The organism is Rhizobium sp. WYCCWR 11128 (genome assembly GCF_013416305.1).
GTDB classification, from domain to species: domain Bacteria; phylum Pseudomonadota; class Alphaproteobacteria; order Rhizobiales; family Rhizobiaceae; genus Rhizobium; species Rhizobium indicum.
The window spans coordinates 115344-170584 of record NZ_JACCEZ010000002.1 but is presented as its reverse complement, the minus strand read 5'-3'; the positions used below and the strand labels follow the sequence as shown (position 1 = coordinate 170584).

General features: G+C 61.6%; 60 protein-coding genes and 1 tRNA gene (2 of these 61 cut by a window edge). 32 read left to right on the top strand and 29 right to left on the bottom strand.

Translation table 11 applies throughout. The annotated features are described in order from the left end of the window. Positions 1-487 carry the 3' portion of a tetratricopeptide repeat protein gene (locus tag HX898_RS08435; RefSeq protein WP_138388459.1) on the top strand. The gene continues 350 nt to the left of window position 1, outside the view, so the window shows 487 of its 837 coding nt (coding positions 351-837); the start codon falls outside the window, past its left edge; it ends in the stop codon at positions 485-487. Between the two features lie 47 nt (positions 488-534). Here the strand turns inward: HX898_RS08435 and HX898_RS08430 are convergent, their stop codons facing one another. The 10 genes from HX898_RS08430 to HX898_RS08385 all read right to left on the bottom strand — a co-directional run bounded on the left by HX898_RS08430 (position 535) and on the right by HX898_RS08385 (position 10308). Continuing rightward, positions 535-1167 (bottom strand): LysE family translocator, encoded by a 633-nt coding sequence (locus HX898_RS08430; protein ID WP_180194426.1) that lies wholly within the window; start codon positions 1165-1167, stop codon positions 535-537. Positions 1168-1369: 202 nt separating this feature from the next. After that, entirely contained in the window at positions 1370-2356 is a 987-nt protein-coding gene (locus HX898_RS08425; protein ID WP_138332153.1) for a type II secretion system F family protein, read from the bottom strand. Positions 2357-2371: 15 nt separating this feature from the next. Beyond that, entirely contained in the window at positions 2372-3379 is a 1008-nt protein-coding gene (locus HX898_RS08420) for a type II secretion system F family protein (RefSeq protein WP_138332152.1), read from the bottom strand. A gap of 5 nt (positions 3380-3384) precedes the next feature. Then, positions 3385-4860: a CpaF family protein gene (locus HX898_RS08415; protein ID WP_012759732.1), complete on the bottom strand. Its 1476-nt coding sequence runs from the start codon at positions 4858-4860 to the stop codon at positions 3385-3387. A 132-nt stretch (positions 4861-4992) separates the two neighbouring features. Continuing rightward, on the bottom strand, positions 4993-6270 hold the full coding sequence (locus HX898_RS08410; RefSeq protein ID WP_138332151.1) for a CpaE family protein: 1278 nt from the start codon (positions 6268-6270) through the stop codon (positions 4993-4995). A gap of 14 nt (positions 6271-6284) precedes the next feature. Then, positions 6285-7037 carry a CpaD family pilus assembly protein gene (locus tag HX898_RS08405; protein ID WP_138388463.1) on the bottom strand — a complete coding sequence of 251 codons (753 nt, stop codon included), beginning with the start codon at positions 7035-7037 and terminating at the stop codon, positions 6285-6287. Continuing rightward, the gene (locus HX898_RS08400) at positions 7034-8533 is read right to left on the bottom strand and encodes a type II and III secretion system protein family protein (protein WP_138332149.1); all 1500 of its coding nucleotides are present in this window, start codon (positions 8531-8533) and stop codon (positions 7034-7036) included. The genes HX898_RS08405 and HX898_RS08400 overlap by 4 nt, the downstream gene beginning before the upstream one ends. A gap of 11 nt (positions 8534-8544) precedes the next feature. Continuing rightward, positions 8545-9360, bottom strand: a complete 816-nt coding sequence (cpaB, locus tag HX898_RS08395) for a Flp pilus assembly protein CpaB (RefSeq protein ID WP_138332148.1) — start codon at positions 9358-9360, stop codon at positions 8545-8547. 110 nt (positions 9361-9470) lie between these two features. Next, a complete protein-coding gene (locus HX898_RS08390; protein WP_138332147.1) occupies positions 9471-9983 on the bottom strand; it encodes a prepilin peptidase in 513 nt (170 codons plus the stop codon). A gap of 124 nt (positions 9984-10107) precedes the next feature. Then, entirely contained in the window at positions 10108-10308 is a 201-nt protein-coding gene (locus tag HX898_RS08385) for a Flp family type IVb pilin (protein ID WP_138332146.1), read from the bottom strand. 380 nt (positions 10309-10688) lie between these two features. Here HX898_RS08385 and HX898_RS08380 point away from each other — a divergent pair, with 380 nt between their 5' ends. The 7 genes from HX898_RS08380 to HX898_RS08350 all read left to right on the top strand — a co-directional run bounded on the left by HX898_RS08380 (position 10689) and on the right by HX898_RS08350 (position 16151). Beyond that, positions 10689-11093 carry a pilus assembly protein N-terminal domain-containing protein gene (locus HX898_RS08380; protein WP_138332145.1) on the top strand — a complete coding sequence of 135 codons (405 nt, stop codon included), beginning with the start codon at positions 10689-10691 and terminating at the stop codon, positions 11091-11093. 115 nt (positions 11094-11208) lie between these two features. Then, the gene (locus HX898_RS08375) at positions 11209-11844 is read left to right on the top strand and encodes a TadE/TadG family type IV pilus assembly protein (protein ID WP_138332144.1); all 636 of its coding nucleotides are present in this window, start codon (positions 11209-11211) and stop codon (positions 11842-11844) included. Then, a complete protein-coding gene (locus HX898_RS08370) occupies positions 11844-12425 on the top strand; it encodes a TadE/TadG family type IV pilus assembly protein (RefSeq protein WP_180194425.1) in 582 nt (193 codons plus the stop codon). Before HX898_RS08375 ends, HX898_RS08370 begins: the two co-directional genes overlap by 1 nt. A 112-nt stretch (positions 12426-12537) precedes the next feature. Continuing rightward, positions 12538-13758: a phosphopentomutase gene (locus tag HX898_RS08365; protein WP_180194424.1), complete on the top strand. Its 1221-nt coding sequence runs from the start codon at positions 12538-12540 to the stop codon at positions 13756-13758. Further along, positions 13755-14723, top strand: a complete 969-nt coding sequence (locus HX898_RS08360; RefSeq protein WP_180194423.1) for an adenosine deaminase — start codon at positions 13755-13757, stop codon at positions 14721-14723. Before HX898_RS08365 ends, HX898_RS08360 begins: the two co-directional genes overlap by 4 nt. 103 nt (positions 14724-14826) lie before the next feature. Then, a complete protein-coding gene (gene upp / locus HX898_RS08355) occupies positions 14827-15456 on the top strand; it encodes a uracil phosphoribosyltransferase (protein WP_003544477.1) in 630 nt (209 codons plus the stop codon). A 125-nt stretch (positions 15457-15581) separates the two neighbouring features. After that, positions 15582-16151, top strand: a complete 570-nt coding sequence (locus HX898_RS08350) for a TIGR02281 family clan AA aspartic protease (RefSeq protein WP_180194422.1) — start codon at positions 15582-15584, stop codon at positions 16149-16151. A 6-nt stretch (positions 16152-16157) separates the two neighbouring features. Here HX898_RS08350 and deoA read toward each other — a convergent pair whose 3' ends face one another. The 9 genes from deoA to HX898_RS08305 form a co-directional block, all read right to left on the bottom strand. After that, positions 16158-17465: a thymidine phosphorylase gene (gene deoA, locus HX898_RS08345; protein ID WP_180194421.1), complete on the bottom strand. Its 1308-nt coding sequence runs from the start codon at positions 17463-17465 to the stop codon at positions 16158-16160. A gap of 1 nt (position 17466) precedes the next feature. Continuing rightward, positions 17467-18243, bottom strand: a complete 777-nt coding sequence (gene deoC / locus HX898_RS08340; protein ID WP_180194420.1) for a deoxyribose-phosphate aldolase — start codon at positions 18241-18243, stop codon at positions 17467-17469. Between the two features lie 113 nt (positions 18244-18356). Further along, positions 18357-19157, bottom strand: coding sequence for a purine-nucleoside phosphorylase (locus tag HX898_RS08335; protein WP_180194419.1), 801 nt, complete (start codon positions 19155-19157; stop codon positions 18357-18359). Beyond that, positions 19154-19543 carry a cytidine deaminase gene (locus HX898_RS08330; protein ID WP_003544464.1) on the bottom strand — a complete coding sequence of 130 codons (390 nt, stop codon included), beginning with the start codon at positions 19541-19543 and terminating at the stop codon, positions 19154-19156. The genes HX898_RS08335 and HX898_RS08330 overlap by 4 nt, the downstream gene beginning before the upstream one ends. Before the next feature lies 1 nt (position 19544). Continuing rightward, positions 19545-20516, bottom strand: a complete 972-nt coding sequence (locus HX898_RS08325) for an ABC transporter permease (RefSeq protein WP_138388476.1) — start codon at positions 20514-20516, stop codon at positions 19545-19547. A 10-nt stretch (positions 20517-20526) separates the two neighbouring features. After that, entirely contained in the window at positions 20527-21630 is a 1104-nt protein-coding gene (locus tag HX898_RS08320) for an ABC transporter permease (RefSeq protein ID WP_138388477.1), read from the bottom strand. Positions 21631-21637: 7 nt separating this feature from the next. Then, the gene (locus tag HX898_RS08315) at positions 21638-23149 is read right to left on the bottom strand and encodes an ABC transporter ATP-binding protein (RefSeq protein WP_180194418.1); all 1512 of its coding nucleotides are present in this window, start codon (positions 23147-23149) and stop codon (positions 21638-21640) included. 88 nt (positions 23150-23237) lie between these two features. Further along, positions 23238-24230 (bottom strand): BMP family ABC transporter substrate-binding protein, encoded by a 993-nt coding sequence (locus HX898_RS08310; RefSeq protein ID WP_029873712.1) that lies wholly within the window; start codon positions 24228-24230, stop codon positions 23238-23240. 316 nt (positions 24231-24546) lie between these two features. Beyond that, positions 24547-24864, bottom strand: a complete 318-nt coding sequence (locus tag HX898_RS08305) for a hypothetical protein (protein WP_003544459.1) — start codon at positions 24862-24864, stop codon at positions 24547-24549. Positions 24865-25092: 228 nt separating this feature from the next. On the opposite strand from HX898_RS08305, the gene HX898_RS08300 reads away from it, so the two are divergent. Then, positions 25093-25182, top strand: a tRNA-Ser gene (locus HX898_RS08300). 103 nt (positions 25183-25285) lie between these two features. Here the strand turns inward: HX898_RS08300 and HX898_RS08295 are convergent. Beyond that, positions 25286-25762, bottom strand: a complete 477-nt coding sequence (locus tag HX898_RS08295) for an Lrp/AsnC family transcriptional regulator (RefSeq protein ID WP_138332133.1) — start codon at positions 25760-25762, stop codon at positions 25286-25288. A gap of 41 nt (positions 25763-25803) precedes the next feature. Between HX898_RS08295 and HX898_RS08290 the strand changes: the two genes are divergently transcribed. From HX898_RS08290 to HX898_RS08280, 3 genes are all read left to right on the top strand, one after another. Beyond that, on the top strand, positions 25804-26424 hold the full coding sequence (locus HX898_RS08290) for an alpha/beta hydrolase (protein WP_180194417.1): 621 nt from the start codon (positions 25804-25806) through the stop codon (positions 26422-26424). 245 nt (positions 26425-26669) lie between these two features. Further along, positions 26670-26879, top strand: coding sequence for a KTSC domain-containing protein (locus tag HX898_RS08285; RefSeq protein WP_138332131.1), 210 nt, complete (start codon positions 26670-26672; stop codon positions 26877-26879). Between the two features lie 414 nt (positions 26880-27293). Next, positions 27294-27533, top strand: a complete 240-nt coding sequence (locus tag HX898_RS08280; protein ID WP_003544454.1) for a CrpP-related protein — start codon at positions 27294-27296, stop codon at positions 27531-27533. Here HX898_RS08280 and pncB read toward each other — a convergent pair. The 8 genes from pncB to HX898_RS08240 form a co-directional block, all read right to left on the bottom strand. After that, positions 27515-28819, bottom strand: coding sequence for a nicotinate phosphoribosyltransferase (gene pncB, locus HX898_RS08275; RefSeq protein ID WP_012759708.1), 1305 nt, complete (start codon positions 28817-28819; stop codon positions 27515-27517). The two genes, HX898_RS08280 and pncB, sit on opposite strands and share 19 nt — an antisense overlap. A 186-nt stretch (positions 28820-29005) precedes the next feature. Then, positions 29006-29353, bottom strand: a complete 348-nt coding sequence (locus HX898_RS08270; RefSeq protein ID WP_180194416.1) for a hypothetical protein — start codon at positions 29351-29353, stop codon at positions 29006-29008. Positions 29354-29439: 86 nt separating this feature from the next. Further along, a complete protein-coding gene (locus tag HX898_RS08265; RefSeq protein ID WP_180194415.1) occupies positions 29440-30399 on the bottom strand; it encodes a glyoxylate/hydroxypyruvate reductase A in 960 nt (319 codons plus the stop codon). 8 nt (positions 30400-30407) lie between these two features. Next, positions 30408-32045: an ABC transporter ATP-binding protein gene (locus HX898_RS08260; protein ID WP_180194414.1), complete on the bottom strand. Its 1638-nt coding sequence runs from the start codon at positions 32043-32045 to the stop codon at positions 30408-30410. Next, the gene (locus HX898_RS08255; protein WP_180194413.1) at positions 32042-33190 is read right to left on the bottom strand and encodes an ABC transporter permease; all 1149 of its coding nucleotides are present in this window, start codon (positions 33188-33190) and stop codon (positions 32042-32044) included. The genes HX898_RS08260 and HX898_RS08255 overlap by 4 nt, the downstream gene beginning before the upstream one ends. Next, the gene (locus HX898_RS08250; RefSeq protein WP_138388484.1) at positions 33190-34278 is read right to left on the bottom strand and encodes a microcin C ABC transporter permease YejB; all 1089 of its coding nucleotides are present in this window, start codon (positions 34276-34278) and stop codon (positions 33190-33192) included. Before HX898_RS08250 ends, HX898_RS08255 begins: the two co-directional genes overlap by 1 nt. 150 nt (positions 34279-34428) lie before the next feature. Then, on the bottom strand, positions 34429-36261 hold the full coding sequence (locus tag HX898_RS08245) for an extracellular solute-binding protein (RefSeq protein ID WP_180194412.1): 1833 nt from the start codon (positions 36259-36261) through the stop codon (positions 34429-34431). Continuing rightward, positions 36262-36426 carry a hypothetical protein gene (locus HX898_RS08240; RefSeq protein ID WP_180194411.1) on the bottom strand — a complete coding sequence of 55 codons (165 nt, stop codon included), beginning with the start codon at positions 36424-36426 and terminating at the stop codon, positions 36262-36264. Positions 36427-36525: 99 nt separating this feature from the next. Here HX898_RS08240 and mepA point away from each other — a divergent pair, with 99 nt between their 5' ends. The 6 genes from mepA (at position 36526) to HX898_RS08210 (ending at position 42587) form a co-directional block, all read left to right on the top strand. Further along, positions 36526-37602, top strand: coding sequence for a penicillin-insensitive murein endopeptidase (mepA, locus tag HX898_RS08235; protein WP_180194410.1), 1077 nt, complete (start codon positions 36526-36528; stop codon positions 37600-37602). 127 nt (positions 37603-37729) lie between these two features. Then, complete coding sequence (locus HX898_RS08230) at positions 37730-38110, top strand: methylglyoxal synthase (RefSeq protein WP_138388487.1); 381 nt, start codon at positions 37730-37732, stop codon at positions 38108-38110. A gap of 17 nt (positions 38111-38127) precedes the next feature. Next, positions 38128-39153: a glucokinase gene (locus HX898_RS08225; protein ID WP_138388488.1), complete on the top strand. Its 1026-nt coding sequence runs from the start codon at positions 38128-38130 to the stop codon at positions 39151-39153. Between the two features lie 149 nt (positions 39154-39302). Next, entirely contained in the window at positions 39303-41090 is a 1788-nt protein-coding gene (locus HX898_RS08220; RefSeq protein WP_180194409.1) for an ABC transporter ATP-binding protein, read from the top strand. 15 nt (positions 41091-41105) lie between these two features. After that, complete coding sequence (gene dapB / locus HX898_RS08215; protein ID WP_180194408.1) at positions 41106-41930, top strand: 4-hydroxy-tetrahydrodipicolinate reductase; 825 nt, start codon at positions 41106-41108, stop codon at positions 41928-41930. A gap of 21 nt (positions 41931-41951) precedes the next feature. Next, a complete protein-coding gene (locus tag HX898_RS08210) occupies positions 41952-42587 on the top strand; it encodes a 2,3-bisphosphoglycerate-dependent phosphoglycerate mutase (protein WP_020052380.1) in 636 nt (211 codons plus the stop codon). Between the two features lie 39 nt (positions 42588-42626). Here HX898_RS08210 and phnF read toward each other — a convergent pair whose 3' ends face one another. Then, complete coding sequence (phnF, locus tag HX898_RS08205) at positions 42627-43364, bottom strand: phosphonate metabolism transcriptional regulator PhnF (RefSeq protein ID WP_180194407.1); 738 nt, start codon at positions 43362-43364, stop codon at positions 42627-42629. A 120-nt stretch (positions 43365-43484) separates the two neighbouring features. Here phnF and phnG point away from each other — a divergent pair, with 120 nt between their 5' ends. The 14 genes from phnG to phnN all read left to right on the top strand — a co-directional run. Beyond that, positions 43485-43961, top strand: coding sequence for a phosphonate C-P lyase system protein PhnG (gene phnG / locus HX898_RS08200; protein ID WP_180194406.1), 477 nt, complete (start codon positions 43485-43487; stop codon positions 43959-43961). Further along, complete coding sequence (phnH, locus tag HX898_RS08195) at positions 43961-44569, top strand: phosphonate C-P lyase system protein PhnH (RefSeq protein WP_180194405.1); 609 nt, start codon at positions 43961-43963, stop codon at positions 44567-44569. The genes phnG and phnH overlap by 1 nt, the downstream gene beginning before the upstream one ends. 4 nt (positions 44570-44573) lie before the next feature. Then, positions 44574-45680, top strand: a complete 1107-nt coding sequence (locus HX898_RS08190) for a carbon-phosphorus lyase complex subunit PhnI (protein WP_012759692.1) — start codon at positions 44574-44576, stop codon at positions 45678-45680. Further along, positions 45677-46552: an alpha-D-ribose 1-methylphosphonate 5-phosphate C-P-lyase PhnJ gene (locus HX898_RS08185; RefSeq protein WP_180194404.1), complete on the top strand. Its 876-nt coding sequence runs from the start codon at positions 45677-45679 to the stop codon at positions 46550-46552. Before HX898_RS08190 ends, HX898_RS08185 begins: the two co-directional genes overlap by 4 nt. Further along, complete coding sequence (gene phnK / locus HX898_RS08180; protein WP_003544413.1) at positions 46549-47325, top strand: phosphonate C-P lyase system protein PhnK; 777 nt, start codon at positions 46549-46551, stop codon at positions 47323-47325. The genes HX898_RS08185 and phnK overlap by 4 nt, the downstream gene beginning before the upstream one ends. Before the next feature lie 127 nt (positions 47326-47452). After that, positions 47453-48160: a phosphonate C-P lyase system protein PhnL gene (gene phnL / locus HX898_RS08175; protein WP_180194403.1), complete on the top strand. Its 708-nt coding sequence runs from the start codon at positions 47453-47455 to the stop codon at positions 48158-48160. Beyond that, complete coding sequence (locus tag HX898_RS08170; protein ID WP_180194402.1) at positions 48157-48774, top strand: DapH/DapD/GlmU-related protein; 618 nt, start codon at positions 48157-48159, stop codon at positions 48772-48774. The genes phnL and HX898_RS08170 overlap by 4 nt, the downstream gene beginning before the upstream one ends. A 118-nt stretch (positions 48775-48892) precedes the next feature. Continuing rightward, a complete protein-coding gene (gene phnC, locus HX898_RS08165) occupies positions 48893-49735 on the top strand; it encodes a phosphonate ABC transporter ATP-binding protein (protein ID WP_180194765.1) in 843 nt (280 codons plus the stop codon). 73 nt (positions 49736-49808) lie between these two features. Further along, a complete protein-coding gene (gene phnD / locus HX898_RS08160; protein WP_138332115.1) occupies positions 49809-50720 on the top strand; it encodes a phosphonate ABC transporter substrate-binding protein in 912 nt (303 codons plus the stop codon). Between the two features lie 69 nt (positions 50721-50789). Then, the gene (gene phnE, locus HX898_RS08155) at positions 50790-51770 is read left to right on the top strand and encodes a phosphonate ABC transporter, permease protein PhnE (RefSeq protein WP_011649983.1); all 981 of its coding nucleotides are present in this window, start codon (positions 50790-50792) and stop codon (positions 51768-51770) included. Beyond that, positions 51770-53122, top strand: a complete 1353-nt coding sequence (phnE, locus tag HX898_RS08150) for a phosphonate ABC transporter, permease protein PhnE (protein WP_180194401.1) — start codon at positions 51770-51772, stop codon at positions 53120-53122. Before phnE (HX898_RS08155) ends, phnE (HX898_RS08150) begins: the two co-directional genes overlap by 1 nt. A 120-nt stretch (positions 53123-53242) precedes the next feature. Beyond that, positions 53243-53938: a DUF1045 domain-containing protein gene (locus tag HX898_RS08145; RefSeq protein WP_138388499.1), complete on the top strand. Its 696-nt coding sequence runs from the start codon at positions 53243-53245 to the stop codon at positions 53936-53938. A 13-nt stretch (positions 53939-53951) separates the two neighbouring features. After that, positions 53952-55091 carry an alpha-D-ribose 1-methylphosphonate 5-triphosphate diphosphatase gene (locus HX898_RS08140; RefSeq protein ID WP_138332112.1) on the top strand — a complete coding sequence of 380 codons (1140 nt, stop codon included), beginning with the start codon at positions 53952-53954 and terminating at the stop codon, positions 55089-55091. Next, on the top strand, positions 55088-55241 hold the 5' end (the start) of the coding sequence (phnN, locus tag HX898_RS08135) for a phosphonate metabolism protein/1,5-bisphosphokinase (PRPP-forming) PhnN (protein ID WP_138332111.1). The gene runs 443 nt beyond the window's last position; only the first 154 of its 597 coding nucleotides appear in the window; it begins with the start codon at positions 55088-55090; the stop codon falls past the right edge of the window. Before HX898_RS08140 ends, phnN begins: the two co-directional genes overlap by 4 nt.

The window sequence follows — 55241 nt, the reverse complement described above, 5'->3', positions numbered from 1 at the left end:
GCAGGCGGCGGCCGGCCAGTTTCAGCAGGCGCTCGACACGATCGGCCGCGCCCAGACGCCGGACCGTCCGGACTGGAAGCTGATCTCGGCCCAAGGCGCTATCCTCGACCAGATGGGTCGAGCAAGCGATGCCCGGCAGCGCTACCGCGACGCGCTCGACATCCAGCCGAACGAGCCCTCCATCCTTTCCAACCTCGGCATGTCCTACGTGCTGACCGGCGATCTGCGCACGGCCGAAACCTACCTGCGCTCCGCCGCCAACCAGCCGACCGCCGACAGCCGCGTCAGGCAGAACCTTGCCCTGGTCGTCGGTCTGCAGGGGCGTTTCCCGGAAGCCGAACAGATCGCTAGGCGCGAACTTTCGCCGCAGCAGGCCGATGCCAATGTCGCCTATCTCAGAGGCATGCTCTCGCAGCAGAATTCCTGGCAGAAACTCGCCGCCAAGGACAAGACGCCGCAAGCAGCAGGCGACAGCAGCACCAACTGACCGAATCATGTCGTCGAAAGGCTTACGCTTTCGGAGAGGTCCTGATCTTAGCGGGCGCTCAGGCCTGAAAGAATGAGACGCAAACCCAGGCCGCCCATGACGGCACCGGCGGCCCGGTCGATCCAGCCCTTGGCGGCAAGATAGAGACGCCGCGGATGGCGGGCCGAAAAGGCGAAGGCCACGATCGAATACCACCCGGCCTCCACGGCAACGACGCCGAGCGGCAGCGCGACGATGAGATCGAGCGGCACCGTCCTCGGCAGGAGTGCCGCAAAGAGGCTGGCATAGACGATGATGGTTTTCGGGTTGCTGATCTGGGTCAGCAGCGCAGTCATGAAGCTCAATCTCAGCGCGCGGTTGCCGTTGACGGCGTCAGAGACTTCGAGCGGCTGACCGGCGCTCCTCCAGATATTGACCGCGATATAGACGAGATAGGCGCCGCCTGCGACCTTCAGCAGGACATAGAGCCATTCGAACTGAGACAGCAGCGCCGTCAGCCCGGCAAGCGCCAGCACGGCAAAAACGACACCGCCGGCGCCCATGCCGAGTGCGGCCGCAAGGCCATCCAGCCTTGAACGCGAGATAGCGATCCTGGAGACGACGACGAAGCTCGGGCCGGGGCTCATCGCGCCGACGGCCAAGGCTGCCATGATGCTGATGAAAATGCCGGCAGAAGACATCGGAAACCTCTCTCTTGGATTGAACGAGCGCCAGGGGCATTGCGGCTGCATCCGCGCGCTTGCCAATGGTCGTCCATCCCGTTTACCAGCTATGCCAGCGGCGGTCACGCGTGATTGAAGGCTGCAGATCGGATCAATGGTCTTTGAGGCAACATCGTCTTCTGCAGAAAGCGGCATCCGCTTTCCGGGGCCGGGGCAACCGTCAGAACTTGTCTGCCACCTGAATGCCGGCCGGACCGAGAATGACGGCGATCAGCACCGGCAGGAAGAACAGGATCATCGGCACCGTCAGTTTCGGCGGCAGCGCGGCCGCCTTCTTTTCCGCCTCGTTCATACGCTCGTCGCGTCCTTCCTGGGCGAGAACGCGCAACGCCTGCGCGACCGGCGTGCCGTAGCGATCGGCCTGGATCAGCGCCTGAGTTACCGAACGCACCAACTCGATCTGGGTGCGCGTGGCAAGATTTTCGAGCGCCGCGCGGCGATCCGGCAGGAAGGAGAGTTCGGCCGTGGTCAGCACCATCTCCTCGGCGAGCGCCGGCGACTGTTCGCCGAGTTCTTCCGACACACGGCGCATCGCGGCCTCGATCGAGATACCGGACTCGACGCAGATCAGCATCAGATCCAGCGCATCCGGCCAGGCACGCTTGATCGAGTGCTGGCGCTTGCCCATGCGGTTGGAGATATAGATGTTCGGTGCGTAGAAGCCGAGATAACCGACGCCGATGACGGCGAAGAGGCGGATCGGCGTGCCCTTTTCGGCGAGATTGCCGAGGCCGAAGACCCAGAAGGCAGCTAGCGCCAGGAAAAGGAAAGGCAGCAGGAAACGCGCCACCAGGAAGGTATTCAGCGCATTCTCCGAACGGAAACCGGCGGCACGCAGCTTGTTGACCGTGTTTTCGTCGACCAGCGCCTTGCGCAGGTTGAAGCGCTCGACGATCTGACGGACCGAGCGGTTATTCTGGCTCCTGAGCGAGGCCTTGCCGGCGCCGGTTTCCGTGTTCATGCGGGCGCGTTCGCGGGCACGGATCTGCTCGCGCTCTGTGGAAACAGCCTTCATGCGCTTGTTCAGATCGCCGCGCTCGAAGAAGGGAACGGCAATCGTGTAAAAAGTGGCGAAGACGGCGATCGCGACGAGAAGGGCAATCAGCATGCTCGGATTGGTCAGCGTTGCGGCAAGATCCTGCGACATGGTGCTTCCTTCCTGCTAGATGTCAAAATTGACCATGTTGCGCATGACGAAGATGCCGATCGACATCCAGATTGCCGAGACACCCATAATGAAATGACCGCGCGGATCGGTGAAAAGGATCATCATGTAATTCGGCGACGTCATGTAGACGAGGGTCGCGACGATGAAGGGCAGAGCCCCGATGATGACGGCCGACGCCTTGGCTTCCATCGAGAGCGCCTGGACCTTGGCCTTCATCTTCCTGCGCTCGCGCAGCACCTTGGAGAGGTTGCCGATCGCTTCCGACAGATTGCCGCCGGCCTGCGACTGGATGGCGATGACGATGGCGAAGAAGTTGACTTCCTGGAGCGGCATGTGGATCGTCATGCGGGCGCAGGCGTCGGGAATGCTGAGGCCTACCTGCTGAGCCTCGATCACCCGCAGGAACTCGCTCTTGACAGGTTCGGTGCCTTCGGTCGCGATAAGGCGGATCGCATCGTTGAGCGGCAGGCCTGATTTGATCGAGCGCGTGATGACGTCAAGCGCATTGGGGAACTCGTTCAAAAATTTGGTCTGGCGGCGTTTGATCAGGAAGCCGACGACCCAACGCGGCAGACCGAGACCGGCAACGACAGCGATACCGACCATGACCATCAACGATGCGCCGACGACCAAAGCGACAAGCAGCAGCACGGAGGCGAAGACGGCGCTGATGAGATAGAATTTCGCCGCTGTGATCGTCAGGCCGGCCTGCACCAGCCGCGATTTCATCGACACGCTCTTCTTGGTCTTTTCGTGCTGGCGCTTTTCCAGATCCTTCAGATTGTCCTGCACGGATTTACGGCGCTTCGACAGCTCTTGCACCCGGTCACGGGCGGCCTTGACCTTGACCCGGTCGCTTTCGGCCGATTTGACGCGATTGATGCGGCTTGCCGATTTCTTGTCGGCCTCGATCTTCGAAAACAACAGGGCATAGGCGACCGCCGCCGCGGAGACGGCGGCGAGGACGACGATTGCCAGCACTATCGGATCGAACCCGAACATCTCGCCTATTCCTTCGTTTTCGCTTCCATCGCGTCGAGGGCGGCGGCAAGACGTTTTTCCTCGTTGAAGTAGCGGGCGCGATCCCAGAAATGCGGCTTGCCGACGCCGGTCGACATGTGCCGGCCGATCAGGCGGCCATTCGCATCCTCGCCATCGATCTCGTAGCGCATCAGATCCTGGGTGATGATGACGTCGCCTTCCATGCCGATCACCTCGGTGATCTGGGTGATGCGGCGCGAACCATCGCGAAGGCGTGCCGCCTGAATAACGACGTCGACCGAGCTGGAAATGATCTCACGCACCGTCTTTGCCGGCAGGGTAAAGCCGCCCATGGCAATCATCGATTCGATACGGCTCAGGCATTCGCGCGGCGTATTGGCGTGGATGGTGCCCATCGAGCCGTCGTGACCGGTGTTCATCGCCTGCAGCAGGTCGAAGACTTCCGGTCCGCGCACTTCGCCGACGATGATGCGCTCGGGACGCATACGCAGGCAATTCTTGACCAGATCGCGCATGGTGATCTCGCCCTCACCTTCGATATTCGGCGGGCGCGTTTCGAGACGGACGACATGCGGCTGCTGCAGCTGCAGTTCGGCGGTATCCTCGCAGGTGATGACGCGTTCGTCCCTGTCGATATAGTTGGTGAGGCAGTTCAGAAGCGTCGTCTTGCCGGAGCCGGTGCCGCCTGAAATGACGACATTGCAGCGCACGCGCCCGATGATCTGCAGCACGGTTGCGCCTTCCGGCGTGATCGCGCCGAAACGGACGAGCTGATCGAGCGTCAGCTTGTCCTTCTTGAACTTGCGGATGGTGAGCGCCGGCCCGTCGATCGACAGCGGCGGCGCGATGACGTTGACGCGCGAACCGTCCGGCAGACGGGCGTCGCAGATCGGGCTCGATTCGTCGACGCGGCGGCCGACCTGGCTGACGATGCGCTGGCAGATCGAGAGAAGCTGTGCATTGTCGCGGAAGCGAATCTCGGATTCGATCGTCTTGCCGCCGACTTCGATGAAAGTCTGGCCGGCGCCGTTGACCATGATGTCGGCGATGTCGTCGCGCGCCAGCAACGGCTCCAGCGGGCCGTAGCCGAGGACGTCGTTGCAGATATCCTCGAGCAGTTCTTCCTGCTCGGAGATCGACATCGCAAAGTTCTTGATGGTGATGATGTCGTTGACGATGTCGCGGATTTCCTCGCGCGCGCTTTCGCCGTCGAGCTTGGAGAGCTGCGAGAGATCGATCGTGTCGATCAGCGCGGAAAAGACCTGCGCCTTGGTGTCGTAATATTCATCGGTGCGGGCCGGGCGCTTGCGCTGCGGCGTCTGCATCGGCGGTGGCGTCACCTGCTGGCGTGCGGACTCGCGCGAGGGTTCGACCAGAATGGAGGGGGAAGAGGCCGCAGGGGCGGCGGCCGGAGCCGGCGGCGGAGGAGCAATCGCCCCTCCCACCTTTCCGGAACCTTCGTTTCCGCGTTTTCCAAACATGCCACTCGATCCAATCTGCTCGTTCTAGAGCATTTCCCGATCTCTCCGAGTCAAGAAAATGCTCTATCTTTTTGTTTTCACGCAATTCCGGACGCAAAACCGCTGCACACTTTTGCTGGAATTGCTCATCGTCTACTTGCGCTTCAGGAGGCCCAGCAGGCCGCCTTTCTTCGCCTTCTTGATCGCGACCCGGCCGGTGACGATGTGCGATATCTGCGAAAAGGTTTCCGCCGTCGGCGACTTCGGGTCGACTTCGGAAATCATCCGGCCGCTATTGGCGGCGTTGCCGAAGAGATTGATGTCGAAGGGGATGATCGCGATCGGATCGATCTCCAGCGGCTCACAGAAATCCGACGGTGAAATCTCCGGCCGTTTCGGCATGCCGACCTGATTGAGGATGAGATGCGGCGGCCTGTCGTTCGGCCGCATCTTGCGCAGCGCGTCCAGCATGTTCTTGGCGTTGCGCAGATTGGCGAGATCGGGAACCGCTGCGATGACCACCTCGTCGACGCTCGACAGCACCGAGCGCGTCCATTCCGACCATGCATGCGGAACATCGAGCACGGTGACGGGCGCGCTGCGCTGCAGGACATCGAGCACCGGCTGGAAGGCCTGGCCGTCGAAATCATAGGCACGGTCGAGCAGCGAGGGTGCGGCCAGCAGCGACAGATGCTCGGAGCATTTCGTCAGCAGGCGGTCGAGGAAGACTTCGTCGAGACGATCGGGTGCGAAGACCGCTTCGGCGATGCCCTGGGCCGGATCCTGATCGAAGTCGATGTTGGCCGTGCCAAAGGGCAGGTCGAGATCGGCGAGGATCGTCTCGGTGGAGAAGAGATTGGAAATGCCGAAGGCGCAATTATGCGCGATGGTCGAGGCACCGGTGCCGCCCTTCGAGCCGATGAAGGCGATGCTGCGGCCGAGCGGCTCGGCGTCCGGATCGACAAAGATCGAGGCCATCGCCGTAAGGATATCGGGCATGGCGACGGGCTGGACCATATATTCGGAAATGCCGTTGCGGATAAGCTCGCGATAAAGCCCGATATCGTTGTAATAGCCGATAATGACGACCTTGGTCGTCGGATCGCAGACGGCGGCGAGCGGCGCGAGTTCGCCGAGCAGATTCGCGGCATTCGCCTTGGTCTCAAGGATGATGAGGTTCGGCGTCGGGGCGCCGGAAAACATATTGGCGGCAGCGGCGATGCCGCCGCTGGTGATGCGCATGCTGACCTTCGCGACGCGCCGATCATTGGCGCAGCGTTCCATGACTTGTTGCAGGGCCTCGCTCTCGCAGAAAGCATGGACGGAGATGCGCGGCAGCGGCCGCATGCTTTCCAGATCCGCCATGCGCACCGCCTCCTCGGCGTTGCGAAGCTCGCTGGGATTCCTGATTTCGTATTCGATCGCGCTCATCGTTCCGTTCCGCCTCAGAATCCGCTGTCGCCAGCATCTTCGATCGTCGTCGTTGTTGTCCGGTATTCCTGGATCGCATTGTTGCGCCGCTGCGCATCGATCGGAGTCATACCGCGGGGCGCCACCAGATCTTCCGGATTGGCGATCTGGGCGGCAAGGTTGTTCTGCGAGGCGCAGCCGAAATTATAGTAGTTCTGGTTGGTCAAATCGTTCGATATGTCCTTTGGCCACTGACCGCATTGCGTGGTGACCGCGGTGGTGCCGGTAAAGCTCAGCCGGATGGGCGCCGCATCACCGGGACCGACGGCGGCATAGGAGGTGTTGACGATTTTCGAGCTTGCAATCCCCCTCGATGTCAGCTCGGCACGAACCTGATTGCGCAGCTGATAGGCGGCCGCCGAATTGGGCGAGCCTTGTGGCGACAGCACGTAAACCGGGCCCGAGGCGCGCGAGATATAGTTTGCGGCAAAGCCGCGGATGAGATCGCGCTGGGCGATGGTCAGGCGGCGATCGGTGGAGGCAACAGGTATATCCACCGTCTGCTCCGCTTCCGTCACGATGATCGGGTGGCGGGCACGGTAATCGTCCGGAATGCCGCCGGTCGTCAGTTGGTCATGCGGGCCGGCGCATCCGGAAAGTATCGCCACCGACATGGCGACCGTGGCAAAAAGCGCCTTCGAGTTTCCGAGGCGGGGTGTCGTCGCATTCATATGGGCCATCGCCTGATCTCTGTTTTCTGCCATCGCTGCCGCTCGCGCCCCGCTCATTTGTAAATGAACCCGATCGAGCCGTGGAACTGCGCATCGGCAACGGGCGCCTCGCGGCGGCCATAGACCTTGTTGACACGGTTGAGGAAGAAGGTTGCACCGTCGTTCTCAGGGCTGAAATTGTCGTCCGGCCGGTTGAGCTGGTTGCGCGCCACCGGGCGCACCAGATAGGGCGTTGCGATGATGACGAGTTCGGTTTCCTGACGCTCGAACCCCTTCTGGCGGAAGAGGGTCCCTAGCAGCGGGATCTTCGAAACGCCGGGCGTGCCGCCCATCGTCTGGGAAACATTGTCGCGGATAAGGCCGGCGAGCGCGATCGAACCGCCCGAAGGCAGCTCCACCGAGGTCTCCGCCGAGCGGCGCTGATAGGTGGCGTTGCCGCTGCCGGCCACCGGTTCGGAGACATTGGTTTTGATCTGCAGGCTGATGCGTCCCGATGACAGCACGACCGGTTTGAAGGCGAGGTTGATACCGTAGTTGAACGGGACGACGGTGACGTTGCCGTCGTTGTCGGTCGTCGAATAAAGCTGCTGGCCACCGGAATTGAAGGTCGCGGCCTGACCCGATATCGCCGTCAGCGTCGGTTCGGCGAGCGTCTTGACGACCTTGGCCTGTTCCAGCGCATTGAGGTAGGTCGAAATGTCGTATTTGCCGATCGAGCTCTTGAAGAGCGCCGCCAAGCCGCCGCCGACCGTCGATGCCGCGCTGTCGGCGTTCGGACTGCCGAGTTGGGCGACCGTCATGCCGGAGGAATTGGAAACCAGATTGTCGAAACCGAGCTGCTTCAGCACCTCGCGGCGAACCTCGGCGATCGTCACCTTGAGGGTGACCTGGTCCTCGCCCTCGATCTGGAGAAGGTTGACGACCTGCGAGCTCTGGCGACCTTCGGCAAAGAGCGCCACCGAGCTGTCGCCGCCGGTGCCGGATGCCGTTTCGGTTCTGGTCGTCGCTTCGCCGCCCTTGAGGAATACCTGCGCCAGATCGGCCGCCTGTGTGGCATCCTGCGGCGTGCGCACCGTGCCGGTCAGCACGATGTTGTCGGAGACGATTTCGACGTTGATGTTGGAGTCGCGAATGAAGCGGCGGAGATTGACTTCGAGGCCGGAGACGTCGCGCTCGATCTCGATGTCGAGATTGACGATCTCCTGTCCACCGGCGCCGAAGACGAAGATATTCGTCTGGCCGACCTTCTTGCCGAACAGGTAGATGCGCCGCGAGGTGCGGGTCACGGCATCGGCCATGGTCGGATCGGAGACGAGGATATCATGCGCATCCTCCGGCAGATCGACGACGACGGCCTTGTTGAGCCCGAGCTTCAGCCGACGATGGGCATTGGAGCCGGTCTGCGAGATCCGGACCAGGCTATCGGAATCGGCGCGCGCCTCGCCTGCCCCGAAAAGCGGGGCGAAAGATGCCGGCACTATACCGGAGAGGCCGATTGCCAGAGAAAGACAGCCTATCAGGAGAGGTCCGGCGCGCCGCGTTGAATTTCCCATTTGCACGTCCCTTACTCCGCCTTCGGCGCGGCGCCGGCATCCGTGACGATGGCGCCCGATTTGATGACCTGGATGATCGCACTGCCGTTGTCGCCGCTCAGCAGATAGTCTGCGGCGCTGGTATCCTGCTCCTGCGCATCGGCGACCGAGCGCAGCGCGAGCGACAGCCGGTCCGCCATCTGCTGGGCGACGGCAAGAACCTTCGTTTGGTCGGGCGTGAGCTCGAGCGTCGCGGTCGTGCCGACCACCGACTTCGAGCCATCGTCCTTTTCCTGGATCTGTTGGTCGATGGCGAGGACGCGGACATTGCTCAGCACGGTTTCGGTGATGAGCTTGTCGGCCTCAGCGCCCTTGCGGACCATGATCACGTCGACGCGATCGTTCGGCAGGATGAAACCGCCCGCACCCGTTGCCACCGATATCTCGGTCGCGACGGCGCGCTTGCCGGCCGGCAACAGCGAGGAGAGGATGCGGCTGCTGGAATCGGCGATCTTTTCCGGCCGGATCGGTTCACCTTCGAAGATCGGCAGACGCACAACGGCGCCCTGCAGATCCTTGATCGCATCCGGCTTGTCGGCTTCCGTGATGAGGCCGGGAACGACGCCGCCCTGCGGCCAGGCCATCCAATGCACCGACTGGTCGTCCAGCCTTGCGCCGACCGACAGATTGCCACTCGAGACGAGAACGTTGACGGTCGGTTCCTTCTCGACAACCGAGCGGACCTGGGTAACGACACCGCCACTGCCCGCCATGCGCATTGCCAGGAGGCCGGCAAGGCCGGCTGCCACCACGGCGACAGCTAGGATTATAAGGCGGGCCGGTTTCATCGATCATTCCTCGGGGCACGATATGTTCGCCCTGTAGAATGCTCAGCAATTGGTATAATTATGGTTAATGGAATGCTTAGATTTTAAGTTAACGGGCATTTAAAATGCCGTTATTTCAGGCTTTCCAGCGCGGCGAGGAACAGCGGCGAAGAAGGAAAAGCCATGAAGCCGCCGATCGCAATCGCGATGCCGTAGGGGATCTTCTTGGCAAGCAGAACCGAGTTCGGTACTGGCAGGCCGATGGCGAGGATGGTATTGGACTGCGTTCTCACCAGCAGGATGAGCAAGGTGATGAGACCGCCGATCGCGGCGACATCGGTCATCAGGAAAAGCAAGGATTCATTCAGACCGAACCAGAGCGCGGTGGCGCTCAACAGCTTGGCATCGCCGCCGCCCATCACATTGAAGGCGAAAAGTGCAAAGCAGGCGGTGAAGACGATGGCGGCGCCGGCAAGATGCATGCCGATCATTTCCAGCCCCAAGCCGGAGAACGGCGCGAGGACGAGGAAAGAGGCGATCAGGATCACGGGAATGCGGTTCGGGATCGTCATGGTGAACAGATCCGAGAACGCCGCCATGGCGAGGCAGAGTGGCAGTATCACGAAGACTGCGGCTGCGATCATGCCTATACCCGATCGTAACGAGATGCGAAAAGGCTCACAGCCGTTTAGCCTGTGAGCCCGCTCAATAGCTCGGCCGGAGCAAATCCAGCCGGCATTATCCAGACGCCGTTTGGCGGTGTCTGACTCAGTTGCCGGCCGTGCTTTCGGCCGAGGTGACAGACGTATTCATCTTGTTGCTCAAGCCGTTGAATGTGTCGCCGATCTTGCCGCCGAGGGTCGTGGCGCCGGTGATGAGCGCTACGGAAATGAGAGCAGCGATCAGGCCGTATTCGATTGCGGTCGCGCCGGATTCGTCCTTCAGAAAACGGCTAAAAAGCTTGGTCATGGTAACTCCTAACTCCAGTTGATGTTCAGCACGTCCGCCAACTGTTTGCCGTTGATCGGATGACTGCAACCTAGCGAATGGCCGTTTCCATCGGCTTAAGGAAAAGAGTTAACGATATGTGAACGAGACAACATGCCCCTATAGAGTCAGTATCTTCTTACGCGCTTCGCTCAATATTTAACGATATTCCTGGAATAACCGCTGCATTCATCCGGAAATAGCACATATTCTGCTTCCAACCGGGGGGTGCGCCGTCCTAGAGCCGTACCAAATCGGATCATTACGCTTCATCCCGGAACAGAGTGGTGAGCTTAAGGCTTCGTTCACCATTTTTTTCCATTCTATGCGGATATTGCGCTGTGATCGTGAAAGAGGACCCAATGTCATCGAGCGGCAAAACCATTTTCTTTGCCGGCATGATCGCCGTTTTCGGTATTTCGGGAGTGGCCGCGGCCGCAGACGATGACATGCTGCGCGTCTATATGGATCACGCGCGCGTCTTGAAGCTCGACCGCCCCGTCAGCAAGGTGATTGTCGGCAATGCCGCAGTCGCCGATGCGACGGTCGCCGACGCCAAGACCATCGTGCTCACGGGACGCAGCTTCGGCACCACCAATCTGGTCCTCCTCGATGCCGACGGCAACGCGATCCTCGACGAACGCATCCTGGTGTCGATCGACGAGGGCAATACGGTGCGCGTCTACCGGCAGACCCAGCGCTCCGTGCTATCCTGCACGCCGAACTGCGAGCAGCATGCGCAGCAAGCGACCGCCGGCTCACCCTGAAGCTCTCTTTTCAACTTCCTCGACCATTCGTTAAAATCGTCGTGTCAGGTTGAAACGGAAAATCAACGAACGGACCTTAGTCTGACGACTGGAAAATGTCGCTCGGATCCAGGCAATGACGGTAATTGATCAGAAGACGGATAAGGGGCGCGCTTTTGCGCCGTTCCGTTTCTTACGGTTTCGCGCTCTCGCCCGCTCACGCGAGGGTGCTGCGGCGATCGAATTCGCGCTGCTCGCCATTCCCTATTTCCTGGTGATTTTCGCAATCCTCGAAACTTTCGTCGCCTTCGCCGCCGAGGAACTCGTCTCCAATGCCGTCGATACGATGAGCCGCCGGATGCGAACCGGGCAGATTACCTATAATCTCGGCCGCACGACCGATATGAACCAGGCGCAATTCCGCCAGGCTTTCTGCGATGAGGTTTCGATCTTGATCCGCTGCTCGGCGACCGAAGTCGCCACGCCGAGCAAGCTCTATCTGGATGTGCAGACGTTCAGCACCTTCTCGGCCATTCCAACGACGATCCCTAAGCTCTCCACCGACAAATATGCCGACATCAATACGGCGGCCTTCAAATATGCGCCAGGCGGCGCCGGCACGATCAACATGCTGCGCGCTTACTATCGCTGGGAAATCACCGCGGATCTGGTCCGGCCTTACATCACCACGATACGTCCCTCCGACGCTTCGATGCCGAGGCAATATCTGATCGTCGGGACCGCGGCCTTCCAGAACGAGCAGTATCCATAATGGCGTTGCGCAACCCGTTCACCAGATTGGTCCTGACGGTGCGGCGGCTGGCCCGCGACCGCAAGGGCGCCGGCGCGATCGAATTCGCGATCCTCTTTCCCGTGCTCGTCATGCTCTATATCGGCGCTTTCGAGATCACGGTCGGCCTCAGCGTCAGCAAGCGCGTGACACGCGCCGCAGGAACGGTGGCCGACCTCGTCACGCAGCAGCAATCCGTCACGAAGAGCGCGCTCGCGCAGATGCCGTCGGTCGCAACGGCGATCTTCCTGCCCTACAACTCCACGTCGCTGACGCTGAAGATCACCGGGATCACCATCGATGCCGGTGCCAATGCGAAGGTGCTCTGGTCCTGGGCGAAGGACGGTACGGTGCCCTATGCCAAGAACACCACGGTGAGCAACGTGCCAGCGGATATGAAGACGGCGAACAGTTTCCTGGTCCGTACCGAGCTCAGCATCCCCTATACGATGTTCCTGTTCGCCCCGAACTTTATGCCTGACGGCATGCGCACGATCACCATCAGCCGCAGTTATTTCTACCGCCAGCGGCAAGGCGACTCGATCCCCTGCGGCGACTGCTGACGGCCGCCTCCTACTCTTCTCGAATTTGCCAAGCCGGCCGCAGCATTATATGGCTGGATCTCAGCCGCCTCCGACATTCCAGAGGCCGGCGATCGGCTCTCTCGGGTGTAAAATGGCGCGTGCCTTTCTTTTTGTTCTGGATTCTTTCGGCGTTGGCGGAGCGCCGGATGCGGCGGCCTATGGCGACGAGGGCGCCGATACGCTTGGCCATATCGCCGAATTCTGCGCGGCCGGAGCCGCAGACCGCGCCGGATTGCGCGAAGGGCCGCTTTCCCTGCCCAACATGTCGGAGCTCGGGCTGATGCACATCGCGCGGTCCGCCTCCGGCCGGTTTCCGGCCGGTATGCCCGTCCCGGAAAAGGTCTACGGCATTTATGGCGCTGCCACCGAAATTTCCCGCGGCAAGGATACGCCGTCGGGCCATTGGGAGATCGCGGGAACACCTGTCAGTTTCGATTGGGGTTATTTCCCGATAGAGGGCGACGCCTTTCCCCAGGAATTCATCGAGGCGCTGTGCAGGGAGGCTGACGTGCCAGGCATCCTCGGCAACTGCCATGCCTCGGGAACGGAGATCATCGCCCGGCTCGGCGAGGACCATATCCGCACCGGCAAGCCGATCTGCTACACCTCCTCGGATTCCGTCTTCCAGGTCGCGGCGCATGAGGTACATTTCGGCCTCGATCGTCTGCTCGCCTTCTGCCGTTTGGCCCGGAGGCTGCTCGATTCCTACAATATCGGCCGTGTCATCGCCCGGCCCTTTATCGGCCAGTCCGCCACTACTTTCCAGCGCACAGGAAACCGGCGCGACTTCTCCGTGCTGCCGCCGGAGCCGACGCTGCTCGACCGGCTGATCGAGCACGGCCGGCATGTGCATGCTGTGGGAAAGATCGGCGACATCTTCGCACATCAGGGCATTTCCCGGGTCATCAAGGCGAATGGCAACGAGGCGCTGATGGATGCGTCGCTCTCGGCGATCGACGCGGCTGAGGACGGCGATCTCGTTTTCACCAATTTCGTCGATTTCGACATGATCTACGGCCATCGCCGCGATGTGCCGGGTTATGCCGCAGCACTCGAAGCCTTCGATGCGCGCTTGCCCGAAGTCCACAAGAAACTGAAGCCCGGCGATCTCGTCGTGCTCACCGCCGATCACGGCTGCGATCCGACCTGGCGCGGCACGGACCATACGCGCGAGCGCGTGCCCGTCATCGCCTATGGCCCCGGCATCCGGTCGCGTTCGATCGGCGTGCGCCGCAGCTATGCCGATATCGGCGAGAGCATCGCCCGGCATCTCGACATCCCGGCCGGATCGCACGGAAGGAGTTTTCTGTGACATCGCATTTGAAGAAGGTCGAACTGCACTGCCATCTGGAGGGTGCGGCACCTCCGGCTCTGACCGCTGCGCAGGCACGGAAATATGGCGTCGACATCAGCGCTGAGCTTCGCGACGGAGCCTATGTCTGGCATGATTTCGCAAGCTTCCTCGAATGTTACGACAAGGTTTCCGAGGTCTACAAAACCGAAGAGGACTATGCGCTTCTGACCGAAACCTATCTCGACGAACTCGCCGGCGTCGATACGATCTACAGCGAGCTCATCGTTTCGCCCGACCACGGCAAGCGCATCGGGCTAGGCGCCGATGCCTATATATCCGGTATCTGCGAAGGCATCCGGCGAGCCAAAAAAAAGAGCGGCATCGAGGCCCGGCTGATCGTCACCGGCGAGCGGCATTTCGGTCCGGAGAGCGTGATTGGTGCTGCCGAATATGCGGCAAAGGCCGGCAATCCTCTGATTACCGGCTTCAACCTTGCCGGCGAGGAGCGCATGGGCCGTGTGGCCGACTATGCCCGCGCCTTCGATATCGCCCGCGACGCCGGCCTCGGGCTCACCATCCATGCCGGCGAGGTCTGCGGCGCCTTCAGCGTCGCCGACGCGCTCGATGCGGTGCGCCCCTCGCGTATCGGCCACGGGGTGCGCGCCGTCGAGGATGTCGATCTGGTGACGCGGCTTGCCGATCTCGGCACCGTGCTCGAGATCTGCCCGGGCTCGAATATCGCGCTCGGGGTCTTTCCCGATTTCGCGTCTCATCCGCTGCGCCGTCTGAAGGACGCAGGCGTGCGGGTGACCATCAGCTCGGATGATCCGCCCTTCTTTCATACCTCGCTCAAGCGGGAATACGAACTTGCGGCCGGGACCTTCGGCTTCAGCGATGCCGAGATCGATGCCATGACGCGCACGGCGATCGAAGCCGCCTTCGTCGACGATGAGACACGCAGGGCCCTGCTCGCTCGAATCTGAGGGTTAGAGGCTGGGGAAGATCGACGCAAATTGGCCGCCACTCTTGCGGTCGGGCCAATTTCCGTGAAAGAAACATTCGATAGAAAGAATGAAAGGCTTCCCCATGGACGGCGTCACGGTCATCGATCATCCGCTTGTGCAGCACAAGCTCACCATCATGCGGCGCAAGGAGACATCGACGGGAAGTTTCCGGCGCTTGCTGCGCGAAATCTCGACGCTGCTCTGCTACGAGGTGACCCGCGATCTCGAACTGACGATGGAAACGATCGAGACGCCGCTGCAGACCATGGAATCGCCGATCCTCGAGGGCAAGAAGCTGGTCTTCGCCTCGATCCTGCGCGCCGGCAACGGGCTGCTCGAAGGCATGCTCGATCTCGTGCCGTCCGCCCGCGTTTCGCATATCGGCGTCTACCGCGACCACGAGACGCTGCAGCCGGTCGAATATTATTTCAAGGCGCCGGAAGACGTGGCCGAGCGACTGATCATCGTCGTCGACCCGATGCTTGCGACCGGCAATTCCTCGATCGCGGCGATCGACAAGCTCAAGGAACGCGGCGCCCACAATATCCGCTTCCTCTGCCTGCTTGCCGCCCCGGAAGGCATCCGCAACTTCCGCGCCGCGCATCCCGATGTTCCGGTCTTCACCGCATCGATCGACAGTCATCTCAACGAGAAGGGCTACATCATGCCCGGCCTCGGTGATGCTGGCGACCGCATGTACGGCACCAAGTAATTTCAACCTTCCTTTACCAAATCGAAAGACTTTGAGGCCCGGTGGTTCGCTCCGGGCCTTTCGTCGTCGAAATTAGCAACTTATCAGCACTTGAGGTTTAGGAAGCCTGAAGCATGAGGCCTCGCATGAAGCGGGGTTTATACAGGAAGGATTTCTGTTTCATGCTCGTGCGTACCGTCCTATTCGCCAGCATCGCCGCGGTGCTCGCCACACAGGTGCCTTCCTTCTTCGGAAACACCAGCCAGCAGCCTGCTGACACTCTCTCCGCCAATTACGTATCGGCCGAAAGCAACGAGCCCGCAGTACCCGCGCCCGTCTCTGGCAGCAATGCGATCCGGCTGCAGGCCGATGCGCAAGGCCACTATAGCGGCAGCTTCAAGATCAACGGCAAGCCGGTGCAGGGCCTGATCGATACCGGCGCCACCTATGTGGCGCTCAACGAGACGCTCGCCCGCCGGCTGGGCTTCACCGCCAACCAACTCGATTTCCGCTATGGGGTGAACACGGCGAACGGCCAGACGAAGGCCGCGCATGTGACGCTCGACCGCGTCGAGATCGGCGGTATTCGCGTGCGTGAGGTCGAAGCCTTCGTCCTGAAGGACAATGCGCTGACGACGACGCTGGTCGGCATGAGCTTCCTGCAGAAGCTCGCCTCCTATTCCGTCGCCGACGGCTCGCTCAGCCTCAAGCAGTAAACCGCGTCAGATCAGGCCCGCAATCACCGGTGTCAGCTCCGGCTTCTCCTCTGTGATGCGGTAGTGCGCGGCAAGTGCCGCAACTGCCCTTTCCGCCGCGACTTCGTCGGCGGCGTGAACCAGCGCAATCGGTTCGCCGGCATTCACGCGGGTGCCGAGCGGCAGGAGTCCGGAAAAGCCGACGCGATGATCGATGCGGTCGGCCGGATGGCGTCTTCCGCCGCCGAGATCGATGACGCTGACACCGATACCGCGCGCATCGCAGGCGGCAAGCCAGCCGGACCGGGCGGCCAGAACAGGCTTTGCGACCGGCGCCCTGGCCAGGTATCGGTCGGGGTTTTCGATCAGATCAGCCGGACCGCCGAGCATGGATACCATGCGCGCGAAGACCTCGGCCGCCTTTCCCGATGACAGGGCCTGACGTGCCATCCTCTCGGCTTCATCAGAGGAAGCGGCAACGCCGGATATCACCAGCATCTCGGCGGCGAAGGCGAGAACGACAGTCTCGAGCCGCGTGTCCTTTTTCCGGCCTGCCAGGAAATCCAGACAGTTGCGCATCTCGACAGCGTTGCCGGCACTATCGGCGAGCGGCTGGTTCATGTCGGTGATCAGGGCCGAGGTCTTCACGCCTGCGCCATTGGCCACCTCGACCAGCGACTGCGCCAGGATCTCCGCCTGGCCGCGATCGGCCATGAAGGCGCCGTTGCCGACCTTGACGTCGAGCACCAGCGTCTCGAGCCCCGCCGCAAGTTTCTTCGAGAGGATCGAGGCGGTGATCAGGGGAATGGAATCGACGGTGGCGGTCACGTCGCGCACGGCATAGAGCCTGCCGTCGGCGGGCGCCAAGGTCCCAGTCTGGCCGATGATAGCGCATCCCGCCTCCTTCACGACCTTGTGGAACAAGTTCGCATCCGGGGTGATCATATAGCCGGGAATGGATTCGAGCTTATCCAGCGTGCCGCCGGTGTGGCCAAGGCCGCGCCCGGAGATCATCGGAACGGCGAGGCCGCAGGCGGCGGCGATCGGCGCCAGCATCAGAGAAACATTGTCGCCGACGCCGCCGGTCGAATGTTTGTCGGCGATCGGGCGGTCGATATCGGCCCATTGCAGCCTGTCGCCGGAATCGGCCATCGCCAGCGTCAAGGCCACGGTTTCGGTCCGCGACATGCCCTTGAACCAGACGGCCATGGCGAATGCGCCGATCTGGCCTTCCGACAATTGGCCGTCAGCCAACGAAGCGATGAAGGAGCTGATATCGGCGGCGTCGAGTTCGTCGCCATCGCGCTTACGCCGGATGATCTCCTGCGGAATCATTTCAGTAGCCCGACGCCGCAGCCGGTGCCGACTGTGTTCCGCTCAGAACCGCCAGGATATCGTCGAGCAGGTCGGAAGCGCCGAAGCGGAACGTCGACGGCATCGCCCAGTCCGGTGTCATGATGGTTTCGGCAAGGCTCAGATAGAGTGCGGCATCGGCCACCGAGCCGATGCCGCCGGCCGGCTTGAAGCCGACCTTGCGGCCGCTCTCGCGGATAGCGCGGATCATGATGTCGGCGGCTTCGAGCGTCGCGTTGACGGCGACCTTGCCGGTCGAGGTCTTGATGAAATCGGCGCCGGCTTCGATGGCGAGTTCGGAGGCATGGCGGATCAATGCGGCATCCTTCAACTCGCCAGTCTCGATGATGACCTTCAGAAGAACGGGGCCGGCGCATTCTGCGCGCACGGCCTTGACCATGTCGGTCACCGCCTTCTCGTTGCCGGCGAGCAGCTTGCGGTAGGGGATGACCAGATCGATCTCATCGGCGCCATCGGCAATCGCCTCGCGTGCTTCGGCAGCGACATCGGCCACTTCCATATCGCCGGAAGGGAGGTTGACGACGGTCGCGATACGCACGGCATGCCCGGTGCCAAGGATATTGCGGGCCTGAGCGACGAACCGCGGCCAGATGCAAATCGCAGCGCTGGTGCCATAGGGCGTCTGCGCCCGGGCGCAGAGCGCTTCGATCTGCGCCTCGGTGCAATCATCCTTCAAATTGGTGAGATCGAGAAGAGAAAGGGCGACAGCCGCCGTCTCCCGGTTGGAATGGCTATTCATCTTCGCTTCCTCTAGAGCATGATGCCGAAAAGTGTGCGCGGTTTCGGACGACATCATGCTCTAACTATAGAATGTAGAACAGGATTCAGATTTTAGGCCGACCCGGCCTAAAATCATCCTGTTCCAGCCGCAATCATGTCTTTCAATATGGCGGCGAGACGGGCGCCGCCGATGGGCGCCATGTCCTTGGTTTCTTCATGGCTGAGCTCATTGCCGGTCATGCCTGCCCCATAGTTGGTGATAACGGAGGCGGCTGCAACCCTCAGGCCCAGCATTCTTGCGATGATGACCTCAGGCACCGTCGACATGCCGACGGCATCGGCGCCAAGGATGCGCGCCATGCGGATTTCCGCCGGCGTTTCGAAGCTTGGACCGGAGAACCACATATAGACACCCTGCGCCAGCTCGATTTCAAGCTTCGCCGCGGCCCTCTGCATCGCCGCGGCAAGTTCGGCGTCATAGGCGTTGGTCATGCCGACGAAACGATGATCGCTTTCCTCGCCGATCAGCGGGTTCATGCCGGAATAGTTGATGTGATCGGTGATCTGCATCAACGAACCGGGCGGCATGTCGTCGCGCAGCGATCCGGCCGAATTGGTCAGGATCAGCGCTTCGACGCCGAGCGCCTTCAGCACCTCGATCGGCAGGCGCATGGCATTGGCATTGCCCTTCTCGTAATAATGCACGCGGCCGGAGAGCATGACGACAGGCACGCCGCCGAGACGGCCGGCGACAACTTCGCCTGCATGGCCGGAGACGGCACTGACGGGAAAGCCCGGCAGGTCGCGATAGGGAACACGCACGGCGCCGTCCAGCTCACCGACGAGAGAGCCGAGACCGGAGCCGAGCACGATGCCGTGGCGCGGCTTGATGCCGCCGAGCAGTGCGGCGAGCAGGTTGACTGTCGCCTTCATCCGAGTTCGGTCTCGAAGCTGAAGGGGAGAAGCTCTTCCATCGTCATGGTCTTCTTCACGCCTGCCTCATCGCAAAGGTAGATCTTCGTCTCCTTGGAGGCGAATTCGGAGATCTTCTGGCGGCAGCCGCCGCAGGGCGGGCAGAGCGGCAGCTTCTCGGCAATGACCGCCATTTCGACGATCTTCTTTGCGCCGCCCATGATCATGGCGCCGATCGCCGTCGGCTCGGCACACCATCCTTGCGGAAAGGAGAGGTTTTCGATGTTGGCTCCGGTATAGACCTTACCGTCCTCGGCGCGGATCGCCGCACCGACCGGGAATTTCGAATAGGGCGCATGGGCAAAGGCCATGGCGCCGCGGGCGGCTTCGAACAGATCGTGAGACATATCAACGCTCCTTGGTATAGGGCACGCCACCGGCTTTCGGCGGGGTCGCGACGCCGATGAAGCCGGCAAGCAGGACGCAGGTCAGGACATAGGGCAGCGCCTGGAAGACCTGAACCGGCACTTCGCCAATCAGCGGCACCTGCTTTCCCTGCATGAAATTTGCCAGCGCATCGAGGAAGCCGAAGAGCAGGCAGGCAAACATGACGGGCACCGGCTTCCACTTGGCAAAGACGAGAGCGGCGAGCGCGATGTAGCCCTTGCCGGCCGACATGTCCTTGATGAAGGCGGCGGACTGGGCGATTGCCAGATAGGTGCCGGCAAAGCCGCAGAGAATGCCGGCACACATGACGGCGCGGTAACGCAGCCAGGCGACCGAGATACCGGCCGTATCGACCGCGCCCGGGTTTTCGCCGACGGCGCGCAGCCGCAGGCCGAAGCGTGTGCGGTAAAGCACCCACCAGGAAAACGGCACGGCAAGAAAGGCCAGGTAGGTGAGGATATTGTTGCCGGATATGACATTGGCATAAAGCGGGCCGATGATCGGTATGTCGCGGGCGGCGTCGGCGCCCGGCAGGATGATCGGCGCAAAACGCGAATCCGGCGCCAACTGCGGCGTGCGCCCGCCCTGGCCGAACCAGGCCTGACCGAGCACGATGGTGATGCCGGCAATGAAGAAGTTGATCGCCACACCTGACACAATCTGGTTGCCGCGGTTGGTGATCGAGGCAAAGCCGTGCACCAGGCTCAGCGCCACCGAGCAGAGGATGCCGGCACCGAGCCCGAGCCAGGCCGAATCGGTGAGATAGGCAACGCAGGCGGCGGCAAAGGCCGAGCCCAGCATCTTACCCTCGAGGCCGATATCGAAGATGCCGGCGCGTTCCGAAAACAGACCGGCAAGGGCGGTGAAAATCAGCGGGATCGACAGGCGAATCGTGGAGGCTAGAACGCTGATGAAGATGTCATAATAATCCATCGTCCGCTCCTCAGGCTCGCTTTAACTGTTGATAGAGGCGGACCATCGCCGGCCGGAACATGTATTCCAGCGCGCCGGCAAAGAGGATCACCAGACCCTGGATGACCAGGATCATCTCGCGGGTGATATTCGGCATTTCGAAGGAAACCCAGTCGCCGCCTTGGTAGAGAATACCGAAGAGGATCGCCGCCATGATGATGCCGAGCGGATGGTTGCGGCCCATCAGCGAGACGGCGATGCCGACGAAGCCGGCACCACCGACGAATTCGACCTGCAGACGGGCCGACGAGCCCATGACGGGGTTCAGCGCCATCATGCCGGCGAGCGCGCCGGAGAGCAGCATGGCGATGATCACTGTGCGGGCATAGGGGATGCCGGCATAGGTGGCCGCCGTGGGGCTGACGCCCAAGGTGCGCATCTCGAAGCCGAGCTTGGTGCGCCAGACGAGCAGCCAGACGAGGTAGCTGACGACGAGCGCAATGATGAAGGAGACGTTGAACGGGGCAGCCCCCAGCTTGGCGCCGAACAGTTGCATGACCCAACCGAGCTTCGGCAATTGGCCGCCTTCGAGGAAGGTGCGGGTTTCCGGCGCCATCTTGCCTGGTACGATCAGCACATGCACCAGGAGGTACACCATCAGTGCTGCGCCGATATAATTGAACATGATCGTCGTGATGACGATGTGGCTGCCGCGTTTTGCCTGCAGGAAAGCCGGGATGAAGGCCCAGGCTGCGCCGAACAGACCGGCGCCGACAACCGCGATCGGCATCGTTACATACCATGGCACGTAGCGGTCGAGCGCCAGCGCCACCAGCGCGCAGCCGAGGCCGCCGAGATAGGCCTGGCCTTCGGAACCGATGTTGAAAAGTCCGGCATGGATCGCCACCGCGACTGAAAGGCCGGTGAAGATGAAGCTCGTCGCATAATACAGCGTGAAGCCGATGCCTTCGCCATTGCCGAGCGCGCCCTGGATCAGCAGCGACAGCGCATCGAGCGGGCTCTCGCCGATCAGCCAGACGACGAAGCCGGAGATCAGGAAGGCGACGGTGAGGTTCAAAAGCGGGATGAGGCCGTAGTTGATCCAGTTTGGCAGCGGAACGGAAGCAGTGCTCATAAAGGCCTCACGCGGCAATGCCGGCCATCATCAGGCCGAGGGTCTGTTCACCGGCATCGGGCGTCTTCTCGCCGACGACATGGCCGGCAAACATGACAAGGATACGGTCCGAAAGGGAGCGGATTTCATCGAGTTCGACGGAGACGAGTAGGATCGCCTTGCCCGCGTCGCGCATTTCGATGATCCGTCGGTGGATGAATTCGATGGCGCCGATATCGACGCCGCGTGTCGGCTGGCCGATGATCAGCATCTTCGGATCGCGTTCGATCTCGCGGGCGACGACGATCTTCTGCTGATTGCCGCCGGAAAAATTCGCCGTCTTCAGACGCGGGTTCGGCGGACGGATGTCGTATTTCTCGATCTTCTCCATCGCATCCTTCCGGATCGCTTCGAGATCGAGCAGCGGGCCTTTGCTGTAGGCCGGGCTGCGATGATAACCGAGCACAGAATTTTCATATTCCTCGAATTTCAGCACCAGGCCCATATGGTGGCGGTCCTCAGGAATATGCGCGAGGCCGAGATCGCGCAGGCGGGCCGGATCGGCCTTGTCGATCGTCTGGCCGTCGAGAAGAATTTCACCGGAGGTCGGCTTGCGGATGCCGGCAATCGCCTCCAGCAATTCGGACTGGCCATTGCCGGCGACACCGGCGATGCCGACGATCTCACCGCCGCGCACGTCGAAGGAGACGTTGTCGACCATGGTGACGCCGCGATTGTCCTTGACCGTCAGGTTGCGGACGGACAGCACGGCAGATCCGGGGTTGGCCTCGCCCTTCTGCACGCGCAGCAGCACGCGGCGGCCAACCATCAGCTCGGCGAGCTCCTCCACCGTTGTTTCCGCCGTCTTGCGGGTCGCGACCATCTCGCCGCGGCGCATGACCGAGACCGTATCGGTGATCGCCATGATCTCGCGCAGCTTGTGGGTGATGAGGATGATCGTCTTGCCCTGGTCGCGCAGTACCTTGAGGATACGGAAGAGATGATCGGCCTCTGCCGGCGTCAACACGCCGGTGGGCTCGTCGAGGATCAGGATCTCGGCGCCGCGATACATGGCTTTCAGGATCTCGACACGCTGCTGCAGGCCGACCGGCAGCTCCTCGATCAGCGCGTCCGGATCGACCTCCAGGCCATATTCCATTTCCAGCCGCTTGAGCTCGGCACGGGCCGATGCGACGCCCCTCGCCAGCAGCATGCCGCCTTCGGCGCCAAGCATGATGTTCTCGAGCACCGTGAAATTATCGACCAGCATGAAGTGCTGGTGCACCATGCCGATCCCGGTGGCGATCGCCGCCTGGCTGTCGCGGATGGTGACGGGATTGCCGTTGACCCGGATCTCGCCGCTATCGGCATGGTAGAAACCATAAATGATCGACATCAGGGTCGATTTGCCGGCGCCGTTTTCGCCGATGATGCCGTGGATCGTCCCCTTGGCAACGGTGAGGTTGATGTCCTTGTTGGCATGGACGGCACCGAATTTCTTGTCGATGCCGACAAGCTCGATAGCGGGCTTATCTGTCACTGCAGACTCCAAATAAGAAAAGGGCGTATGGCGAAAATCCCCTCCGCCATACGCCCGATCTCAATCGTCGATCACATTCGGGCGCGGATCACTTCGGGCAAGCGTTGTCCGAGGTGTAATCGTGAACCTTGACGGTTCCCGCGATGATGTCGGCCTTGGCCTTGTCGACGGCAGCCTGCATTTCCGGTGTGATCAGCGACTTGTTGTTGTCGTCGATCGCGGCGCCAACACCGTCTTCCTTGACGCCGAGCGCCTGGACGCCAGCGGTGAACTTGTCGTTCTTGGTGTCGTTGTAGGCATTGTAGACAGCGAGGTCGACGCGCTTGACCATCGAGGTCAGGACCGAGCCCGGATGCAGATGGTTCTGGTTGGAGTCGACGCCGATCGACAGCTTCTTGTTGTCGGCGGCCGTCTGCAGAACGCCGAGACCGGTGGCACCGGCTGCCGCATAAACGACGTCAGCGCCTTGGTCGATCTGGTTCTTGGCCAGCTCGCCGCCGCGGACCGGGTCGTTCCAGGCAGCGCCCGTCGTGCCGGTCATATTCTGGAACACTTCGATATCGGCCTTGACGGAGCGGGCGCCCTGCTCGTAGCCGCATTCGAACTTGCGGATCAGCGGAATGTCCATGCCACCGACGAAGCCGACCTTGCCGGTCTTGGAGGCCATGCCAGCGAGAACGCCGACGAGGTAGGAGCCTTCTTCTTCCTTATAGACAACCGAGCGGACGTTCGGCTTGTCGACGACGGAGTCAACGATGATGAATTTGGTATCCGGGAATTCGGCTGCAACCTTCTCGATGGCCGAGGTCCAGGCGAAGGAAACGGCAACCACTGGATTGAAACCGCGACTTGCAAAGTTGCGGATGGCCTGTTCGCCCTGAGTGTCACCCGTCGGCTCGAAGTCGCGATAGGCAATGCCGGTCTCGGCCTTGAACTTCTCGGCACCGTTATAGGCCGCCTCGTTGAAGGACTTATCGAACTTCCCGCCGGTGCCGTAAACCAGCGCCGGCTTGACATCGGCGGCAAGCGCCGTCGTCGACATGGCAGCCACGGCAAAGAGAGTGAGAAGGGATTTTTTCATTGTGCAGCCCTGTTGTTGCTATTCGTTAGGGGTCCTCCCGCAAGCCCTTTCCGGGCATGTCTGCGGAACCACCGACCTCCCCCCGGAGGCCTGGCTGCGTGCATCCTTGCATGGCTCACGGAAAAATTCACCAGAAATTTTTCAGGCGGTAAAGATTTGCAGCGATTGCCAAAAATCAGCTCTTCGGGACTGATTTTTGGACATTCTCTCCCTCAGAATGCGGATTTTCTAGCCAGTCCGGCGGTAAATACCGAGGTCGAAGAGCGGGCGACGCCACAGGGATTTCTCGCCGGATCGCGCCGGCAAAACCACCTTGCTATGCAGTAAAGCGACCGGCTACCGGCGGCTTCTTGTAGCCGATCATCCACAGAAGCAGCGCGATCACCAGGAAAACGGCAAAGGCCGGCTGGAGCATCAGCCACTGGAAGATGAGAGTGTAGAAACGCGGGTGGATATAATAGGAAAGGGAGGATTGCAGCGACGTCAGCGTTGTCGGGCTGACATCCTGCCAGGCATCGGAGATCGGCGTCATCACCACGGAGGACGCCGCAACCGATTGGATCGAATCGATGGTCCCGGCAATAACGGCCGCCGCAAGCGCGACAAGACTCGCCAGACGCAACAGGAAACGCATCAATTCCTCCGACGCTCGATATGCCGGACAATTCCGGCCGGCCGCGCCATTCTCCACCTTAGAGAATTACATAGTCATCGATGAGGTGAAGCACAATGGAGTGGCCGAGGCGAGTTTTATCGCAAGAAGTCAAAAAACTGTTAGATTTCGGTTGATCGGCAAAAATTCATCGGTATATATCGCGCCGTTCCGACGATTTGCTCCTATCCGGGCGCGAACGCCAAAAAAGGACAGGTGGCCGAGTGGTTTAAGGCGCACGCCTGGAACGCGTGTGTACGTGAAAGCGTACCGTGGGTTCGAATCCCACCCTGTCCGCCATATCCCTCGTTTTTCAATATTGATTCAAACCGTATCGAGAGCGGGACGCGGAAGCGTTTTTGGCGGCACGCTTCGATAGAACACGCTGGTCGTCCGCATATTCTCAAACTCGCTGAAGCAGGGCGCGTCCAATCGGCTTCGGGTTCTCGCTGCGCAACACCAGAGATGTCGTCACGGCCCCGAAACGCGCGATCGTGTCCACGATCGTTTCCAGCTCTCCCGGCGACGGAACCAGCACCTTCAAAAGAAAACAGTCCTCTCCGGTGAGGCGGAATACTTCCATGACCTGCGGCATCTCCGCGAACTGTTTTAGACAGGATTTGATATGCTCATGCGTCGTGCGCAAGCGAAGCACAGCCGTCATTCCAATTCCCAAAGCGGTGGGGTCGATGCGGGCGGCGTAACCGACAATGATGCCGCGGTCTTCCAGCCGCTTGACCCGTTCCGATGCTGCCGGCTGAGAGAGCCCGACCCGCCGACCGAGTTCGGAAATTGCAATGCGTCCATTTTCCTGCATCGCTTCGATAATGGCGATATCGGTTGGATCGAGCAGTACCCGATTGTTTTCCTGAAAAGCCATGGGATCACCTTGAAATCATCGGAAAGAGACGCGGTTTTCCGATGATCATTCATTCCGAAGCAAATGAAAATGCATCATTTTCATCTGCGCGGATGATCAGAGGAAAAGACATGAAGGACATCATCATATTGCCGGGGATTGGCGGTTCGGGCGAGGCTCATTGGCAAACACGCTGGGAAAGGTCGAGCCCGGACATGCGGCGTTTCCAACCGGCCAATTGGGAAAAGCCCGATCTGGCGGACTGGATTTCAGCCCTGGAGCGCGCCGTCGGCGCATCGGCAACCCCTCCCCTGCTGGTCGCCCACAGCCTTGCCTGTCTGCTGGTCGCTCATTGGCAGCAGGTTTCTTCGCTTGCCGTTGCCGGAGCGTTTCTAGTCGCGGTCCCGGATCCGCAGTCCGCGTCATTCCCTGAGGAGGCGGCCGGATTCGCCGATCCGCCGTCGCAAAAGATGCGCTTCCCCACTCTGATCATCGCAAGCGCCGATGATCCTTTCGGCACGCTCGACCATGCCCATGCGCGAGCAGATCTGTGGGGCAGCGGCCTTGTCGCTATCGGTCCTTTCGGCCATATCAACGGGCAAAGCGGCCTTGAAGACTGGGGCCAGGGAAAGGCCTTGCTGACGGCGTTTTCCGCCGGATTGGCAAAATCTGATCGGACTTAATCTTGTTTTCGAGTTCACGATCAAATGGCTCAAACGGGCCTTTGCCTGTGCTGGATGCGTCGAGACGGAGCAACGAAATGCTCCGCTCGCAAGCGTGCGTTCGAGGCTCATCGAGCCTGTCTTTTCCGACCGCGCGGCGAGATTTAAAGCGCCCAAAGATTCCTGAATTTTTACCATGCGGCTTCACCGCGTCTTTGCACGTTTGGGTTTACCGTCTGCAAAATTAAAAAACAGAGGTAAAACAGGTGCAAGAACTTTCGGTAAAGTCGAAGATCATCAAATCCGTCTATTTCAGCCAGGACGACGGACGGCTACGGATTTGTTTCAAGAATGGCGAGGAACGTCTATTTGCAGGCGTTCCCTCCTCGGAAGTGCACGCGATGACGGTGGCGCCGTCTCCCGGCCATTATTATCTCGACAGGATCAGAACCCGGTTTCGCAGATTGGCAGCCTGAAAAACCCGAAGGATAGCTTGTGCGAAATCGGGACGAGGCCGGTGGATATTAACCGGCTGTTAGCCCTCGATATCATCTGGGTTGGATCGCCCCTGCCGGAAAGCGCCAACGTGTCGGCGCTGCCGGCCTGTTCAAGGTCGGCCAGCCGGGAGGCTCGGCGGCGGACCCCAGCCAGGAAGTCGAGCCTCCCCGTCACGGGTGCTCGTTGAGCTTAGTGGCGAAACACATGAGTGGCTTTCGGACGCCGCTACGCCCCCACTGCCTGATTGAGATGTCCCCGGGCCGTTACGACCAATCATCCCCTAGGCTAGCGAATAGGGGCTAATCCTGTGAAAAACCCAAATTATCGCATCCGGACTCGACAATGCTTTATTAGAATGATTGCATAAATCGGGATAAAGACGGGGGGTAACGATGTTCGAGAATCTGCTTGAGATGCAGGAACGTGGCGCACGGGACCGTGCGCGTGGCCGCAGTCTGGCCGACAATCCGATGTCGAAGCCGGATATCCTGCCGATCGCCGACTTCCAGGAGTGGTACTCGATGTTCGACGCCTGGCGCTTCGGTTGGTCGATCGAGGATGCGATGGCGGGGCACATCAATATGCCCCGGGACAGCGGCACATTGGCCCAGACCTACACCAGAACGGTCTGATCGATCCTGTCCTCGGCGCCGAAGAATTTCAGGTAGCGTTCGACCTCGGCCGGGTCGCCGGTCGCCTTCTGCGGGTTGTCGGAGAGCTTCACCGCCGGACGACCGTTGGCGTCGCTGACCTTGCAGACGACGGAGATCGGGTTGAGGCCGGAGATCTCGATCGGCGCGCAGCCGGAAAAATCGTTCGTCAGGTTCGTGCCCCAGCCGAAGCTCATGCGCACGCGGCCTTCGAAATGCCGGTAGGTATCGATGATGGCGTCGACATCGAGACCGTCGGAGAAGATCAGCAGCTTCTGGCGCGGATCGCGGCCCATCTTCTTCCACCAGTCGATAATCTTCTCGCCGCCTTCGATTGGCGGGGCACTGTCCGGGCGGAAGCCGGTCCAGTCGGCGACCCATTCCGGTGCGTCGCGCAGGAAGGCGGCGGTGCCGAAGGCATCCGGCAGGACGATCAGCAGGTTGCCGCCATAGAGCTTGTTCCAGTCGCGCAGGATCTTGTAGGGCGCGTTGCGCAGTTGCTCGTCGGTTTCGGCCAGAGCGGCAGCCACCATCGGCAGCTCGTGAGCATTGGTGCCGACGGCCTCGAGATCGGAATCCATCGCCAGCAATACGTTGCTGGTACCAGCAAAGGCCGGGCCGATGCCTTCCTTCAGCGCCTCGACGCACCAGCGCTGCCAGAGGAAACTGTGACGGCGGCGGGTTCCGAAATCGGAGATACGTAGGCCCGGCAGTTCCTTCAGCCGTTCGACCTTCGACCACATCTTCGCCTTGGCGCGAGCATAGAGCACATCGAGGGTGAAGGGACCGAGCGCCTTCATCGCCGAGCGCGACCGCAGCTCGTTGACGATGGCGAGCGCCGGGATTTCCCACATGGTGGTTTCCTTCCAAGATCCGTGGAAATCCAGCACATATTGCCCGTCCTTCTTCGACAGCTCGTATTCGGGCAGCTGGAAGTTGGAAAGCCAGGCAAGGAATTCCGGCTCGAAGATCTGGGCGCGACCATAGAAGCTGTTACCCGCAAGCCAGATCATCTCCTTCTTGGAGAGCCTCAGCGTGCGGGCATGATCGAGCTGCTCGCGCAATTCGCCTTCATCGAGCTCATCGGCGAGACGCACCCGTTTGGTGCGGTTAATCAGGGTGAAGGAAGCGTTCACATCCGGATAAAGCTTCCAGATCATCTGCAGCATCAAGAGCTTATAGAAGTCGGTATCGATCAGGCTGCGGATGATCGGATCGAGTTTCCAGGCATGATTGTAGACGCGTCTTGCGATATCAGTCCTGGCCATGAAATTCCTGCCCCTGTCCACTCCGGTCAGGTGCTGCCAAATTCCCGGGTACTGCCAAGTTCCGGGCCGGCGCACGAACCGGCTCGTGCGCCTTCTTATCGAAAAATCGGCGGCTAAAGTCCAGACAAAACAATAAACGTCCCGCAGCAGCACGGCTGCGGGACGTGAACACGGTTCTGCTCACGATTATTGGGCCGGAGTTGCGGGCGCCACATTCGGAGCGGCCGGCGTGGTGTTCGGCTTTTCGGTTGGAACGGCAGTACCATTCTGCAGCGCCGGCGTGGGAGCCGGAGCGGGCTGCTGCGACTGAAGCCGCTGGCCTGGCTGCTGCGGCGCCACCTCGTTTGCCTCGCGGTTGCCCCAAATCTCGACCGGTATCCAAACCACGAAGGCAAGCACCAGCGCGACGATCAGCACCGTCAGGATGCGATAACCCGTGCGTCCCTGCCTTGCCTTTACGGGCGGGATCAGCTCTTCCTTGTGAAGCTTGCCGTCGGACTTTTCCCAGCGTGTTTCCGTCTGATGCGCCATCATCGTCTCCTTCCGCTGTCTTAACCGGCCTCGCGGCCGCAAGAATTTCCGCAAAGGAAACGGGTGGCTGTCTGGAAGGTTCCGAAAGCTCAATAGCCGGCGGCGCGGTCGACCACGAATTGCAGCGGCTCGCCACGCTCGAAACGGGCGATCTGCGTCTCGACATGACGGAACAGCGCGTTTTCTTCGGAAACGGCCGCGTCGTGCGGCGTGAGGAAGACGTTCTGCAAGTCCCACAACGGGTTATCTGATGCAAGCGGCTCCGCCTCGAAGACATCGAGGGAAGCGCCGCCGAGGGTGCCGTTACGGATGGCCGAAACGATATCGGCCTCGACCTGGCTCTTACCGCGGCCGGCATTGATGAAGACCGGCTGCCCGAGCGCGCCGTTGCGACGCAGCTTCGCAAACAGCCGGGCGTCATAGAAGCCTGATGTTTCAGGCGTCAGCGGCAGCAGGCCGACGAGGATGTCGGTCCTTGCGAGGAAATTATCCAACTCGCTGGCATCGAAGGTTTCGACGCCGTCGATCTGCTTGCGGCTGCGCGACCAGCCGATGACATTGAAACCCATCACTCTCAGCTTGGCGACCGCATCCTGCCCGAGAATGCCGAGGCCCATGACTCCGACCGTGACTTCCGCCGCCTCCGGCGCGATCAGTTTCGCCCATTCACGTTGCCGCTGGTGGTTGTCATGGGCGTATTGCCCGCGCAGATGCATCAGGCATTGCATGACCACCCATTCGCTCATGCGCGTCGTCAGGCTGCGGTCGACGAAGCGGACGATCGGGATCTCAGGCAGGCCCGCCATGCCGACGATGTGGTCGACGCCGGCGCCGCCGGAGAAGATCACTTTCAGGTTCGGCGCCCGTTTGAAGAGATCGGCATCCGGTTTCCAGAGAAGCGCGTATTCGACCTCACGGAGATCGCGTGCCCGATTGGCCGGATCGGCGAGATTGATGCTGCCGCGGTCGGCAAAGGCCGTCTTCAGCACCCGGGCGACGCCTTCGGAATTGAACTTGATATCGACGAGAACGGGAGGACGGGCGGACATGATCTTCTTTACTGCTGCACGGCGGGCGTCGGCACCGCCTCGATGTTGAAAGCGGCCGCCATCAGCGCCCGGGTGTAATCGTTCTTCGGCGCGCGGAAGATGTCCGCTGACGGGCCCTGCTCCACCACCTTACCGAAACGCATGACGATGACGTCGTTGGCGAGCGCCTTCACCACCTTCAGGTCGTGGCTGATGAAGAGATAGGCGAGGTCGTGCTTCTTCTGCAGATCACGCAGGAGATCGACCACCTGCGCCTGCACGCTCATGTCGAGCGCGGAGGTCGGCTCGTCGAGCATGACGAAGCGCGGCTTCAGCACCATGGCCCGGGCGATAGCGATGCGCTGGCGCTGGCCGCCGGAGAATTCGTGCGGATAACGCCAGCGGGTCAGGGGATCGAGACCCACCTCCTCCAGCGCCCAGCAGACGCGCTGGTCGCGTTCTTCAGCGGTCAGAGAGCGCTCATGCACCTTCAGCCCTTCGGCGACGATATCGCCGACCGACATGCGCGGGCTGAGCGATCCATAGGGATCCTGGAAGACCACCTGCAACTGGTTGCGCAGCGGCCGCATTTCATTGAACGAATAGCCGGCTATGTCGTTGCCGACAAAGGCGATCCGCCCTTGCGAGGAAATCAGTCGGGTGAGCGCCAGGCCGAGCGTGGTCTTGCCGGAACCGGACTCGCCGACGACGCCGAGCGTCTGGCCGGCGCGCAGCGAAAGATCGATGCCGTCGACCGCCTTCACATGATCGACGACACGGCGCATCAGCCCAGCCTTGATCGGGAACCAGACACGGATATCCGAACCTTCCATCACCATGGGTTTCGACGGATCGGCCAATGGCGGCTCGCCGCGCGGTTCGGAGGCGAGAAGGTGTCGGGTATATTCATGCTTCGGATTGGCGAAGACGTCCTCGACGGTGCCGGTTTCGACGATCTTGCCCTTGGTCATGACGCAGACGCGATCGGCGAATTTGCGGACGATGCCGAGATCATGAGTGATGAACAGCATCGACATGCCGTGGACGGCTTTTAACTGCCGCAGCAATTCGAGGATCTGCGCCTGTACGGTGACGTCGAGCGCGGTGGTCGGCTCGTCGGCGATCAGCAATTCCGGCCGGTTGGCGAGCGCCATTGCGATCATGACGCGCTGGCGCTGGCCTCCTGACAGTTCGTGCGGATAGGCCTTCAACCGCTTCTCCGGCTCACGGATGCCAACCTGGTTCAGCAATTCCAGCACGCGCTCACGCGCCGGCTGGCCGGTAAGGCCCTGGTGCAGAGCGAGGATCTCGGCGATCTGCTTCTCGATCGTATGAAGCGGATTGAGGGAGGTCATCGGCTCCTGGAAGATCATGGTGATGTCGTTGCCGCGCACTTCGCGCAGTGCCCGCTCCGACACCTTCAAAAGGTCCTTGCCCTTGAACAGGATTTCGCCGGAGGGATGGCTTGCCGAGGGATAAGGCAAAAGTCGCAGGATCGAGTTGGCCGAGACTGACTTGCCGGAGCCGGATTCGCCGACGAGCGCCACGACCTCGCCTTTGGCGATGTCGAAAGAGATGTGATCGACGGCGAGCGAGGTTTCGCCGCCCTGATGAAAGGCAACCGAGAGATCGCGGACGGAAAGCAGCGGTTCTGGCATGTCACTCATTGAAACGTCTTCCTCGGATCGAAGGCATCGCGCACGGCTTCGCCGATGAAGATCAGCAGGGAAAGCATGATCGACATGGCAAAGAAGGCCGTCAGCCCGAGCCACGGCGCCTGCAGATTGGTCTTGCCCTGCGCGATCATCTCACCGAGCGAGGGGGAGCCCGGCGGCATGCCGAAGCCGAGGAAATCGAGCGAGGTCAGCGTCGTGATCGAACCGGAGAGGATGAACGGCAGGAAGGTCAGCGTCGCGACCATGGCGTTCGGCAGCAGATGGCGCCACATGATGGTGCGATTGTTGACGCCGAGCGCGCGGGCGGCGCGGACATATTCGAAATTGCGGGCGCGCAGGAATTCGGCGCGCACGATGCCGACGAAGCCGACCCAGGAGAAGAGCAGCATGATGCCGAGCAGCACGAAGAAGCCGGGCGGCAGGAGTGCGGCGATGATCAGCAGGATGTAGAGCACCGGCATCGACGACCAGATCTCGATGAAGCGCTGCAACAGCAGATCGGTCCAGCCGCCGAAATAACCCTGCACGGCGCCCGCCGTCACGCCTATAACAGCCGAGCAGATGGTCAGCACCAGGCCAAAGAGCACCGATATGCGGAAACCGTAGATGACGCGCGCCAGCACGTCGCGCGCCTGGTCGTCGGTGCCGAGCCAGTTGAGATTGCCGAGGGTGCAATCCGGATCGTTCACCCCCTGCGGGTAGCCGGCGCAGCGCTCCTCCTTCGTCATCAGCCAGAAGGGGGCGGTGGGGGCCGAATGCGGAATGTTGGAATTGACCGAGCGGTAGGAATAACGGATCGGCGGCCAGATCATCCAGCCATTGGCATTGATTTCGTCGGCAATCACCGAGGAACGATAGTCGGTTTCGGCCAGGAAGCCGCCGAACTTCTCCTCAGGATAATCAACGAGGACGGGAAACAGGATCTCGCCCTTGTAGGAGGCGATGATCGGCCGGTCGTTGGCGAGGAACTCTGCAAACAGGCTGAGGATAAACAAGACCATGAACAGCCACAGCGCCCAGTAACCGCGGCCGTTCGCGCGGAAATTCTGCCAGCGGCGAATGTTGGTCGGCGAGAGCAGGCCTTTGCGCGGCGGCTTGACGGGTGTTGCGACAGCGGGATTTGCGGCGGCGTCCATCAGACATCCCTCCGCTCGAAATCGATGCGCGGATCGATCCAGGTGTAGATCAGGTCGGAAACCAGACTGACGACGAGGCCGAGCAGCGAGAAGATGTAGAGCGTGGCGAAGACGATCGGGTAATCCCGGTTGATGACCGAGAGATAGCCGAGGCGACCGAGGCCATCGAGTGAGAAGATGTTCTCGATCAGCAGCGAGCCGGTGAAGAAAGCGGAAATGAAGGCGCCGGGAAAACCGGCAATGATGATCAGCATGGCGTTGCGGAAGACATGGCCATAGAGCACCTGCCGCTGGTTCAGGCCCTTGGCGCGGGCGGTGACGACATATTGCTTCTTGATCTCCTCGATGAAGGAATTCTTGGTCAAAAGCGTCGTCGTCGCGAAGGCGGACAGGGAAAGCGAGATCAGCGGCAAGGTCAGGTGCCAGAAATAGTCGAGCGGCTTCTGCCACCAGGCAAGCTCGTCGAAATTGTCGGAGACCAGGCCGCGCAACGGAAACCAGTCGTAGAAGGAACCGCCGGCGAAAAGCACGATCAGGAGAATGCCGAAGAGGAAGCTCGGGACGGCGTAGCCGACGACGATGACGCCCGACGTCCAGACATCGAAGGTCGATCCATCCTTGACTGCCTTGCGGATGCCGAGCGGGATGGAAATGGCATAGGAGAAGATCAGGATCCAGATGCCGAGCGAGATCGACACCGGCAGCTTCTCCTTGATGAGTTCGAGCACGGAGGTGTTGCGGAAGAAGCTCTCGCCGAAATCGAAGCGGATGTAATTCCACATCATCTCGCCAAAACGGGTCAGCGGCGGCTTGTCGAAGCCGAATTGCTTTTCGAGCTTGGCGATCAGTTCCGGATCGAGCCCCTGGGCACCGCGATATTTCGAGCCTTCATCGCTGCCGCCGCCGCTGAGAAGATCGCCACCGCCGGACAGGCGCTGGTCGGCACTGTCGGCCTGACCGGTCAATTGGGCGATCACCTGCTCGACGGGACCGCCGGGCGCGAACTGAATGACGATGAAAGAGATGGCCATGATGCCGACGATGGTCGGGATCATCAGAAGCAGGCGGCGAAGGATATAGGCGCCCATCAGCCTTCAGCCTCCGGGAATGTTTTTCCTGTCTGCCTGCCGTCCAGTCTCATGCCGCTCAATCCGTCAGCCTTCCCTTGCCGGCCCTGCCGGCTTGTCGTGATTCGCTCGTGCCATTTGGAGCCGAGGGCCCCTGCATTGCAAGCCCGCTCATTTTGCCGAGGTCGACCACCAGGCATCGGGGAAGCCAAGGCTGTAGGCCGGAAACTCGGCCGGATGCGTGACCGTGTTCCAATAGGCGATGTTATAAGTGTCGCGGTAGAACAGCGGGATGACGTAGTGATTTGCAAGCAAGACCCGATCCATGGCCTTGATTGCTGCGATCTGCTCGTCGCGGTTCGGCGCGAAGATAATCATGCGAATGAGCTCATCAACGGCTTGGTTGGCAATGCCGGCATAATTGCGGGAACCCTGCTGATTGACCGAACCGGATCCCCAATAGTCGGCTTGTTCGTTGCCCGGATTCATGGTCTCCGCCCAGACATTCCAGATCATATCGTAGTCGAAGCTGCGTTCACGGTTGACAGATTGCGACGCGTCGACTGTCCGGATCCGCGCATCTATGCCGATTTTCCTGAGATTGTTGGCATAAGGCACCGCCCAGCGCTCCAACATGGGGCTCGACAACAGGATCTCGAAACTCATCGGCTGGCCGGTCTTGGTATTGACCATGCGATTGCCCTTGAGCTCCCAGCCGGCTTCTTTGAAAAGCGCAATTGCCTTGCGGAGGTTATCGCGGCTCTTCTGCGGATCGCCGCCGACGGGATTGGTATAGGGCGTTGTGAAGATTTCTGCCGGCACCTTATCTTTCATGCCCTGCAGAATTTCCAGTTCTCTACCCTGGGGCAGGCCGGAGGAGGCGAGTTCGGTATTCCAGAAATAACTGTCGATGCGTTTGTAACTGTTAAAGGCAACGGTGCGGTTCAGCTCCTCAAAATCCAGACCGTAGTTCAGAGCCTCGCGGACCCTGATGTCCTTGAAGAGGTCGCGTCGCATGTTGGGCACGAGAGCTTGCATGATGCCGGTGGCGCGCAGCGGGTTTGCAACCTCCTCTTTCTTGACACGTCCTTCCTTCACTGCGGGAAAATCATATCCCGTCGCCCAGCGGGCAGCCGTGGTTTCCTGCCAGTAGTCGCTGTTGCCGGCGCGAAAGGCCTCGAACTCGACATCCCGATCACCGAAATAGGTGTAGTTGACGTTGCGGAAATTGTTCTGACCGACATTCACATTGAGGTCCTTGCCCCAATAGTCGTCACGCAATTCATAACGGATCGTTGCGCCGGGCGAGAAGGAAGCGATCTTGTACGGCCCCGAACCCATCACGGGCTCCAGCGTCGTTTTAGAAATGTCGCGCGGCTTGCCATCCGGTCCGGGCGCTTCCCACCAATGCTTCGGCACGACCATCAACTGGCCGAGAATATTCGGCAGTTCGCGGTTGTTCTTCTCATCGAAGGTGAAGGTGACGTCACGCTCGCCGGTCTTTTCCGCTTTGACAACGTGGTGGTAATAGTTCGAGGCGAGGGGATTTAATTCCTTGGTCTTGTCCAGACTGAAGATGACGTCTTCCGGCGTGACCGGCTGACCATCCGCCCATTTCGCTTCCTTGCGCAGGCGGAAGGTCGCGCTCGAGACGTCAGCGGGAAAAGACAATCCCTCGGCAAGCAGACCGTAGGAGACGAGAAGCTCGTCGTCGGCGGGCTTCATCAACGTGTCGTAAACGAGCGTCAGGCCCACTGCCGCCTGGCCTTTGGCGAGCAGCGGGTTGAAGGTGTCGAAGGCGCCGCTTGCGGAGAGGCGCAGATCTCCGCCTTTCGGTGCATCGGGATTGACGTAGTCGAAATGCGCAAAGCCCGGCTTGTACTTCATCTCGCTGATGACCGAGCTTCCGATCTGAAAGGGCTGGTCCTGACCCGTTGCCGGCATTGGCGCCAGAGCACCCGCAAGCGATAGAAACAATCCGATCTTCGACCACAGAGCCGCCATTCACGCTTTCCCCTGATATTGATGGGTTCGACAATACGAAAAATACGGGCGAAAAACAGGAGAGAGTTTGGTTTTTGCCGGGCGCGCGAAATTTTGAGCATCGGCGGCGCAACGCCGCGACGAGGGATCGTAGGCTGCGGCAACGACGATGCGGCGATCCGTCACCGCCGCTTCCCATCGCCAGCCAAAACATCGATTCACCAAAATCGCTTTTCACTATAGATTCGATCGCAAATCACTTCGGCAGCGGTTCAAGGGAACAGTATGGCTTTCGGCTTCTCTCAGGCTTTCAGGACATTCGGCAAACTGACGCTTGCCGGCGCAATCGGCGCAAGCCTTGCCGCCGGTGACGTCGGCGCCCAGCAGAAGACGCCGAGCCCGGGCAGCGCCAAGGGGCAGTTCGGCGCCGTCGGTCTGCCGACGCAGGGACCAGCGCAGCCGATCGGCTTTTACGCAAAGGGCTGCATGACGGGTGCGGTGGCGTTGCCGACCGACGGGCCGACCTGGCAGGCGATGCGGCTTTCGCGCAATCGCCGCTGGGGCAATCCGGCGATGATCGCGCTGCTCGAACGTCTTTCGCAGGACGGGGCCAAATATGCCGGCTGGCCGGGAATTCTGGTCGGCGACATTGCGCAGCCGCGCGGTGGGCCGATGCTGAACGGCCATGCCTCACACCAGATCGGTCTTGATGCCGACATCTGGTTTACGCCGATGCCCACGCGCCGCATGACGGCCGAGGAGCGCCAGGATATGCCCTTCACCACCATGCTGCAGAAGGGTAAGTTCCTGACCGTCGACCCCAAAGTGTGGACGCAATCGCACGCGCGGTTGCTGATGCTGGCGGCAAGCTATCCCGAGGTGGAGCGTATCTTCGTCAATCCGGCGATCAAGAAGAAGATGTGCGATACCTGGACCGGCGACCGCACCAATCTTGGCAAGCTCCGGCCGGAATACGGCCATGACTCGCATTTCCACATCCGCATCAAGTGCCCGCCCGGTGCCAAGGGATGCACGCCGCAGGCCCCAGTCGTTGCCGGTGACGGCTGCGACAAGTCGCTCGCCTGGTGGTTCACGCCGGCGCCCTGGGCACCGCCGAAACCGCCGAAGCCCGGCGCCAAGCCGCCGAAGCCGCCGCGCGAGATGATGGTCTCCGACCTGCCCAAGGCCTGCGCCGCCGTGCTCGATGCTGCTTCCGTCGCCTCGATGCAGGCCGCCACCTATGGCGGATCTTCCGCCGCAAGCGCACTCACCGCCGCTCCAGCCGCAGCGCCTGCCGCCGCCGACGACGGCGCTTTGCCCGATGTCGGTCCGGTTCCGAACGACAAGCCGGCGATACAATGATCGAGGTCCTGGGACCGAACCCTGAGACCAAACCCGAGGACGTGACCCGGTATAACGCTGTCTTTCAAATCGCAAATTCTTGGTATAAAGCGGTCAAATCGATTGAATTTCTCGGGCGGAGGGGTTGATGGCCGGCGGCAAATGCCTTGCATTGATTGCGCATGACCAGAAGAAAGACGACATGGCGGATTTCGCCCGCACCAACCGGGACGTTCTCTCTCATTGGAAGATCGTCGCCACCGGCACCACCGGCGGGCGCGTGCTCGACGCTGCCCCCGACCTCCACGTTACGAGGCTGAAAAGCGGACCGCTCGGCGGCGACCAGCAGATCGGCGCGCTGATTTCGACCGGCGAGGTCGACGCCCTGATCTTCTTCGTCGACCCCTTGACGCCGATGCCGCACGATGTCGACGTGAAGGCGCTGATGCGACTGGCGATCGTCTACGATATTCCGATGGCGCTCAACCACGCGACCGCTATAAAACTTCTTCCCACACTCGAAGCCTGATCAGCACGGAACCGGCCATGCCAAAACCGAACAACAGCACCGCTCCGCAGCCTTTCCCGATCCTGATCGGCGATATCGGCGGCACGAATGCCCGCTTCTCCATCCTGACCGATGCCTATGCCGAGCCGAAGCAGTTTCCGAACGTGCGCACGGCGGATTTCGCCACGATCGACGAGGCGATCCAGCAAGGCGTGCTCGACAAGACCGCCGTGCAGCCGCGCTCGGCGATCCTCGCCGTCGCCGGCCCGATCAACGACGACGAGATCCCGCTGACCAATTGCGACTGGGTGGTGCGACCGAAGACGATGATCGAGGGCCTCGGCATGGAGGATGTGCTCGTCGTCAACGATTTCGAGGCGCAGGCGCTGGCAATCGCCGCGCTTTCGGATGAAAATCGCGAACGGATCGGCGACGCTACCGGCGACATGATCGCCTCCCGCGTCGTACTGGGACCAGGCACCGGCCTCGGCGTCGGCGGGCTCGTGCATGCCCAGCACAGCTGGATCCCGGTTCCCGGCGAAGGCGGCCATGTCGATCTGGGGCCGCGCAGCAAGCGCGATTATGACATCTTCCCGCATATCGAGACGATCGAAGGCCGCGTTTCGGCCGAGCAGATCCTCTGCGGGCGCGGCCTCGTCAACCTCTATCACGCCATCTGCGTGGTCGACGGCATCGAGCCGACGATGAAGGATCCCGCCGACATCACCTCGCACGCGCTTGCCGGCAGCGACAAGGCGGCCGTAGAGACCGTCTCGCTGTTTGCCACCTATCTCGGCCGCGTGGCGGGCGACATGGCGATGGTGTTCATGGCGCGCGGCGGCGTCTATCTCTCCGGCGGCATCTCGCAGAAGATCATCCCGGCGCTGAAGAAGCCGGAATTCCGCATCGCCTTCGAGGACAAGGCGCCGCATACGGCGCTGCTTCGCACCATCCCGACCTATGTGGTGACACATCCGCTGGCAGCGCTTGCCGGGCTTTCCTCCTATGCGCGCATGCCGGCGAATTTCGGTGTCTCGACGGAAGGCCGCCGCTGGCGGCGCTAGGCCCGCACGCAAAGCAAATAGAGCGTCCTTGGCGCGTCCTATCCGGGCGCGCGGCGCTCTAGCCAAACCGGTCCCAACTCTTTATAGACCCCGGCAAATGTGCGCGTCGCCTTCGCGGGGCGCTTGGTCCGAGACAGGAAACCTCATTTTTGGAAGCGGCGGAAAGCAGAACGCAGAGCGTCAGCAGCGATACCGTAACCGGCATCCTGAAGCGCATCATCGCTGAAAACGGCCGGGACCATCTCTGGGGCTATGTCTTTGCGATTGCCTGCCTCATCGTGGTGGCGCTTTCGACGGCGTTCACCGCCTGGATCATGCGGGCGATCATCGACGAGGCCTTCGCCAATCGGCGCGCCGACGTCGTCTGGATCATCTGTCTTTCGATCTTCATCGCCTTCGTGCTGCGCGGCTTTGCGAGCTATGGCCAGGCGGTGGCGCTGTCCAGGGTCGGCAACGATATCGTCGCGCGCTACCAGCGCCGACTCTATGCGCATCTGATGACGCTTTCGGTCGGCTTCTTCAGCGAGGCGCGCTCGGCCCATATCGCCGCGCAGGTGAGCCAGAATGTCAGCGGCATCCGCGACGTGCTCAATCTGACGATCACCTCGACGGTGCGCGACCTGCTGACCTTCGTTTCGCTGCTCGCCGTGATGATCATCCAGGATCCGCTGCTCAGCCTTGCCGTGTTCATCATGGCGCCGCCGCTGCTCTATGCACTGCGCTATGTTTCCAAGCGGCTGCGCTCGGCGACCCGCGAGGCAGTGCATCTGAACAGCCACGTTCTCGGCGCCATGCAGGAGACGATCCAGGGCATCGCCATCGTGAAAGCCTTCACGATGGAAGAAGAGTTGGAGCGCAAGGTCAACAAACTCATCAAGGGCGCCGAAAGCCGGGCGAACCGGATTGCCCGGCTGTCCGAACGCACCTCTCCTCTGACGGAAAGTTTCGCGGGCTTTGCCGTTGCCAGCGTGCTTGCCTATGCGGCCTACCGCTCGATCTACTTCAATGTGCCGCCGGGCGCCTTCTTCTCCTTCGTCACGGCGCTGCTGCTTGCCTATGACCCGGCCCGCCGGCTTGCCCGCCTGCAGGTGCAGATGGAGCGCGCCGTCGTCAATGCGCGGATGATCTATGAATTGCTCGACATGGAACCGCGCCAGCGGGACCTGCAGGATGCCCGGCCGCTGACGGTGACGCAGGCGAGGATCGAATTCCGCAATGTGTCCTTCGCCTACGGCAATGAGAGCGTGCTCAGTGGCGTCAGTTTCATTGCCGAGGGCGGCGCGACCACAGCGCTGGTCGGCCCCTCTGGCGCCGGCAAGTCCACCGTCATCAGCCTCATTCCGCGCTTCTACGATCCGCGCGAGGGTGAAATCCTGATCGACGGGCAGGACATCGCCCACATCACAAAGAAGTCGCTGCGCCAGCAGCTCGCCTATGTCTCGCAGCAGCCCTATCTGTTCGAGGGCACGATCCGGGACAATATCCGCTATGGCCGGCCGGAAGCGACCGATGCCGAGGTGGAAGAGGCAGCACGCCTTGCCTATGCGCATGACTTCATCTCGGCACAGCCGCAGGGTTACGAGACACCGGTCGGCGAAAACGGTGTGACGCTTTCGGGCGGCCAGCGCCAGCGGCTGTCGATCGCACGCGCCCTGGTGCGCAATGCGCCGATCCTGCTTCTCGATGAGGCGACCTCGGCTCTCGACACCGAATCCGAAGCAGCCGTCCAGAAGGCGCTCGACGAAGCGATGAGCGGACGTACCGTCGTCGTCATCGCCCATCGGCTTTCGACCGTGGTGCGCGCCGACAAGATCGTCGTCATGCAGCAGGGCCGCGTCGTCGAGGAAGGCAATCACGAGACGCTTGCGAAGGTCAGCGACGGTCTTTACGCTCGCCTCAACAACCTGCAGAGGCCTTCGGCCTCCGATTCAAACTGACCTGGTGAGACTGACATGAGCGAAGCTGCGATGAAACTGGTGGTGGTTGGCGCAGCAGGACGCATGGGGCAGACGCTGATCCGGCTCATCCATTCGATCGAGGGCGTGAACCTGCATGCCGCGGTCGAGCGCGCCGGCTCGCCCTTTATCGGCAAGGATGCCGGCGAGATCGCCGGTCTCGGCCCGACCGGTGTCGTCATCGGCGACGATCCGCTCAACGCCTTTCTCGATGCCGAAGGCGTGCTCGACTTTACCTCGCCTGCCGCAACCGTGGAATTTTCAGGCCTCGCCGCGCAGGCCCGCATCGTCCATATCGTCGGCACGACGGGCTGTTTACCCGACGACAATGCCAAGATCGCGGCGGCGGCCCGCCATGCCCGCATCGTCAAGTCGGGCAATATGAGCCTCGGGGTCAATCTGCTCAGCGTGCTCGCAGAGCAGGCAGCGCGTGCGCTCGATCCTGATGACTGGGATATCGAGATCCTGGAAATGCACCACAAGCACAAGGTGGATGCGCCTTCCGGCACTGCTCTTCTCATCGGCGAGGCTGCGGCAAAGGGGCGTGGCATCGATCTTGCCTCGCAATCGGTCCGAGTGCGCGACGGCCATACCGGCGCCCGCGAAGCGGGCACCATCGGCTTTGCGACGCTGCGCGGCGGCTCGGTCATCGGCGAGCATTCCGTGCTTTTTGCCGGCGAGGGTGAAATCGTCACCCTGTCGCACAGTGCGGCCGATCGCTCGATCTTCGCGCGCGGCGCCATCAAGGCGGCGCTTTGGGCGCGCGACAAGAAGCCGGGTCTCTATTCCATGCTCGACGTGCTCGGGCTCACTTCCTCATAACGATACTACGGAGGCATATTCATGAGCGGTACCCTCGTCCTCGTTCGCCACGGCCAGAGTGACTGGAACCTGAAGAATCTCTTCACCGGCTGGAAGGATCCCGATCTGACCGAGCTCGGCGTCCAGGAAGCCAATGCAGGCGGGGCGGCGCTCGCCGAATACGGGATCAAATTCGACGTCGCCTATACCTCGGTGCTGGTGCGCGCGCAGCACACGCTGAAGCTCATCCTCGACAAGGTCGGCCAGCCCGATCTCCTGACGATCCGCGACCAGGCGCTGAACGAGCGCGACTACGGCGACCTCTCCGGCCTCAACAAGGACGATGCACGCGCCAAATGGGGCGAGGAACAGGTGCATATCTGGCGCCGCTCCTATGACGTGCCGCCTCCCGGCGGTGAAAGCCTGCGCGACACCGGCGCCCGCGTCTGGCCCTACTACCTCACAGAAATCCTGCCGCGCGTGCTCAGGGGCGAGAAGGTGCTGGTTGCCGCGCACGGCAATTCGCTGCGCTCGCTTGTCATGGTGCTCGACAAGCTGAGCAAAGAAGGTGTGCTCGCCCTCAATCTCGCGACCGGCGTGCCGATGGTCTACACGCTGAAGGCGGATTCCACCGTCGCTTCCAAGGAAGTGCTCGGCGACATGTCGGGCGCGCATTGATCTCAGCTGATCTTTCCCCGCTTCGGCGGGGAAAGGCGCTCAGTTCTCGATGGTGAACTGGACCCGGTCGGCCGCGAAGCGGCTGATCGAATATTGCACCGGCACACCCTCAAGATCGGTATTCATCGCCTTGGCGATCAGAAGGATGGCACCGGGAGTGAGTTCGAGGTCGGCCATATCGGCTGCACTCGCATGGGCGGCCGTTACCTCGGTCGTCGCCCGGACATAATCCGGCAGGCCGAGTTCGGCGAAAGCCTTCGTGATCGATTCCGCGGTCCGGTAAGCCTCACCGATACCGGCAAAGCGCTTGGCGGGAAACCAGCTCGTCGCCCTTGAAACCGGGCGCTTGTCTGCCTGGCGCAATGTTTCCAGGCGAATCACCTGTTCTCCCGGCTTCAGGCCCAGCCAGCGGGCGATCTCGGCACTCGCCTCCTCCTTCGCCTCATTGAGCAGCAAGCCGCGCATTTCACGCGCTTGATCGCCAATGCCGGCGGTGAAGCGCGTGCGCCTGGTGATCGGGAAATTCAGCCGCTCCTTGCGCTCGATCAGCGTGCCGCGACCTTGTACCGCACGGACGATCCCCTCCTGCGCCAATGCCGCCAGCGCACTGCGCACCGTATGCCGGTTGACGCCGAATTGCTGCGCCAGCACGGTTTCCGGCGGCACCATTCCCGTTTCGTCATAGGTTCCGCTGCTGATCGCCTCGCGAATCCGATCGGCGATCTGGCGCCAGAGCGCCACGCCGGTTTGCCTTTGCACCTGCTTCAATCCTGCCATTCCACCCCCTGCCCTGCCATTCCACCCCGACGATGTCACACGCTTGTCACGACATCGATTTAGAGCTAATTATAGCTTGTATGGTTGTCTATATCAATAGACATTTAAAGGGAAGCGGCGATGATATCAGCGGACAGCAAAGACGCTGCGTCACAGACGGCATCCGGGCGCAAACGCGCCGCCGATCTGCTGGCGCGTGCGGAGCGCAGCGAACTCTCAGCGGCCTTCGATGCGCTGCCGGAAAAGCCTGTGGCCCATCAGGTGCGCGGACCGGAAACCGGGCTGGTGATGGTGCGCGGACGCATCGGCGGCGGCGGCGCTCCCTTCAATCTCGGCGAAGTGACCGTGACGCGGGCGACGGTCCGGCTCGGCACAGGCTCGGTCGGTCATGCACACGCGCTCGGCACCGACCGCGAAAAGGCCAGGCTTGCGGCGATCTTCGACGCGCTCTGGCAGGAGGACGCGACGAAGGATTTCGTCGAACAGGCCCTGCTTTTACCGATCACTGAGCGGATCGCCGATGCCGAACGCCGCAAGGCGGACGAGACGGCGGCAACCCGCGTCGATTTCTTCACCATGGTGCGGGGAGACAACTGATGGGCCTGAAAACAGAAGCTCTGACCGGCGGCTTTGCCGAGCCGGTCTTCCATTCCCAAAGCGTCTTCAAGATGCTGATGGACGGTATGGCCCGCCCCGGCACAATCCAGACCGTTCTGCCCGACGTCGCTCCGCCGGCACCGCTCGGCATCGCCGCCGGCACGATCGCGCTGACGCTTTGCGACCACGACACACCCGTCTGGCTTTCCCAGGGACTGGCGAGATCCGCCGTGCCGGAGTGGTTCGGCTTCCATACCGGCGCGCCGTTGACCACCGAAAAAGCCGAAGCGCGCTTTGCCTTCACCGAGGCCGGCACCGCACTTTCCTCCTTCGGCCTCTTTGCATCAGGTACGCAGGAATATCCCGACCGCTCGACGACTGTTGTCATCGAACTCGCCGAACTCGAAGGCGGCCGCAGTCTGGCGCTGATGGGTCCCGGCATCCAGAGCGTGGCGGAGATCGCGCCTATCGGCCTGCCGGAGACCTTCCTGCGGCTCTGGACCGAGAACCGCGCGCTCTTTCCGCGCGGCGTCGACATCGTGCTGACGGCGGGCAAGCGTTTCCTCTGCCTGCCGCGCACCACCAAGATCACAGCAACGGAGATCTGAGCTCATGTATGTTGCCGTCAAGGGTGGCGAGGCCGCCATTGCCAATGCCCACCGCCTGCTGGCCGACCGCCGCCGCGGCGACCGCTCGCTGCCGGCGATCGGTATCGAACAGATCGTGGCGCAGCTGGCGCTCGCCGTCGACCGCGTCATGGCCGAGGCTTCGCTTTTCGACCGCACGCTCGCAGCACTTGCCATCCGCCAATCGCGGGGCGACATGATCGAGGCGATCTTCCTGCTGCGCGCCTACCGCACGACGCTGCCGCGTTTCGGCTATTCGAAGCCGCTCGACACGGCTGATATGACGATCGAACGCCGCATCTCGGCGACCTACAAGGATCTGCCGGGCGGCCAGCTTCTTGGGCCTACCTTCGACTATACCCACCGCCTGCTCGATCCCTCGCTGCTTTCGGACGAGGCGGTCGAGACGCCCGCTCAGCGCGCCGCCGAGACCGGCCGGGTCATGCGCGTCTCCGAAATCCTCGGCGAAGAAGGCCTGATCGAGGCCGACGGCGACATGCCGGAAGATCACGAGATCGGCGACCTGACCCGCGAGCCGATGGAATTCCCGATGACCCGCGACCTGCGCCTGCAGGCGCTTGCCCGCGGCGACGAGGGCTTCCTGCTGGCGCTCGGTTATTCTACCCAGCGCGGCTATGGCCGCAACCACCCCTTCACCGGTGAAATCCGCATCGGCGACGTCGAGGTGGAATTCGACGTGCCGGAACTCGGTTTCGCCGTCTCGCTCGGCACCATCCAGATCACCGAATGCCAGATGGTCAACCAGTTCAAGGGTTCGGCCAAGGCGCCGCCGCAATTTACCCGCGGCTACGGCCTGGTCTTTGGCCAGAGCGAGCGCAAGGCGATGGCGATGTCGCTGGTCGACCGGGCGCTTCGCGCCGAAGAGCTCGGCGAGGATATCACCGCGCCGGCACAGGACGAGGAATTCGTCATCTCGCACTCCGACAACGTCCAGGCGACGGGCTTCGTCGAGCACCTGAAGCTTCCGCATTATGTGGATTTCCAGGCCGAACTCGATCTCGTCCGCCGTATGCGCCGCGAATTCGAAGCCGCCCGCAACGGTGGCGAAGACATGAAGGAAGCCGCCGAATGACCGATCTGGCCAGCTACAACTTCGCCTATCTCGACGAACAGACCAAGCGGATGATCCGCCGCGCCATCCTGAAGGCAATCGCCATTCCGGGTTACCAGGTGCCCTTCGCCTCGCGCGAAATGCCGATGCCCTATGGCTGGGGCACCGGCGGCGTGCAGGTGACGGCCTCGATCATCGGACCGGACGACGTGCTGAAGGTCATCGACCAGGGCGCCGACGACACGACCAACGCCGTTTCGATCCGCGCCTTCTTCCAGAAGGTCGCCAATGTCGCGGTGACGACGCATACCAAGGATGCAACGATTATCCAGACGCGCCACCGCATTCCCGAGGAAAAGCTCGGCCCCGGACAGGTGCTCGTCTACCAGGTGCCAATCCCCGAGCCGCTGCGCTTCCTCGAGCCGCGTGAGACCGAGACCCGCAAGATGCACGCTCTCGAAGAATACGGTCTCATGCATGTGAAGCTCTACGAGGACATCGCCCATAACGGCCGCATCTCCAGGACCTACGCCTATCCGGTGAAGGTCCACGGCCGCTACGTCATGGACCCGTCGCCGACGCCGAAATTCGACAATCCGAAGATGCATATGTCGGACGCGCTGCAGCTCTTCGGCGCCGGACGCGAGAAGCGCATCTATGCGGTTCCGCCCTATACCGACGTCGTCAGCCTGGATTTCGAGGATTACCCCTTCGATATACAGCGCTTCGACAAGCCCTGCGCCCTTTGCGGCGCCGAGGAAGTCTATCTCGACGAAGTGGTTCTCGACGACAAGGGCGGGCGCATGTTCGTCTGCTCCGACACCGATCATTGCGAAGACCGCCGCGCGCACGGACATGCAGGCGAGATGCTGGCCCGGGAGGCTGCAGAATGAGCGATACTCCACTTCTCAAAGTCCATGACGTTTCGAAATTCTACGGCAACCGCATCGGCTGCCGCGACGTCTCCTTCGAGCTCTGGCCCGGCGAAGTGCTCGCCATCGTCGGTGAATCCGGCTCCGGCAAGACGACGCTGCTCAACTGCCTCTCCACTCGGCTGCTGCCGAGCACCGGCAGCGTCGAATATCACATGCGCGACGGCAGCTACCGCGACCTCTACCGCATGAACGAGGCCGAGCGGCGTTTCCTGATGCGCACCGACTGGGGCTTCGTGCATCAGAACCCTGCCGACGGCCTGCGCATGACCGTTTCTGCCGGCGCCAATGTCGGCGAACGGCTGATGGCGATCGGCGACCGGCACTATGGCAAGATCCGCGCCTCGGCGATCGACTGGCTCGAACGCGTCGAGATCGACGCCGACCGCATCGACGACCAGCCGCGCGCCTTTTCGGGCGGCATGCGCCAGCGATTGCAGATCGCCCGCAACCTCGTCACCGGCCCGCGCCTCGTCTTCATGGACGAGCCGACCGGCGGCCTCGACGTCTCGGTGCAGGCGCGCCTGCTCGATCTCGTGCGCGGCCTCGTCAACGATCTCGGTCTCTCGGCCATCATCGTCACCCACGATCTCGCCGTCGCCCGCCTTCTCTCGCACCGGATGATGGTGATGAAGGACGGCTACGTCATCGAACACGGGCTCACCGACCGCGTGCTCGACGACCCGCGCGAACCCTATACGCAGCTGCTCGTCTCCTCGATCCTGCAGGTCTGAGGTCGGAAACCTAGAACGGTTCAGTTTTCATGGCAGCACAGAACCGTTCTAACCTTTTGTTTTTACGCAATTCCGGACGGAAAACCGCTTCACACTTTTCCTGGAATTGCTCTAGAAAGAAGAAATCATGGCAACGCCCCTCGTCGTTTCCGAAGTCTCGAAGAGCTTCACCATGCATCTGCGTGACGGCATCAAGCTACCCGTCGTCTCCGATGTCGCCTTCTCCGTCGCATCGGGCCAATGCGTCGTGCTCGGTGGACCATCGGGCATCGGCAAGAGCTCGCTGCTCAAGATGATCTACGGCAATTATGCCGTCGACACCGGCCAGATCCTCATCCGCCACGACGGACGCATCGTCGATCTCGCCTCCACCGATCCGCGCACCGTGCTCAACGTCCGCCGCAATACACTCGGTTATGTCAGCCAGTTCCTACGCACCGTGCCGCGCGTCGCGGCGATCGACGTGGTTGCCGAACCGCTGGTGGCACGCGGCGAGGACGCCGTCACGGCGCGGGAAAAGGCGGGCGCCCTGCTTGCCAGGCTCAATCTGCCGGAAACGCTCTGGCAGCTTCCGCCCGCCACCTTCTCTGGCGGCGAGCAGCAACGCGTCAACATCGCACGCGGCTTCATCACCGAGCACACGATCCTGCTTCTCGACGAACCCACAGCCTCGCTCGACGCGAAAAACCGCGCCGTCGTCGTCGGCATGATCGCGGAAAAGAAGAAGGCGGGTGTGGCCCTTCTCGGCATCTTCCACGACGAAGAAGTGCGCGAAGCCGTCGCCGACCGCATCCTCGACGTCCAGCAGTTCTCACCCAGAAAGATCGCTGCATGAGCCGCAAGCTGGGTATCGAGCCCTACTTTCATGAAACGGCATCCGTCAGCGAATCCACCTTCGGGCGCTATACGGAGGTCTCGGAACGCTGCCGCATCAGCGAGGCCAGCTTCGGCGACTATTCCTACATCATGCAGGATGGCTCCGTCTGGTGTGCGACGATCGGCAAGTTCGTCAATATCGCCGCCGCCGTGCGCATCAACGCCACCAACCATCCGACCTGGCGCGCGACACTGCATCATTTCACCTATCGCGCCGCCGACTACTGGCCGGACGGCGACGTGGAAACGGACTTCTTCGCCTGGCGACGCGCAAACCGCGTGACGATCGGCAACGACGTCTGGATCGGCCACGGGGCGACGATCCTGCCCGGCGTCACCATCGGCAATGGCGCGGTGATCGGGGCCGGCGCCGTCGTCTCGAAGGACGTCGCGCCCTATACGATCGTTGGCGGCGTACCGGCCAAACTCATTCGCGAGCGCTTTCCAAGAGAGGTCGGCGAACGGATGGACAGGCTTTCGTGGTGGGACTGGGAGCATGACCGGCTGCGCCAGGCGCTCGAGGATTTTCGCAACCTGGACGCGGAAGATTTCCTGTCCCGCTACGGCGGTTAAAACCCCCGATATAGGGGCGAAGAATTGTGACAGGACTTACACAAATATGACATGCGAGGTTCATCAAGCGAGACTAATGCGATGCTGATCAAGGCCTGGATCGCAAGGGAAGAGCATGATGTTCGAGCTGAAGAATGTCACACGTCGTTTCGGAAAAAAGCTCGCTGTCGATTCCGTCACGCTTGCCATTCCCCAGGGCCAGATGGTCGGCATCATCGGCCGCTCCGGCGCCGGCAAGTCGACGCTGCTGCGCATGATCAACCGCCTTCAGGAGCCGAGCTCCGGCTCCGTTCATTTCGCCGGCGTCGAGGTCTCCGGGCTTCGCGGCCAGGCATTGCGCAACTGGCAGCGCGACTGTGCGATGATCTTCCAGCAGTTCAACCTGGTGCCGCGCCTCGACGTTCTCACCAATGTCATGCTCGGCCGCCTCAATCATCGCTCGACGCTTATGAGCCTGCTCAACATCTTCACCCGCGAGGAACGCGTGCATGCCATCGCGGCACTCGAACGCCTCGGCATCGAGCAGACGGCGCTGCAGGCAGCCGGCACGCTTTCCGGCGGCCAGCAGCAGCGCGTGGCGATCGCCCGGGCGCTGATGCAGAACCCGAAAATGGTTCTCGCCGATGAGCCGATCGCCTCTCTCGATCCGCTGAACGCCAAGATCGTCATGGATGCGCTGCGCGATATCAACGAGCGCGAGGGCATCACCGTCATCACCAACCTTCACACGCTCGACACCGCCCGCAACTATTGTGAGCGCATCGTCGGCATGGCCGGCGGCCGCGTCGTCTTCGACGGCCAGCCCTCGGAGCTGACCGCCGAAGCGGTGAAGGAAATCTACGGGACCGACAAGGACGGCGCCGGCATCGACGAAACGCTCACCTCGACCAGCCTCGAATCCAAGCGCCGCGCCGAGGATGTCTCATCCGGCAGGGTGGCCAAAGCAGCCGCCGTGCACTGACCCGTTTCCGGCCGACGGGACAACGGTCGGAAAAATAACTGACAAACAAACCATGTCACAAAAGGAGACTTCCATGTCTGCATTCCGCAAGATCCTGATGGCAACCATCGCCGTCGCCGCCCTCGCCGGCAATGCTGCTGCCCAGGACGTCAAGGTCCTCCGCATCGGTCTCGATGGCGGTGAAAACGAAGCCGACCAGGTTCGCCGCACCGAGTGCGTCAAGCCGGGCCTGATCGCTGCCACCGGCGTTTCCGAAGTTCAGCTCTTCCCATCGCCGAATTACAACGGCGTCATCCAGGGCCTCCTTGGCGGCACGATCGACCTCGCCGTCATGGGCGCCGCCTCTTACGCCGCGATCTATATCAAGGATCCAAACGCCGTCACCCCGGTTCTGACCACCAAGCAGGCCGACGGTTCGACCGGTTATTACTCGATCATGGTTGCCCGCAAGGATTCCGGCATCAAGACGCTCGCCGACGCCAAGGGCAAGAAGCTCGGCTTCGCTGATCCGGACTCTACCTCCGGCTACCTTGTTCCTAACGTTGCCCTTCCGAAGGACACCGGCGCTCCAGTCAAGCAGTACTTCTCTGAAACCGGCTTCGGCGGCGGCCACGAGAACCTCGTTCTCGGCGTTCTCGACAAAAAGTTCGACGTCGGTACCACCTTCGGTTCCGGTCAGGGCGACTGGGCGCAGGGCTACTCCTCCGGCAACCTGCACCAGATGGTCACCAAGGGCTTGCTCGACATGGACGATATCGTCGAAGTCTGGAAGTCGCCGCTCATCCCGAACGGTCCGCTGATGGTTTCCCAGAAGCTGCCGGCCGACCTCCAGAAGAAGGTTACCACCTACTTCGCCGAACTGCCGAAGACAGACAAGAGCTGCTTCGAATCGTTCACGGGCGGCGGCTACGTTGACTGGGCGCCGGTCGACCAGAGCTTCTACCAGACGATCATCGACGCCCGTAAGGCCGTTATCGGCGGCTGATCCTCAGTCTGAACAGTCTTGCGGCGGCATCATGATGATGCCGCCGTTTTTTCAAGAAGGAAGCCACATATGGCGCACTCGGCCGGCGCGGACTCTCTGAGCGGATTGCAGGAGGGCTCCCGCACCATCCTCGATCATTATCAGAGCCAGGTTCGAACGCGGCGGATCTATACCGTCGTTTCAATCGTGGTCTTCCTGATCATCCTCGGCGCCTCGCTCGACTTCGCCAACAGCGCCAATTCGGGCAAGTTCTTCGAGCGCCTTCCCTATTTCTTCGACTTCATGAAGAGCTTCGTGCCGGACAGTCCGCTGGAGATCTTCCGCGCCATGTTCGACCTGCCGTCGCCCTTCTCCGACGGTTCGATCAAATACGACTATACAAGCGACCGCGTCTGGATCACCGATAGTTTCTACATCCCGAATTTCTTCTACCAGCTCGCGATCACGCTCAACATCGCCATCGTCTCCACCATTCTCGGTGCGAGCGGCGCGTTCTTGCTCTGCTTTTTCGCTTCCACCAATCTGGTCGGTGCTGGCGTGACGCGCTGGGTCGTGCGGCGCATCATGGAAATCATGCGCGCCTTCCCGGAAATCGTCGTCGCCGGTCTTCTCGCCGCGATCCTGTCGATCGGTCCGATTTCGGCGATCATCGCGGTATGGGTCCATACTGTCGGCGCACTTGGGAAGCTGTTCTTCGAAGTCGTCGAGAATGCCGACATGAAGCCGGATGAAGGCCTGCGCGCCGCCGGTGCCGGCTGGCTGGAGCGCGTGCGCTTCGCGATCCTGCCGCAGGTGTTGCCGAACTTCGTCTCCTACACGCTGCTGCGGACTGAGATCAACGTGCGCGCCTCGACTATTATCGGCGCCGTCGGCGGCGGCGGCATAGGCGAGGTCTTCAGCCTGTCGATCGGACGCGACCATGCTGCCAAGACCTATGCGATCATCATCCTGCTGCTGATCACCGTCATTTGCGTCGACCAATTCTCCGCCTGGCTGCGCCGCCGGCTGATCGGCAAGCAGTCCTTCGAATTCGGACAGGGAGCAGCCTGATGTCCTCTGTTCCGACCATCAACGCCGCCGAGCGCGAACGACTGCTTTCGGCCTATCCGGACGTCTTCCATCGCAGCTTCATGCAGCGCTGGGGTCTGCTCCTCATTTCAGCTGCGGTCTTCGTTTACCTTGCCTTCTGCTTCGCCTTCTTCAACGTCATCCCCACCTTCGTGAACGGCAACTGGGACCGCGCGGCGATCTATGTCCAGGACTGGTATTCCTGGCGCGCCCAGCCGCGCCTGCGTTTCCAGAACGATCAGGTCGTCCCCCAATGGACGAGCCGCCGCCAGTATCCCGAGGGCGCCGATATCAACTGGCTGAAGCCCAATGCCGATAGCAGCCGATACACCGTCACCTTCGGCAGCGCCGGCAACCGCATGGAAGTGACGCCGAGCCGAGTCGACGTCTATATCGACGGCAAATTCTATCCCGTGACCATCACCCGCGATCGTGCCTCCCTGCCGTCCGACGCACCTGCCCAGATGGAGCAAGACGACAACAAGGTGAACGTCTATTACGGCTTCGCGGGACAGGCGGAAATCCGTACCAACCAGGTCTATGTCCAGCGCCGCTTCCTCGGCTGGGCAAACTTCTTCTTCGATACGCATTCGCCCTTCTGGGGCCGCAGCCTGCCTGAGGTCGTCGGCCTGATGTTCTCCGGCGAACGACTCGATCCGAACCAGTCCAATGCCTCGCTGGCGTTGGACAACTTCCTGAACAATGCAAGCTGGCAGCATGGCGACATCCTGTCGAAGTTGATGCAGACGCTGGTCATGGCCTTTGTCGGCACGCTGTTCGGCACGCTGGTCGCTTTCCCGCTTGCCTTCATCGCCGCGCGCAACATCACGCGCAGCCGCGCTGCGAACTGGGGCACAAAGCGGCTCTTTGATTTCCTGCGCTCGATCGACATGCTGATCTGGGCGTTGTTCTTCACCCGTGCCTTCGGCCCAGGGCCGCTTCCAGGCATCGCGGCGATCTTCTTCACCGATACGGGCGCGCTCGGAAAGGTCTATGCCGAAGCGCTTGAGAACATCGACGACAAGCAGCGTGAGGGCGTGAGATCGGTCGGCGCGGCACCGGTGGCCGTCCAACGTTATGGCGTCATCCCTCAGGTCCTGCCGGTGTTCATCTCGCAATCGCTCTATTTCTGGGAATCGAATACCCGCTCGGCAACCGTAATCGGCGCCGTCGGTGCGGGCGGCATTGGCCTCAAGCTGCTCGAATCCATGAAGACCAATTCGGACTGGGACAAAGTCGCCTATATGGTCCTGCTGATCCTCCTCGTGGTCTTCGCCTTCGACAACCTCTCGAATGCGCTGCGTTCGCGCGTGATGGGAAAAAAGGGCCACTGACGAACTGACGCCATCATCATTCTGTCACGGAAATCTTTTAGCCGGGAGCCTGCTTGCGGTTCGCCGCCAAATCACTGCACAGTGCGCTCCCCCGTTTGGACGATCCCCAGGATAAAAGCCTTGCGCTACGCTCTCTATTTCTCGCCGCCGAAGGATGATCCCCTGACCGGCGCGGCCTCGCTCTGGCTCGGCCGCAATGCTTTCACCGGCGAGACCTATCCTGCACCGGAATATGAGCAGCTGGGTGCTGCAGAACAGTTCGAGCTCACCGCCGACCCCCGCCGCTACGGCTTTCACGCCACGATCAAGGCACCGTTTTCGCTCGCCTCCTCCGTCACCGAGAAAGATCTCATGACCGTTGCCGAGGATTTTGCCCAGCGCACGCAAGCCTTCGAGATTCCTGAACTCGTGCTTGGGCAACTCGGCCGTTTTTTTGCCCTCGTTCCCGGTTCTCTTCATCAACCTCTTCAGGATTTCGCCGCGAAGGTGGTAAGGTCGTTCGAACCGTTCCGCGCAGCGCTTTCCGAAGCCGACATGGCGCGGCGCAACCCGGAGAAGCTCAGCGACAGCCAGCGCGCTCATCTGCAGCGCTGGGGTTATCCTTACGTCATGGAGGATTTCGGCTTTCACATGACGCTGAGCGGCCAGGTGCCCGAGACACGCGCCGAGGTGATGAAAGCGATCCTGACCGAGCGTTTTGCCGATTTCACCGGCCGGCCGCTTTTGATTTCCGGCCTTGCCGTCTTCATCGAGGAGACGCGCGGCGCCCCGTTCAAAGTTCATTCCTGGCTGCCGCTTGCCGGTGCCAAAAGCTGAAAGACCTGACGACATGAGCAAAGAGACCGTGTTTTCCAACGCCCGCATCGTTCTCGAGGATGACATCCTCTCGGGCTCGATCCTCATCCGCGATGGAAAGATCGCCGACATCTCCGAGGGTAACTCGGTAGCCGGCGAAGATTTTGAAGGCGACTACATCATTCCAGGCCTTGTCGAGCTGCACACCGACCATCTCGAAGGCCATTACCAGCCGCGTCCCGGCATCCGCTGGAACAAGACCGCCGCGATCCAGGCGCATGACGCCCAGATCGTCACATCAGGCATTACCACCGTGTTCGACTGCCTGCGCATGGGTGCGGACGAGGACGGCGGCTTCGAACATGGCGAGATGCGCGAGATGGCCGATGCCATCCAGTCGGCGGAGAAGGAAGGCAGGCTGCGCGCCGAGCACTTGCTCCACTTGCGCTGCGAGGTCTCGGCCGACAATGTGCTCGAACATTTCGCCGATTTCGAAAGCGACCGGCATGTGCGTCTCGTCTCGCTGATGGACCACGCCCCCGGCCAGCGGCAATTCCAGACGATGGATCAATATATTTTCTACTACCAGAAGAAGCGGGGCCTGAGCGACGAGGCTTTCGCGCGTTTCGTCGCCAAGCGTCAGGCAGAATCGGCGCGCAATTCGACGCCGCACCGCAACGCCATCGCCAAGGTTTGCGCCGAGCGCGGCATCACCGTGGCAAGCCATGACGACGCGACGCTCTCCCATGTCGACGAGGCGATCGACAACGGGGTGCGCCTGGCCGAGTTCCCGACCAGCTTCGACGCCGCCCGGGCCTCGCACGGACATGGCATGAGCGTGCTGATGGGGGCGCCGAACATCGTGCGCGGCAAGTCACATTCCGGCAATATCGCCGCCCGCGACCTTGCCGAGATGGGCGTGCTCGACGTGCTTTCCTCCGACTACGTACCGCTCAGCCTGCTGCATGCGCCCTTCATCCTCGCCGACGAGGTGGAGAGCATCAGCCTGCCGAAGGCGATCGCCATGGTGACGTCGACGCCCGCCCGTACCGTCAGCCTCGATGACCGCGGCCGGATCGCAACGGGGCTGCGCGCCGATCTTGTCCGCGTCCATCGTTCGCACGGCGTGCCGGTGACGCGCTCCGTCTGGCGCCAGGGACGCCGTGTCGCATGATGCCGCACGAACCCCACCCCGGAGCCGGAGCCGAGCGCGGCATCATGGTCGTCGTCGTCGGACCGAGCGGTGCCGGCAAGGACACGCTGATGAACCTCGCGGCCCGGCGTTTCAAGGGCCGCGACAATGTGCATTTCGTCCGCCGGGTCA

What these genes read in the sequence shown, in the direction of transcription:
- HX898_RS08260 (WP_180194414.1), bottom strand. Translation starts at nt 32,045, where the DNA reads ATGAGTGACATGCCAGAACCGCTGCTTTCCGTCCGCGATCTCTCGGTT.
- HX898_RS08290 (WP_180194417.1), top strand. Translation starts at nt 25,804, where the DNA reads ATGATCATTCATTCCGAAGCAAATGAAAATGCATCATTTTCATCTGCG.
- upp (WP_003544477.1), top strand. Translation starts at nt 14,827, where the DNA reads ATGGACGGCGTCACGGTCATCGATCATCCGCTTGTGCAGCACAAGCTC.
- HX898_RS08330 (WP_003544464.1), bottom strand. Translation starts at nt 19,543, where the DNA reads ATGTCTCACGATCTGTTCGAAGCCGCCCGCGGCGCCATGGCCTTTGCC.
- phnL (WP_180194403.1), top strand. Translation starts at nt 47,453, where the DNA reads ATGGCAACGCCCCTCGTCGTTTCCGAAGTCTCGAAGAGCTTCACCATG.
- HX898_RS08295 (WP_138332133.1), bottom strand. Translation starts at nt 25,762, where the DNA reads ATGGCTTTTCAGGAAAACAATCGGGTACTGCTCGATCCAACCGATATC.
- HX898_RS08245 (WP_180194412.1), bottom strand. Translation starts at nt 36,261, where the DNA reads ATGGCGGCTCTGTGGTCGAAGATCGGATTGTTTCTATCGCTTGCGGGT.
- cpaB (WP_138332148.1), bottom strand. Translation starts at nt 9,360, where the DNA reads ATGAAACCGGCCCGCCTTATAATCCTAGCTGTCGCCGTGGTGGCAGCC.
- HX898_RS08350 (WP_180194422.1), top strand. Translation starts at nt 15,582, where the DNA reads ATGAAGCGGGGTTTATACAGGAAGGATTTCTGTTTCATGCTCGTGCGT.
- HX898_RS08390 (WP_138332147.1), bottom strand. Translation starts at nt 9,983, where the DNA reads ATGATCGCAGCCGCAGTCTTCGTGATACTGCCACTCTGCCTCGCCATG.
- HX898_RS08365 (WP_180194424.1), top strand. Translation starts at nt 12,538, where the DNA reads ATGGCGCGTGCCTTTCTTTTTGTTCTGGATTCTTTCGGCGTTGGCGGA.
- HX898_RS08170 (WP_180194402.1), top strand. Translation starts at nt 48,157, where the DNA reads ATGAGCCGCAAGCTGGGTATCGAGCCCTACTTTCATGAAACGGCATCC.
- HX898_RS08310 (WP_029873712.1), bottom strand. Translation starts at nt 24,230, where the DNA reads ATGAAAAAATCCCTTCTCACTCTCTTTGCCGTGGCTGCCATGTCGACG.
- mepA (WP_180194410.1), top strand. Translation starts at nt 36,526, where the DNA reads ATGGCTTTCGGCTTCTCTCAGGCTTTCAGGACATTCGGCAAACTGACG.
- HX898_RS08210 (WP_020052380.1), top strand. Translation starts at nt 41,952, where the DNA reads ATGAGCGGTACCCTCGTCCTCGTTCGCCACGGCCAGAGTGACTGGAAC.
- deoA (WP_180194421.1), bottom strand. Translation starts at nt 17,465, where the DNA reads ATGATTCCGCAGGAGATCATCCGGCGTAAGCGCGATGGCGACGAACTC.
- dapB (WP_180194408.1), top strand. Translation starts at nt 41,106, where the DNA reads ATGAGCGAAGCTGCGATGAAACTGGTGGTGGTTGGCGCAGCAGGACGC.
- deoC (WP_180194420.1), bottom strand. Translation starts at nt 18,243, where the DNA reads ATGAATAGCCATTCCAACCGGGAGACGGCGGCTGTCGCCCTTTCTCTT.
- HX898_RS08325 (WP_138388476.1), bottom strand. Translation starts at nt 20,516, where the DNA reads ATGGATTATTATGACATCTTCATCAGCGTTCTAGCCTCCACGATTCGC.
- HX898_RS08380 (WP_138332145.1), top strand. Translation starts at nt 10,689, where the DNA reads ATGTCATCGAGCGGCAAAACCATTTTCTTTGCCGGCATGATCGCCGTT.
- phnC (WP_180194765.1), top strand. Translation starts at nt 48,893, where the DNA reads ATGTTCGAGCTGAAGAATGTCACACGTCGTTTCGGAAAAAAGCTCGCT.
- HX898_RS08370 (WP_180194425.1), top strand. Translation starts at nt 11,844, where the DNA reads ATGGCGTTGCGCAACCCGTTCACCAGATTGGTCCTGACGGTGCGGCGG.
- HX898_RS08420 (WP_138332152.1), bottom strand. Translation starts at nt 3,379, where the DNA reads ATGTTCGGGTTCGATCCGATAGTGCTGGCAATCGTCGTCCTCGCCGCC.
- HX898_RS08190 (WP_012759692.1), top strand. Translation starts at nt 44,574, where the DNA reads ATGTATGTTGCCGTCAAGGGTGGCGAGGCCGCCATTGCCAATGCCCAC.
- phnK (WP_003544413.1), top strand. Translation starts at nt 46,549, where the DNA reads ATGAGCGATACTCCACTTCTCAAAGTCCATGACGTTTCGAAATTCTAC.
- pncB (WP_012759708.1), bottom strand. Translation starts at nt 28,819, where the DNA reads ATGGCCAGGACTGATATCGCAAGACGCGTCTACAATCATGCCTGGAAA.
- phnG (WP_180194406.1), top strand. Translation starts at nt 43,485, where the DNA reads ATGATATCAGCGGACAGCAAAGACGCTGCGTCACAGACGGCATCCGGG.
- HX898_RS08265 (WP_180194415.1), bottom strand. Translation starts at nt 30,399, where the DNA reads ATGTCCGCCCGTCCTCCCGTTCTCGTCGATATCAAGTTCAATTCCGAA.
- HX898_RS08375 (WP_138332144.1), top strand. Translation starts at nt 11,209, where the DNA reads ATGACGGTAATTGATCAGAAGACGGATAAGGGGCGCGCTTTTGCGCCG.
- phnD (WP_138332115.1), top strand. Translation starts at nt 49,809, where the DNA reads ATGTCTGCATTCCGCAAGATCCTGATGGCAACCATCGCCGTCGCCGCC.
- HX898_RS08405 (WP_138388463.1), bottom strand. Translation starts at nt 7,037, where the DNA reads ATGAGCGGGGCGCGAGCGGCAGCGATGGCAGAAAACAGAGATCAGGCG.
- HX898_RS08335 (WP_180194419.1), bottom strand. Translation starts at nt 19,157, where the DNA reads ATGAAGGCGACAGTCAACCTGCTCGCCGCACTGCTCGGCGGCATCAAG.
- phnE (WP_011649983.1), top strand. Translation starts at nt 50,790, where the DNA reads ATGGCGCACTCGGCCGGCGCGGACTCTCTGAGCGGATTGCAGGAGGGC.
- HX898_RS08305 (WP_003544459.1), bottom strand. Translation starts at nt 24,864, where the DNA reads ATGCGTTTCCTGTTGCGTCTGGCGAGTCTTGTCGCGCTTGCGGCGGCC.
- HX898_RS08225 (WP_138388488.1), top strand. Translation starts at nt 38,128, where the DNA reads ATGCCAAAACCGAACAACAGCACCGCTCCGCAGCCTTTCCCGATCCTG.
- HX898_RS08385 (WP_138332146.1), bottom strand. Translation starts at nt 10,308, where the DNA reads ATGACCAAGCTTTTTAGCCGTTTTCTGAAGGACGAATCCGGCGCGACC.
- HX898_RS08280 (WP_003544454.1), top strand. Translation starts at nt 27,294, where the DNA reads ATGTTCGAGAATCTGCTTGAGATGCAGGAACGTGGCGCACGGGACCGT.
- phnH (WP_180194405.1), top strand. Translation starts at nt 43,961, where the DNA reads ATGGGCCTGAAAACAGAAGCTCTGACCGGCGGCTTTGCCGAGCCGGTC.
- HX898_RS08140 (WP_138332112.1), top strand. Translation starts at nt 53,952, where the DNA reads ATGAGCAAAGAGACCGTGTTTTCCAACGCCCGCATCGTTCTCGAGGAT.
- phnE (WP_180194401.1), top strand. Translation starts at nt 51,770, where the DNA reads ATGTCCTCTGTTCCGACCATCAACGCCGCCGAGCGCGAACGACTGCTT.
- HX898_RS08430 (WP_180194426.1), bottom strand. Translation starts at nt 1,167, where the DNA reads ATGTCTTCTGCCGGCATTTTCATCAGCATCATGGCAGCCTTGGCCGTC.
- phnF (WP_180194407.1), bottom strand. Translation starts at nt 43,364, where the DNA reads ATGGCAGGATTGAAGCAGGTGCAAAGGCAAACCGGCGTGGCGCTCTGG.
- HX898_RS08320 (WP_138388477.1), bottom strand. Translation starts at nt 21,630, where the DNA reads ATGAGCACTGCTTCCGTTCCGCTGCCAAACTGGATCAACTACGGCCTC.
- HX898_RS08250 (WP_138388484.1), bottom strand. Translation starts at nt 34,278, where the DNA reads ATGGGCGCCTATATCCTTCGCCGCCTGCTTCTGATGATCCCGACCATC.
- HX898_RS08400 (WP_138332149.1), bottom strand. Translation starts at nt 8,533, where the DNA reads ATGGGAAATTCAACGCGGCGCGCCGGACCTCTCCTGATAGGCTGTCTT.
- HX898_RS08255 (WP_180194413.1), bottom strand. Translation starts at nt 33,190, where the DNA reads ATGGACGCCGCCGCAAATCCCGCTGTCGCAACACCCGTCAAGCCGCCG.
- HX898_RS08270 (WP_180194416.1), bottom strand. Translation starts at nt 29,353, where the DNA reads ATGATGGCGCATCAGACGGAAACACGCTGGGAAAAGTCCGACGGCAAG.
- HX898_RS08425 (WP_138332153.1), bottom strand. Translation starts at nt 2,356, where the DNA reads ATGTCGCAGGATCTTGCCGCAACGCTGACCAATCCGAGCATGCTGATT.
- HX898_RS08230 (WP_138388487.1), top strand. Translation starts at nt 37,730, where the DNA reads ATGGCCGGCGGCAAATGCCTTGCATTGATTGCGCATGACCAGAAGAAA.
- HX898_RS08415 (WP_012759732.1), bottom strand. Translation starts at nt 4,860, where the DNA reads ATGTTTGGAAAACGCGGAAACGAAGGTTCCGGAAAGGTGGGAGGGGCG.
- HX898_RS08410 (WP_138332151.1), bottom strand. Translation starts at nt 6,270, where the DNA reads ATGAGCGCGATCGAATACGAAATCAGGAATCCCAGCGAGCTTCGCAAC.
- HX898_RS08185 (WP_180194404.1), top strand. Translation starts at nt 45,677, where the DNA reads ATGACCGATCTGGCCAGCTACAACTTCGCCTATCTCGACGAACAGACC.